Annotated in this window: 47 protein-coding genes, 4 tRNA genes and 1 pseudogene (2 of these 52 cut by a window edge); 9 read left to right on the top strand and 43 right to left on the bottom strand. The window is 65.5% G+C overall.

From position 1 onward, the window contains the following. Both A2X88_02145 and A2X88_02140 read left to right on the top strand, forming a co-directional pair. Window positions 1-399: the 3' end of a hypothetical protein gene (locus A2X88_02145; protein ID OGP33890.1), read on the top strand. 531 nt of this gene lie to the left of the window's left edge; 399 of the gene's 930 nt are visible here — the last part of the coding sequence; its start codon lies beyond the left edge, outside the window; the stop codon is at window positions 397-399. 162 nt (window positions 400-561) lie between these two features. Beyond that, on the top strand, window positions 562-996 hold the full coding sequence (locus A2X88_02140; protein OGP33889.1) for an osmotically inducible protein OsmC: 435 nt from the start codon (window positions 562-564) through the stop codon (window positions 994-996). A gap of 277 nt (window positions 997-1,273) precedes the next feature. On the opposite strand, the gene A2X88_02135 is transcribed toward A2X88_02140, so the two are convergent. Both A2X88_02135 and A2X88_02130 read right to left on the bottom strand, forming a co-directional pair. Next, window positions 1,274-1,594 carry a nucleotidyltransferase gene (locus A2X88_02135; protein OGP33888.1) on the bottom strand — a complete coding sequence of 107 codons (321 nt, stop codon included), beginning with the start codon at window positions 1,592-1,594 and terminating at the stop codon, window positions 1,274-1,276. Further along, window positions 1,573-1,953: a DNA-binding protein gene (locus A2X88_02130; GenBank protein ID OGP33887.1), complete on the bottom strand. Its 381-nt coding sequence runs from the start codon at window positions 1,951-1,953 to the stop codon at window positions 1,573-1,575. The genes A2X88_02135 and A2X88_02130 overlap by 22 nt, the downstream gene beginning before the upstream one ends. A 75-nt stretch (window positions 1,954-2,028) precedes the next feature. Between A2X88_02130 and A2X88_02125 the strand changes: the two genes are divergently transcribed. Beyond that, complete coding sequence (locus A2X88_02125; GenBank protein OGP33886.1) at window positions 2,029-2,217, top strand: hypothetical protein; 189 nt, start codon at window positions 2,029-2,031, stop codon at window positions 2,215-2,217. Between the two features lie 549 nt (window positions 2,218-2,766). Here the strand turns inward: A2X88_02125 and A2X88_02120 are convergent. The 33 genes from A2X88_02120 to A2X88_01960 all read right to left on the bottom strand — a co-directional run bounded on the left by A2X88_02120 (window position 2,767) and on the right by A2X88_01960 (window position 39,936). Then, window positions 2,767-3,168: a hypothetical protein gene (locus A2X88_02120; protein OGP33913.1), complete on the bottom strand. Its 402-nt coding sequence runs from the start codon at window positions 3,166-3,168 to the stop codon at window positions 2,767-2,769. Window positions 3,169-3,175: 7 nt separating this feature from the next. After that, on the bottom strand, window positions 3,176-3,502 hold the full coding sequence (locus tag A2X88_02115; protein ID OGP33885.1) for a hypothetical protein: 327 nt from the start codon (window positions 3,500-3,502) through the stop codon (window positions 3,176-3,178). A 41-nt stretch (window positions 3,503-3,543) separates the two neighbouring features. Beyond that, the gene (locus tag A2X88_02110) at window positions 3,544-3,738 is read right to left on the bottom strand and encodes a hypothetical protein (protein ID OGP33884.1); all 195 of its coding nucleotides are present in this window, start codon (window positions 3,736-3,738) and stop codon (window positions 3,544-3,546) included. Window positions 3,739-3,952: 214 nt separating this feature from the next. Continuing rightward, on the bottom strand, window positions 3,953-5,305 hold the full coding sequence (locus tag A2X88_02105; GenBank protein ID OGP33883.1) for a hypothetical protein: 1,353 nt from the start codon (window positions 5,303-5,305) through the stop codon (window positions 3,953-3,955). Window positions 5,306-5,387: 82 nt separating this feature from the next. Further along, on the bottom strand, window positions 5,388-7,628 hold the full coding sequence (locus A2X88_02100; GenBank protein OGP33882.1) for a hypothetical protein: 2,241 nt from the start codon (window positions 7,626-7,628) through the stop codon (window positions 5,388-5,390). A gap of 382 nt (window positions 7,629-8,010) precedes the next feature. After that, window positions 8,011-8,087: transfer RNA gene (locus A2X88_02095), tRNA-Met, on the bottom strand. A gap of 38 nt (window positions 8,088-8,125) precedes the next feature. After that, window positions 8,126-9,094 (bottom strand): hypothetical protein, encoded by a 969-nt coding sequence (locus A2X88_02090; protein ID OGP33881.1) that lies wholly within the window; start codon window positions 9,092-9,094, stop codon window positions 8,126-8,128. Further along, entirely contained in the window at window positions 9,091-10,056 is a 966-nt protein-coding gene (locus A2X88_02085) for an SMC-Scp complex subunit ScpB (GenBank protein ID OGP33880.1), read from the bottom strand. The genes A2X88_02090 and A2X88_02085 overlap by 4 nt, the downstream gene beginning before the upstream one ends. Then, window positions 10,022-10,774, bottom strand: a complete 753-nt coding sequence (locus A2X88_02080; protein ID OGP33912.1) for a hypothetical protein — start codon at window positions 10,772-10,774, stop codon at window positions 10,022-10,024. Before A2X88_02080 ends, A2X88_02085 begins: the two co-directional genes overlap by 35 nt. Before the next feature lie 80 nt (window positions 10,775-10,854). Continuing rightward, the gene (locus A2X88_02075) at window positions 10,855-11,811 is read right to left on the bottom strand and encodes a tryptophan--tRNA ligase (protein ID OGP33879.1); all 957 of its coding nucleotides are present in this window, start codon (window positions 11,809-11,811) and stop codon (window positions 10,855-10,857) included. A gap of 43 nt (window positions 11,812-11,854) precedes the next feature. Continuing rightward, entirely contained in the window at window positions 11,855-12,571 is a 717-nt protein-coding gene (locus A2X88_02070; GenBank protein ID OGP33911.1) for a hypothetical protein, read from the bottom strand. Window positions 12,572-12,664: 93 nt separating this feature from the next. Further along, the gene (locus A2X88_02065) at window positions 12,665-15,298 is read right to left on the bottom strand and encodes a hypothetical protein (protein OGP33878.1); all 2,634 of its coding nucleotides are present in this window, start codon (window positions 15,296-15,298) and stop codon (window positions 12,665-12,667) included. A gap of 7 nt (window positions 15,299-15,305) precedes the next feature. Beyond that, window positions 15,306-16,199 (bottom strand): site-specific tyrosine recombinase XerD, encoded by an 894-nt coding sequence (locus tag A2X88_02060; protein ID OGP33910.1) that lies wholly within the window; start codon window positions 16,197-16,199, stop codon window positions 15,306-15,308. Between the two features lie 8 nt (window positions 16,200-16,207). Then, a complete protein-coding gene (locus tag A2X88_02055) occupies window positions 16,208-16,753 on the bottom strand; it encodes a hypothetical protein (protein ID OGP33877.1) in 546 nt (181 codons plus the stop codon). A gap of 13 nt (window positions 16,754-16,766) precedes the next feature. Beyond that, window positions 16,767-19,439 carry a [protein-PII] uridylyltransferase gene (locus tag A2X88_02050; protein OGP33876.1) on the bottom strand — a complete coding sequence of 891 codons (2,673 nt, stop codon included), beginning with the start codon at window positions 19,437-19,439 and terminating at the stop codon, window positions 16,767-16,769. 7 nt (window positions 19,440-19,446) lie between these two features. Next, window positions 19,447-20,469, bottom strand: coding sequence for a hypothetical protein (locus A2X88_02045; protein ID OGP33875.1), 1,023 nt, complete (start codon window positions 20,467-20,469; stop codon window positions 19,447-19,449). A 134-nt stretch (window positions 20,470-20,603) separates the two neighbouring features. Then, window positions 20,604-23,216 carry a DNA mismatch repair protein MutS gene (locus tag A2X88_02040; GenBank protein ID OGP33874.1) on the bottom strand — a complete coding sequence of 871 codons (2,613 nt, stop codon included), beginning with the start codon at window positions 23,214-23,216 and terminating at the stop codon, window positions 20,604-20,606. 37 nt (window positions 23,217-23,253) lie between these two features. Beyond that, a complete protein-coding gene (locus tag A2X88_02035; protein OGP33873.1) occupies window positions 23,254-23,754 on the bottom strand; it encodes an HIT family hydrolase in 501 nt (166 codons plus the stop codon). A gap of 7 nt (window positions 23,755-23,761) precedes the next feature. Beyond that, window positions 23,762-24,040: an integration host factor subunit beta gene (locus tag A2X88_02030; protein ID OGP33872.1), complete on the bottom strand. Its 279-nt coding sequence runs from the start codon at window positions 24,038-24,040 to the stop codon at window positions 23,762-23,764. 21 nt (window positions 24,041-24,061) lie between these two features. Beyond that, window positions 24,062-24,964: a hypothetical protein gene (locus A2X88_02025; protein OGP33871.1), complete on the bottom strand. Its 903-nt coding sequence runs from the start codon at window positions 24,962-24,964 to the stop codon at window positions 24,062-24,064. A 13-nt stretch (window positions 24,965-24,977) separates the two neighbouring features. Beyond that, on the bottom strand, window positions 24,978-26,741 hold the full coding sequence (locus tag A2X88_02020) for a hypothetical protein (GenBank protein ID OGP33870.1): 1,764 nt from the start codon (window positions 26,739-26,741) through the stop codon (window positions 24,978-24,980). An 84-nt stretch (window positions 26,742-26,825) separates the two neighbouring features. Further along, a complete protein-coding gene (locus tag A2X88_02015) occupies window positions 26,826-27,716 on the bottom strand; it encodes a 4-hydroxy-3-methylbut-2-enyl diphosphate reductase (GenBank protein ID OGP33869.1) in 891 nt (296 codons plus the stop codon). Then, entirely contained in the window at window positions 27,713-28,408 is a 696-nt protein-coding gene (locus A2X88_02010) for a cytidylate kinase (protein ID OGP33868.1), read from the bottom strand. The genes A2X88_02015 and A2X88_02010 overlap by 4 nt, the downstream gene beginning before the upstream one ends. Further along, window positions 28,405-29,682, bottom strand: coding sequence for a 3-phosphoshikimate 1-carboxyvinyltransferase (locus tag A2X88_02005; protein OGP33867.1), 1,278 nt, complete (start codon window positions 29,680-29,682; stop codon window positions 28,405-28,407). Before A2X88_02005 ends, A2X88_02010 begins: the two co-directional genes overlap by 4 nt. Window position 29,683: 1 nt before the next feature. After that, window positions 29,684-30,526, bottom strand: a complete 843-nt coding sequence (locus tag A2X88_02000) for a hypothetical protein (protein OGP33866.1) — start codon at window positions 30,524-30,526, stop codon at window positions 29,684-29,686. Continuing rightward, window positions 30,523-31,545, bottom strand: a complete 1,023-nt coding sequence (locus A2X88_01995) for a 3-deoxy-7-phosphoheptulonate synthase (GenBank protein OGP33865.1) — start codon at window positions 31,543-31,545, stop codon at window positions 30,523-30,525. The genes A2X88_02000 and A2X88_01995 overlap by 4 nt, the downstream gene beginning before the upstream one ends. Before the next feature lie 57 nt (window positions 31,546-31,602). Next, on the bottom strand, window positions 31,603-32,673 hold the full coding sequence (locus A2X88_01990; GenBank protein ID OGP33864.1) for a chorismate mutase: 1,071 nt from the start codon (window positions 32,671-32,673) through the stop codon (window positions 31,603-31,605). A 3-nt stretch (window positions 32,674-32,676) separates the two neighbouring features. Then, entirely contained in the window at window positions 32,677-33,648 is a 972-nt protein-coding gene (locus A2X88_01985) for an acetyl-CoA carboxylase carboxyltransferase subunit alpha (protein OGP33863.1), read from the bottom strand. Window positions 33,649-33,696: 48 nt separating this feature from the next. Continuing rightward, entirely contained in the window at window positions 33,697-34,614 is a 918-nt protein-coding gene (locus A2X88_01980; protein OGP33862.1) for a tRNA (adenosine(37)-N6)-dimethylallyltransferase MiaA, read from the bottom strand. Window positions 34,615-34,621: 7 nt separating this feature from the next. Continuing rightward, window positions 34,622-36,358 (bottom strand): hypothetical protein, encoded by a 1,737-nt coding sequence (locus A2X88_01975; protein ID OGP33909.1) that lies wholly within the window; start codon window positions 36,356-36,358, stop codon window positions 34,622-34,624. Window positions 36,359-36,360: 2 nt separating this feature from the next. Continuing rightward, on the bottom strand, window positions 36,361-37,833 hold the full coding sequence (locus A2X88_01970; protein ID OGP33861.1) for a hypothetical protein: 1,473 nt from the start codon (window positions 37,831-37,833) through the stop codon (window positions 36,361-36,363). Between the two features lies 1 nt (window position 37,834). Then, on the bottom strand, window positions 37,835-38,956 hold the full coding sequence (locus A2X88_01965) for a fructose 1,6-bisphosphatase (GenBank protein OGP33860.1): 1,122 nt from the start codon (window positions 38,954-38,956) through the stop codon (window positions 37,835-37,837). Further along, entirely contained in the window at window positions 38,953-39,936 is a 984-nt protein-coding gene (locus A2X88_01960; protein OGP33859.1) for a hypothetical protein, read from the bottom strand. Before A2X88_01960 ends, A2X88_01965 begins: the two co-directional genes overlap by 4 nt. Window positions 39,937-40,109: 173 nt before the next feature. Here A2X88_01960 and A2X88_01955 point away from each other — a divergent pair. The 5 genes from A2X88_01955 (at window position 40,110) to A2X88_01935 (ending at window position 41,975) form a co-directional block, all read left to right on the top strand. Next, window positions 40,110-40,184, top strand: a tRNA-Cys gene (locus tag A2X88_01955). An 87-nt stretch (window positions 40,185-40,271) separates the two neighbouring features. Next, window positions 40,272-40,358, top strand: a tRNA-Leu gene (locus A2X88_01950). Window positions 40,359-40,383: 25 nt separating this feature from the next. Further along, on the top strand, window positions 40,384-40,692 hold the full coding sequence (locus A2X88_01945) for a hypothetical protein (GenBank protein ID OGP33858.1): 309 nt from the start codon (window positions 40,384-40,386) through the stop codon (window positions 40,690-40,692). A gap of 54 nt (window positions 40,693-40,746) precedes the next feature. After that, window positions 40,747-41,232 carry a hypothetical protein gene (locus tag A2X88_01940; GenBank protein OGP33857.1) on the top strand — a complete coding sequence of 162 codons (486 nt, stop codon included), beginning with the start codon at window positions 40,747-40,749 and terminating at the stop codon, window positions 41,230-41,232. A 5-nt stretch (window positions 41,233-41,237) separates the two neighbouring features. Next, window positions 41,238-41,975: a hypothetical protein gene (locus tag A2X88_01935; protein OGP33856.1), complete on the top strand. Its 738-nt coding sequence runs from the start codon at window positions 41,238-41,240 to the stop codon at window positions 41,973-41,975. A 448-nt stretch (window positions 41,976-42,423) separates the two neighbouring features. On the opposite strand, the gene A2X88_01930 is transcribed toward A2X88_01935, so the two are convergent. The 3 genes from A2X88_01930 to A2X88_01920 all read right to left on the bottom strand — a co-directional run bounded on the left by A2X88_01930 (window position 42,424) and on the right by A2X88_01920 (window position 43,708). Then, window positions 42,424-42,498 (bottom strand) — tRNA-Gly (locus tag A2X88_01930). A gap of 62 nt (window positions 42,499-42,560) precedes the next feature. Further along, window positions 42,561-43,127 carry a CDP-diacylglycerol--glycerol-3-phosphate 3-phosphatidyltransferase gene (locus A2X88_01925; protein ID OGP33855.1) on the bottom strand — a complete coding sequence of 189 codons (567 nt, stop codon included), beginning with the start codon at window positions 43,125-43,127 and terminating at the stop codon, window positions 42,561-42,563. Further along, window positions 43,124-43,708 (bottom strand): hypothetical protein, encoded by a 585-nt coding sequence (locus tag A2X88_01920; GenBank protein ID OGP33854.1) that lies wholly within the window; start codon window positions 43,706-43,708, stop codon window positions 43,124-43,126. Before A2X88_01920 ends, A2X88_01925 begins: the two co-directional genes overlap by 4 nt. Window positions 43,709-43,777: 69 nt before the next feature. Between A2X88_01920 and A2X88_01915 the strand changes: the two genes are divergently transcribed. After that, a complete protein-coding gene (locus tag A2X88_01915) occupies window positions 43,778-45,391 on the top strand; it encodes an L-aspartate oxidase (GenBank protein ID OGP33853.1) in 1,614 nt (537 codons plus the stop codon). Window positions 45,392-45,402: 11 nt separating this feature from the next. On the opposite strand, the gene A2X88_01910 is transcribed toward A2X88_01915, so the two are convergent. From A2X88_01910 to A2X88_01890, 5 genes and pseudogenes are all read right to left on the bottom strand, one after another. After that, on the bottom strand, window positions 45,403-46,029 hold the full coding sequence (locus A2X88_01910; GenBank protein OGP33852.1) for a hypothetical protein: 627 nt from the start codon (window positions 46,027-46,029) through the stop codon (window positions 45,403-45,405). Beyond that, entirely contained in the window at window positions 46,022-46,576 is a 555-nt protein-coding gene (locus A2X88_01905) for an orotate phosphoribosyltransferase (GenBank protein OGP33851.1), read from the bottom strand. The genes A2X88_01910 and A2X88_01905 overlap by 8 nt, the downstream gene beginning before the upstream one ends. A gap of 40 nt (window positions 46,577-46,616) precedes the next feature. Continuing rightward, window positions 46,617-48,032, bottom strand: coding sequence for an amidophosphoribosyltransferase (locus tag A2X88_01900; GenBank protein OGP33908.1), 1,416 nt, complete (start codon window positions 48,030-48,032; stop codon window positions 46,617-46,619). Window positions 48,033-48,045: 13 nt separating this feature from the next. Continuing rightward, a complete protein-coding gene (locus A2X88_01895) occupies window positions 48,046-48,744 on the bottom strand; it encodes a hypothetical protein (protein OGP33850.1) in 699 nt (232 codons plus the stop codon). A 68-nt stretch (window positions 48,745-48,812) separates the two neighbouring features. Continuing rightward, window positions 48,813-48,837, bottom strand: a pseudogene (locus A2X88_01890) (hypothetical protein) (it continues 536 nt past the right edge of the window).

The following is a 48,837-nucleotide window of genomic DNA, read 5'->3' as shown; positions in this document are numbered from 1 at the left end:
ATGCAGAAGGGGGTCATCTTCCTGAACCTGAGCCGGGGATTCGTGGTGGACGTGGAGGCCCTCGCCCGCCACATCCGGAAAGGCAGGATCAAGGGAGCCGCCGTCGATATCTTCCCCGAGGAGCCGGAAAGCGGCAAGGTCCCTTTCGCTTCCCCCCTGCAGGGATTGCCCAACGTAATCCCGACACCGCATGTCGGGGGTTCCACGGAAGAGGCCCAGGCGGGGATCGGCACCTTCGTCGCGGAGCGGATCGCGGCCTATTTTGCCTCCGGCGCCACCATCACGAGCGTCAACCTGCCGGTCTACCAGCCGCTGGGGAGGGCGTATCTCCACCGGTTCTCGCACATACACGAAAACATCCCCGGGATGCTCGCCCGCATCAACGACATGTTCGCGTGACGAAACGTCAACATCGCCGGACAGCACCTGCAGACCCGGGGGGCCGTCGGTTACGCGATCATCGACGTGGACGGCCCCAACACGGGGACCCTTTCGGACCTCGAGGCGATCCCCGGCACGATCCGGGCGCGCCTCATCTACTGACCGGGAAAGGAGCGACCGATGGCGATCCGCCCCAAGAGCTACAAGTACGCGACCTCCGTCCGATGGACGGGCGAGAAGAAGGGCACCCTGACCGTGGCCGGGAAGCCGCCCGTCGAGGTGGCGACCCCCCCCGAGTTCAAGGGGCACGAGGGGATCTGGTCGCCCGAGGACCTCTACGTCGCCGCCGTGAACTCCTGCATCATGACGACTTTCCTGGCCTTCGCCGGACGCGCGGGCCTGGCCTTCGAAGGGTACGAGAGCGAGGCGGAGGGGCTCCTCGAGTTCGTGGACGAACGGCTCGTCTTCACGAAGATCGTCGTCCGCCCCCGGGTCACGCTGCGGCCCGGAGCGGACCGCAAGCAGGCGGAGGAGATCCTCCACAAGGCGGAAAAAAACTGCCTCGTCTCGAACTCCCTCCGGACGGAGGTTGTTCTCGAGCCGGCCATCGGGTAGGTGCGGGGGGATTGCCCGTATCCTGACGGCAACAGGCTGCCGGATGCGGCGATTCTGACTGGAAAAACATGGTCGGGACGGGCGGACTTGAACCGCCGACCCTTGCTCCCAAGGCAAGTGGAGAGGTTGCCCGGAAGCAACCGTATCGAATTAAGTTTCACATTATTAAGTACTTACGAATGAACCATCGGTATACGGAGTATAGAGCAAATAAGCCGTATGGGCGGGCAGTGGTAAACTTACGGTAAACTTCGATGAGTGGAGATTCATCGAGGAGCTACGCTGCGAAGAGGACCTCTCCGTTTCGCGCAAAGTCAACGACGAAGGAATCTCCCCTTTCCCACTCATCCGGCGTCAGCGCCACGGCATCGAGCGGCGCAAACATCTCATAAATGACATCGCTCAGGATTTCTACCCTCTCCCAAAACCCCTTGCCGGAAAAATCGCTGGAAATGACCACCACGTCGATGTCGCTCACTGCCGTAGCGACACCCTTAGCGTACGATCCATACAATATGACCTTTTCCGGACGTATACCCCGCGCCTCAAGGCCCTTGCGAAACCGATCGACGATTTCTACAACTGCGTTTTTATCCATGCGATGACCTCCCGGCCTCCTGCAAGAATGCCTGCAACGATCTCTCCGGTGAAATCGCGCTCGACCTTCGCCAAGTCTTCCGGATAGCGGGTATGAATACTGGCCTCGCTCAGCCTTACGATGAATCGTCCGTGCGCTTCGGGAGGCATGATGCCGATCTCGTTCAACAAAAAAACCAGGCTGTGCGACTTCGGCGGAAATTCCCGGCGTTTCTCGTAGTACCACCCCTTCAACGCCTTTTCGACGGCCAGGTGGCACATGAAAACCGCATGAATATGCCGTCCGCCCTGGAGCATGTAGTCGGCCGTATCCATGTCGTAATCGGCCTGCCGAAGCCATTCTTTCGTACGTTTCTCCATTGGTAGACTATAGCAGGCAACGAGCAGGACCTGAATCGATTTCCCGCGGGCGTCCTACCGTACGGCACGGGAATGATGGATGAGTGTTCGTCCAGCCGTAATACCGCGATGTCCAAGTGGATCGAGTCGTACGGGACCGACGGCTTGACCTTCCCCCGCAGTGTTTTCGTCTTTCTGAGTTCGACAAGTCCCAACTCTTCCAGGATTGACAGGTCGGCCGAAACATTCTTGACATCCCTTTGGATGATCTTGGCCAGCTCGTAGACCGAGTCTGGATTGCGTTCCTTGATCGTACGCAGGATGGCAAGCCGCTGGTCGGTGAGGGCCCGCCGGAAAGCGCGAAGATCGGTGAAGTAGAGTCCTTCCTTCTTCGATACCGGCTCTCCCCGCTCCAATGCTTTGGCCGCCTTCGCGAAATCCCCCATGACCTGATCGACGCTCCGGATCCCGATGCTCAATTTCTTGATCTTCATTTCTTCGCCCTCCACTTAGAGATGTCCTGTAGGAATGACGGATCAATGTGGCCCTCATGGGGGTGGTCGTATCACCCCTATAGTAGAAATGCACGAGGAATCGATCGGAGAAAACCGGACCAACCCAGTCACAAATGAAGATTCATTCAGGGAGTGAAAATGCGTAAGTGCTTGAAAAACATGGTCGGGACGGGCGGACTTGAACCGCCGACCCTTGCTCCCAAGGCAAGTGGAACGGATTTTCAGAAAAACGGGTTAACGTTGGTAAACTATCGGTAAACATCGATGAACGGCGATTCACCAGGTCGCCCGTTTCCGCGAGCCCTGCTCCAGCGATCTGTCACTCCCCTCTTTTCTTCCTTACCTTAGGCAAGTGTTTCCCGATCTCCTTGCGGACGCGTCGGGCGAGGGCGACCGCCCGTCGCGCCTCGGTCAGAGAGATCTCCTCGAAATAGCCCGGGTAGCGCGCCTCCGTCGAGTAGGCAGTGAGCCTGCGCTGCTCCGGAACCGAGAGCTTCGGCCGGACGTTTTTCGGCATCAGCGAAATGAGCCGGCCCAGATCATGGGTCTTCGGAAAATCAATGTTCCTCGAAGCGAGATACGCCTTGATCGACTTCTCGATGCACTGTTGCGCATGGAAACATACGGTATCCGTCGGGCACTCTGCGCCCAAGATCAGCGTGTGGGTTGCGGTCTTCAGGTCGTTTCCCGCTTTGGCCGTCCATTCGCCAACGACTTGCATTATGCGTTCACGGTCTGGCATACACCACTTTCCCTTCCCGTGCAGCGGGCTTTTCGATCGTTCCTGCGATCTCCTTCCGCCAGGCAAACTCGTTAGGCGTCGTCACGATGATATCCTTCGGTATCCGAATGTCGTCCAGCGCCACCGCGATCTCGATTGCCTTGTTCCGCTTCGACCCCCGCACAGGCATGACGACCAGAAGATCCACGTCGCTATCGGGCCCGGCATCTCCCCGGGCGTGCGACCCGAACAGTACGATCCGTTCCGGTCCGAACCGTTTGACGATCCGCCGTACCATGGTGTCGATCTTCTTCTGGACACCGGACGCCTTCATTTGTTCACCTCGCCTTTCGCCTCAACTATGGGCCTTCAATGTCAGCGCTCACCGGCCTTCGTTTTTTTCTTGGGTTCGCTTTCCTCCGATAGATAACCCAGTCGCGCAAGCTCCTTCGCAACCAGATACCGGACAGCGGAAGAAAGGCTGCGCTCCTCCTTGGCGCAATAAGCCTCCAGCGCTTCGGCCAGAGCCCCGGTCAGACGAAGTCCCAGAAAGCGTTCCTTCTTGATCATGAGTCGATTGTTAAACATTTCATCTTGACAGGCAATGATTATTTTCGGATAATGTGTTTAACATATAGATGACGAGTTAGTGAATGATCGTTGATCAGACCCGAGGAGGTGGCCAAAATACTGGGCTGCAGCGTCGTCATATCTATAATACTACTTTGTTAGATATGGTCCATCGCGATCCCTGATGATGTCCACAACTTGTCGGAACAGTTCCTCAAGGACTATCCGGCGCAGAAAGGCCATGCTCTTGCGCCCCCGTGGGGGGGAAACCCCGCAACGGCGGGGGCGGGGTGGCATCTCCCGCCCCGCCGGGTGGTATCGGGGTTTCACCGACACCCAGCACCTCTGGTCCATAGCTCTGCCTGAGCGTCAGGAACGAGTGGGCCAGCATGACCAAAGCGACATGGCGATGAAACCCCGTCCACAGCCGTCCCTCGTAATGGTCCAGTCCCAACTCTCCCTTGGCGTCCTGATAGAACCGCTCGATCACCCACCGCAAATGAGCCATCTCCACCCATTCCCGGAGCGGCCGATCCACCTGCCCCCACAAGAAGAAATATTTCCGATCCTCCTCGCTCCGGGATCCGGTACAGGACCGCTCTCCCAGAAGCCATCCTCGAACGGGAAGAGGGGCTCCGCGATAACCGCACCGGAACACCTCGGCTTTTGCGAACTCCTTCACCAAAGGCCCCTTCGTTCCATCCCGCCAGGCCGTTCGCTCCCAAGCTTGCGGCGGAAGACCCTCCAGGATCGCACTTGCCTCCCGGGCGGGAACACGGTCCCGGATCGTTTTCCCCTTTCTGGGTCTTCCTTTGCCGGTGTACGCGGGGGGAGGATCGTCCCCGGGATCCTGGTCCACCTCTTCCGCCAGACGAAACCGCGTTGTCCTGGATATTCCCGCCACGTGGGGAATCCCTCTGGCTACCAGTCCGTCCAGCAACGACGACTGATCTCCGTATCCCGCATCCGCCACCACGGCCCGGAACGGCACACCGTTCTTTCTCGCCCGGTCGATCAGATCCAAGGCTATTTCTCCCTTGGTCTGAAAGATCGTCCTCCGGGGGACCTGGGCCTTCCGGCAACGAGATCGATTCGATGCCCAACTCTCCGGCAGGTAGAGGCGAGCGGTCACGGGCCAGTCGAATACCCGATCCACGTAATGGGCCGTCACCAGCACCTGGCAGTTGTCCACCCGTCCCAAGGTCCCCGAATATTGACGGGCGACTCCCACGGAGTCGGTGCCCTTCTTGGCGAACCCCGTGTCGTCGACGATTAGGATCCCGTCGCCCACGGCAGCAAACGTACTCATGTGTTGGAGCCGGAGTTCGTCCATCTCCCGGGGATCCCAGGCGGTTCGGGTGAGAAACTCCTGCAGGCGTTGTCCGTTGGTTCCCGGGAGGGACCGTCCCAGACCGGATGCCGTCTTGCGTTCCGCGGCCGACAGAAGGCCCGTAGCGTATCGTTCGAGGGCGTGGCGGCTTTCGGCTCGACGGACCAGTCTTCCGAAGGGTTCAAGAAACTTCTCCAATTCAACCAGCGGTTCCGGACCGGTCTTCGGGATCGACATGGATCCTCCCGGGAAAAGGGATTTCTTCCTGGAGGATATGCCGTTTCGGTGCGATGGTCAACAATTATCTAACAAAGTAGTACTAGGAATCCAACACTTCACGTACTTTTTGTGCCAGTACTTCTATCCCAAATGGCTTCCCAATAAATGCGGCATTCGCATCAAGCAATCCCTGATGAGCGATTGCTCCATCCGAATACCCTGAAACAAATAGAATTTTTACATCAGATCGGTTTTCCGATATCCTTTTTGCCACTTCCGGACCTGTCATCCCAGGCATCACAATGTCGGTCACCACGAGGTGTATCGGGTCCTTGAAGAATTCACTCAATTCCAAGGCCTTTGCTCCATTCGGAGCTTGTAACACGTTGTATCCTTTCATTTCCAAGATATTGGAAACCAGATGACGTACCGCCTCCTCGTCTTCCACCACCAGTACAGTTTCCGTGCCTCCCAATACGTCCTTTGAGGAATTGCATTTATGCGGTAACGCTTCCGCTTTTTCCTCCACCCTTGGGAAATAGATCTTAAAAGAAGTACCCCTGTTGACCTCGGTATAGCACCAGATATAACCGCCGCTTTGCTTTACGATTCCATACACCGTCGCAAGCCCCAACCCGGTACCTTTCCCGACTTCCTTGGTCGTGAAAAATGGCTCGAAGAGGTGGGATTTCGTAGCCTCGTCCATTCCACATCCCGTATCGGTCACCGCCAGAGTCACATATCGGCCGGCATGCACAAGAGCCCCCTCCCGGGGGTAGTCTTCATGGATCTCCAGGTTCGACGTCTCCACGGTAAGCTTTCCCCCTCCCGGCATGGCGTCACGGGAGTTGATTGCCAGATTCATGAGGATCTGTTCGACCTGGCCGGGATCTACCTTTACACTGCCCAATTCTTCCGCGAGGAAAGTCTCCAGCTCAACGTCCTCTCCAATCAAACGTTTCAACAGATTTCCCACGTTGAGAATAATGGCATTGAGATTCAGGACCTTCGGCTGCAACACCTGCTTGCGACTGAACGCAAGGAGCTGGCGCGTAAGGGAGGTGGCCCGTTTCCCGGCCTTCCGGATTTCATCCACTTCAAAGCACAACGGATCGGCCTCGTTAAGACGGGAGAACAGCAAATCGCTGTAGCCGTTGATCGCCGTGAGGAGATTATTGAAGTCATGGGCAATCCCCCCTGCGAGTCTTCCAACCGCCTCCATCTTTTGCGCCTGGCGGAGTTGTTCTTCTTTCTCTCTGAGTAACTTCTCCGTCCGCCTGCTCTCGGTAATGTCGAAGGCGAAGTGCATGTAGAGACCTTGCGTGACCGGTATCCAGTGTGCGTCCAATACGGCTTCCGGGGTTTCGACTATTTGGTGCTGCGGTTCGTCTTTTTCCCAAACAACAGGAGCAAGGCACCACGGGCAGGGATCTTTGCGTTTCCCCCAAGTGGAAAAACATTCCGTCCCTGGAATGGCGCCGATTTCACGACCGGCCTTGTTCGATGCCACGATTTCCCGCGTGCGAGAGCGGAGCAGGAGGGCCACGCACGGCAAGCCGTCCAAAAGGACCTGGTTCAGGAGAGTCCTCTCCTGTGCGGCCCGCTCTGCCTCTTTGCGCTCGGTGATATCCTGAATGCTTCCATCAAAACAAATAATTTTCCCCTCATCGTCTAGCACCACCTGCCCGTTGATATCCGCCCATCGGATTTCCCCATCGGATCGGTACATTTGAGATTCGAAATTATGCACTACACCCTGCTTCATCAGAAGATCCATGAATCTTGAAAAATCCTCCGGATTCACACAGGCATCGCGGACATTTATCCGAAGGCAGGATTCTTTATCCTCATATGCACCCATCTTCAAGAGCGCAGGATTTACATCTATTAATTTGGCGTCAGGAGAAGCTCGAAAAAGTCCCAGGGGGATCTTGTCGAAAAGATCCCGGTAGCGACTTTCATACTCCTTCACGACATTCACTGCATGAGAAGCACGCATCAAGTAGCGGACTCGATGGTGCAGGGCATCCCAATTGACCGGTTTTGAGATAAAGTCTGTAGCACCTACATCGTAGGCACGATCGATGGATTTAATGTCGCCCAGGTGTGTCATGACCAGGATTGGCGTTGTTTTTCCATTTTCTCGCTTGCGAATTTCAGCACAAGCGGTAAAACCATCCATCTCCGGCATCATGATGTCCATTAAAATAAGATCGGGGTGAAAATTCTCGAAGGAAGTCAACGCCTGCAATCCATTCCCGGCCTGTTCCACGGTAAATCCCGCCTGCTCGAGTGTGGTCGTCGCAATCAGGCGGATGACTTCTTCGTCATCGACCACCAAGGCCCGAGGATGTTCCCGTCGGGTAAAGCCTTCCATCATCTCACCCCTTCTTTCAAATCACCGGAGGCAAAAGCGGTCCTCATATCGCGGTCATCCTTTGAGCGTTTTCAGAGGTAGGTCACTGAAACGATATTTTCCAGAACCACACATGGGTTATTCATCGGAAGAATTCTCGTATTCCTTTAATTTCTTTAAAGGTTGGACTTCCGCCGATTTCCGTCCGCACAAGGGGAAATCCGCCGGGTGGAGCGAGGTCAGCGTCTTTGGGGGGCGCCTATAGGGCGCAGGGGATGTGACCTTAATTTCGCGAATAGGTATTGAACAGATCGGCCACGGGGAAAGAGAAAAGGGGCTACGGTCGCCCGTAACCCCTTGATTTTGTTGGTAGCGGGGCCAGGATTTGAACCTGGGACCTTCGGGTTATGAGCCCGACGAGCTACCGGACTGCTCCACCCCGCGCCATGAATATTACATTAGACACCGTGAGCGTTCCGGCGTCAAGTTTTAAAACGGGGAAACCGGCTGTCCCCGGAGGACGATTTCTTCCGCGAGGGTCCGGGCCGGGGTGTGGTCCGATCCTCTCCCTTGGGCCCGCGCTCCCCCGAATCCTTGGGTTGCCTCTTCCATTCCGGCTTGGGCTGACGAGGGCCCTTCTTCTCCCCGCGGGGCACGGCGGAAACGGGGCGGGGACCGCTTCGCTCCGGTTCCCGCTCCTTCTTTTCCAGGTAGGCGAACAGCTCCCGGACCTCCTTGCCCGTGAGATAACGCCAGCCGCCCGGCTCCAGGTTCGACAACTCGATCGGGCCGACGGCCACCCGCCTCAGCTTCATCACCCGGTGCCCGATCGCGTCGAACATCTTCCGGACCTGTTGGTACCTTCCTTCCGCGATCCGGATCGAGACCCAGGCCTTCCCTTCCCTCGCCTCCAGGAGGTTGACCCCGGCCGGGTTGGTCATCACCCCGTCGATCGGGAGCCCCCGCCGAAGGACGCCGAGCTTCCCCTGCGAAGGGGTCCCCTTCACCTTGGCGACGTAGGTCTTGTCGACCCCGAATTTCGGGTGAGTGAGCCGGTAGGAAAGATCCCCGTCGTTGGTGAAGAGCAGGAGTCCCGTGGTGTGAAAGTCCAGACGTCCCACCGGGAAGACCCGCGAGGAGAGGGACCCCACGAGGGAGGCGGCGGTCTTGCGCCCCTCCTTGTCCTTCATCGTGGTGACCACCTTGTCGGGCTTGTAGGCCATCAGGTAGAGCGGTTCCTCCGGGATCAATGCGAGCAGGTTGCCGTCGAGGCGGACCTCCCCGCGGTCCGGGTCGAAGAGGGTCCCGGGCTCGTTCACCCGCGATCCCCCCAGGGTCACCCGGCCCATCCGGATCATCCCGTCCGCCGTGCGGCGGGAGACCCCCGCGGCCTGCGAGAGGAACCGGTTCAGCCTCTGCCCATCCTTGGGTTCCATCCCCTCGCCCGTCAATCCTCCGGCCGCTCCGGCTCGTCGTCGGAGAGCCCCTCCGGGATGTCGTTGTGCTCCGTCACCAGCGGTTCGGCGGGATCGAAGGTGAGGAACCCCGCGGCGAACTCGTACTTCGACTGGGAGGGGCCCGGGGCGGAAAGCTCCTCCTTGTCCGCATAGATCACTCCTCCGCGGGAGGCGGCGTCCGCCAGCAGGTCGTCCGAGATTCCCTCCGGGAGAACGCCGCTTGTGTACAGCAGCGGCTCCCCGTGCTCCGCCTGAGAGAGCTCCTCGGCCAGCTCCTCTCCACCCTCCTGGAGGGTATCGTCGTACCCGGGGAAGAGGTCGGGCTGCCCGGGCGCCGCGGGAACGAGCGCCCCCGTCGCCGTCGCGAGGAAATCCTCGATGTCCCGCATCGAGGGGAGGTCGGAGAGGCTTTCCAGGCCGAACACCTCCAGGAACTCCCGGGTCGTCCCGAAGAGGAAGGGCCGGCCGGCCACATCCTTCTTCCCCACCACCTTCACCAGACGGCGGTCCATCAGCGTCTTCAGCGAGGCGGCACAGTCGACCCCGCGGATCTGCTCGATCTCCAGCCGGGTGACCGGCTGCCGGTAGGCGACCACCGCCAGCGACTCCAGGGAAGGCCTCGTGAACCGGGGGGGCTTCGTCTCGAAGAGCCTGCGGACATGCTCCTGGTTGGCCGGGTTCGTCCGCAGCTGCAGCCCCCTGGCGACCTCCTCCACCAGGATTCCGGAGGACTCCGGGGGATGCTTCGCCTTGAGGATCGCGGCGACCTGCCGCACCTCGGATTTCCCCAGTCCTCCGAGCAGCTGGCCGATCCGATCGAAGGAAAGCGGCTTCGCGGAGACCAGGAGAAGGCTCTCGAGGATGGAGGCCGCCCGGGCGTAATCCTCCCCGCCTTCCCGGGGCCCTCCACCGCCTTCCGCCTCACCCTGCGCCGGATTCTTCGTGACCTCGTCCATCGTCACCCTCCCGCACGGCCGGCACGATGGTGATCAGCCCCATCGGCGCGGCCTGGTAGGCCTTGACCGTCCTCAGTCGGATCAGTTCCAGGATCGCCAGGAAAAACGAGAAGAGCTCGTTCTTCGTCGGGAACTCCTCCATGAGCCGGTCGAACCGGATCGCCCCGTCCTCCCGGAGCCGGTCGAGGAGGAAGGCGATCGCGTCCGCGATCGGGAGCCGGTCCACGTAGATGTCGACCGCCTCCTGCTGCGGCATCCTCTCCAGGACATCCTTGAAGGCGGTGATGAGATCGGCCAGCGAGAGCTCCGTGAGGAGCACCTCACCCTCTGGGACCTCCTCCCCGGGGAAGTCCCGGGCGAACACCTCCCGCCCCAGCAGCGGCCTCTCCCCCAGCCGGGCAGCCGCCTCCTTGATCCTTCCGTACTCGACGAGACGCCGGGAGAGCTCGGCCCGCAGGATCTCCGGGTCCTCCTCCGCCTCCGCCTCGTCGCCATGCCGGGGAAGCAGCGACCGGGACTTGATGTAGAGCAGCGTCGAGGCCATCACGAGGAACTCGCCGGCCACGTCCAGGTTCAGCGACTGCATCAGGTCCAGGTAGGCCAGGTACTGCTCCGTGATCCTCGCGATCGGGATGTCGTGGATATCGAGCCGGTCCTCCCGGACCAGGTGGAGCAGGAGGTCGAGGGGGCCCTCGAAGACCTCGAGCGTGACGCGGATCCCCTGCCCGGAATCGTCCCCTGCGGGGCGATCGCCCGCCGCGCCGCCATGTTCCCGTCCCGCTTCTTCTTTCTTCATCGTCAGATCCGGACCGCCTCCCGCACCGTCTTCATCTTGGCCGCTGCGGTCTTGCGGGCCCGCTCCGTCCCCTCGTCCAGGATCCTCCGGACGGAAGTCCCGCTCTCCACGATCTCTTTTCGCCGCTGCCGGACCGGGGCCAGCACCTTCTCCATATGGTCGAACATCCACTTCTTGCACTCGATGCAGCCGATCCCGGCCGTCCGGCACCCGACGTCCACCTTCCGGATCGTCTCCTCGTCGGAGAAGATCTTATGGTAGGCGAAGACGTTGCAGATCTCCGGGTTCCCGGGGTCGTTCCGGCGGACCCGGGCCGGGTCGGTCACCATCGGCCTCACCTTCTCCCAGACCTCCTCCGCCGTATCGGACAACAGGATCGCGTTCCCGTAGGTCTTGCTCATCTTCCGGTTGTCGGTCCCCATCAGCTTGGGGGTCTCCGTCAGGTAGGCCTCCGGGACGGCGAAGGTCTCCCCGAAGAGGAAATTGAACCGCCGGGCGATCTCCCGCGTCAGCTCGAGGTGGGGGACCTGGTCGATCCCCACCGGCACCAGCGACGCGTCGTACATCAGGATGTCGGCCGCCTGGAGCACCGGGTAGCCGAGGAACCCGTAGGTGTGCAGGTCCCGCGTCGCCTGCTCCCGGAGCTGCTCCTTGTAGGTGGGGTTGCGCTCCAGCCAGGGAAGCGGGGTGATCATGGAGAGGAGCAGGTGCAGCTCCGCATGCTCGGGGAGATGGCTCTGGACGAACAGGGTCGCCTTCTCCGGGTCGATCCCCGCCGCCATCCAGTCGATGATCATGTCGTCCACGCTCTCCCGGATCACCCCGCTGTTCTCGTACTCGGTCGTCAGCGCGTGCCAGTCGGCGGCGAAGAAGAAGCAGTCGTGGTCCTCCTGGAGCTTCCTCCAGTTCACCAGGACCCCCAGGTAGTGCCCCAGGTGGAGCTTGCCGCTCGGCCTCATGCCGCTCAGTACCCGTTTGCGCAATGGAGTTCCCCCCGCGACCTTACGGAATTCCCCCCAGGAATACGGCGAAGAGCAGCCTCATCAGGGGGTAAACGATCCCACGTATTATACCCAACGGGTCGAACATGAACAGGAAGATCAGGATCAGCATCCCGTACCGCTCGATCGAGGCGAGCGCCTGGGAGGCACGGAACGGGAGAAGCCCCACCGCGATCCTCCCGCCGTCCAGGGGGGGGATCGGGATCAGGTTGAAGATCGCCAGCAGGACGTTCCACTTGATCGAGGCGACGCACATCAGCGCCAGCGGCAGGAGCACCATCTGGGCCGTCCCTTCGGCCTGGGAATGGACCCCGGAGAAGAAGACGTCCCGGACCACGGCCGGGTCGAGCATCCCGATCAGGCGGAAGAGGAGGCCCGACAGGGCGGCCAGGGCGAAGTTCGTCACCACGCCCGCCGAGGCCACGTAGATCGGGTCCCGCTTCTGGTCCCGGAGGAGACGGAAGTTCACCGGGACCGGCTTCGCCCAGCCGAACAGGAAGGGGCTGCGGGTCAGGATCAGGATCGCGGGAAGGAGAATGGTCCCCACCGGGTCGATGTGGGCGATCGGGTTGAGGGTCACCCGTCCGAGCATCTTCGCCGTGGGGTCCCCCTTCTTCATCGCCACGTACCCGTGCGCCGCCTCGTGGAAGGTGATGGCCAGGATCAGTGGGACCGCCTCGATGGAAATCCTGTGCAGGAATGCCTGGATGTCGAACAACCGAACCCCCTTCGCCGGCAAAGGTATATGGTAGCAGATGCGGGAGAAAAAGGGGGCCGGCAACCGCTCCGCGCCGCGTTCCGGGGGCTGTCCCTACCCCTTGGGGAAGCTGGAAAGCACGAAGGAAAGCTCGTCGGCCTTGGTTTTCAGCTCCCCGGCGAACTTGCGCTCCAGGATCTCGTCGAGGATCTCCTTGAAGACCGGGCCCGGACTGTAGCCGAGCCCGACCAGGTCCTTCCCCGTGACCTGCGTCCGGACCGACTTGAGCTGGGTGAAGTAGAGGGAGATGTAGCGCTTGATGTCCGGGTGTTTCGCCTTGGCCATCAGGAAGAGGATCACCTCGTTCGGAAGGGGGGAAAGGGCGTCGTAGACGATCTTCCGGGAGACGACCCGGGTGGAGAGGAGCCGGTCGCGGACCTCCGGCGCCTCCTCCTTCGAGATGCGTATCCATTCCCGGACCCGCCTCCCGGCCCCGAATTCGGCCGCCAGCCGGTTCGCCTCCTCCGGCTCGAGCGGATCGAGCAGGGAGAGGAACAGGACCCCCCACCGCTCGACCTTCTCCTCGAGGAAGAGGAGGGAGAACCATACCAGGATCTCGGCGGTCTCCTCCAGCAGCCCGATCTGGGCCTTGTCCAGGGTGATCCCGGGGTGGATGGAGGGTCCCACCCGGAAGTCCGCCAGGCGGCGCAGAACGCCGACCGGCTCCTCCTCCGCGAGTATCAGCTCCAGCTCCCCGAAGAGCCGGGGCTTGGGCAGCCGCCGGATCAGGTCGAGCCGGACGGCGTTGCGGATCAGGTTCTGGGTGTGCTTGCCGATGGTGAAGCCGAACCGGCGCTCGAACCGCGCGGCCCGGAGGATCCTGGACGGGTCCTCGACCAGGGAGAGGGAGTGAAGGACCCGGATCACCTTCTCCTTGATGTCCCGCTGGGCTCCGTAGAAGTCGATCAGCTCCCCGAAGGCGCCGGGGTTGAGCCGCAGTGCCAGCGTGTTGACGGTGAAATCCCGCCGGTAGAGGTCCAGCTTGATGCTGCTGAACTCGACCACCGGAAGGGCCGCCGGCTCCCGGTAGTACTCGACCCGCGCCGTGGCGACATCCACCTTGTACCCGTCCGGGAAGACCAGGACCGCAGTCCCGAACTTGTGGTGGGGGCGCACCCTGCAGGGATGCTCCCGCGCGAAGGCCTCCGCGAAGGCGATCCCGTCCCCCTCGATCACGATGTCCAGGTCCAGATTCTCGTTCCGCATGAGGATGTCACGGACGACACCCCCCACCACGTAGGCGTTCATCCCGATCCGCTCGGCCACCTCCCCGGCGGCCTGCAGGATCCCGAAGACCGCCTTCGGGAGGCGCTCCCGGACCAGGTTCGAGACTATCTTGCTCCGCGCCGGGGCTCCCTCGGCCGGGATATCATACTCGCCCCCGGGGTGGACCAGGTCCCGCACCTGGTGGAGAAACCGGAGAAACTCCGTCCGGGTGATGATCCCGACGAGCCGCCCCCCGGAGACGACCGGGACGAGGCGCTGGTTGCTCGCGATGATGATCTCCTGCACCCGCCCCACATCCTCCGAAGGCCCGACCGACTCTACGTCGGTATTCATGTAATCCTCGACTTTTTCATCTCCAAGCCCATGATACAAAGCCTTTTCCACAATCTGTCTGGTGATGATCCCGGCGACCTCATCCCCCCGGAGGACGGGAACGGCATTGATGTTGTACCGGGTGAGCATGTTGTGGATGTCGGTCATCGTATCCTGGACCGCAGCGGTCCGCGGCGGGGTCACCATGAGGTCCTTCGCGGTCCGCAGCGGAATCACCTTTTTCGCGAGGATTTCCAGGATCCTCTCCCGGACCTGGAAGATCGTCGCATCCTTCACGTTGGCAGAGGCGGCGTAGTGGTGGCCGCCCCCCCCGAACTCCCGCATCACCGCCCCCACGTCCACGTCGGGCTTGCGGCTGCGGGCGACCAGCACGACCCGGTCCCCCATCTGGCAGACGGCGAAGAGGACGTTGACCGCCTCCATGTCGCGCAGCTTGTGGACCAGGACGGCGAGGTCCCCCACATACTCCTCCCGGCGCGCCTCGGCTATCACCACCTCCACCCCGTGGACGGTGTAGACGCGGGACCCCTGTATCAGGTCGTAGAGGAGGGAGACCTGCTCGGCGCTAAGGTCCTTGGCGAGGATGTCCGCCACCGCCCCCAGGTTGGCCCCGCAGGAGAGGAGGTGGGCCGCCGCCCTGTAGTCCTCCACCGTGGTCGAGGGGAAGATGAGCGACCCGGTGTCCTCGTAGATCCCGAGCATCATGACGGTGGCCTCGTCCGGTGAGATCGGGATCCCGCGCTCCTGCAGTATCCCCACCAGGATCGTGGTGGTCGACCCCACCTTCAGGATCACCTCGTGCGCGCCCCGGATGTCGGCCTCCTCGTCGGGGTGGTGGTCGTATACATGGACCTCCACTTCGGGCCGTGCGACCACCTCCCGGAACACCCCGATCCGGGAGGAGTTCCGGATATCCACCAGGATCACGCGGGTGACCGCCGAGAGGTCGACCTCCTTGGGCTTGAGGATCTCCATCGCGTAGAGGGCCGACTGGAGGAGGAACCCCCGGACCGACTCCTCCTTCGAGCCGGGCAGCACCAGGACCGCGCCGGGATAGAGCTTCTTCGCCGCCAGCATCGAGGCGATGGTGTCGAAGTCGGCGTTGATGTGGGTCGTGATGACGTCCACGCGGGGCCTACCCCCTCGGGTGATGCTTCCGGTGGATCTCCTTGAGCCGCTCGGCCGTCACGTGCGTGTAGATCTGGGTGGTGGAGATGTCGGCGTGCCCGAGCATCGCCTGGACCGCCCGCAGGTCCGCCCCTCCCGCGAGCAGATGGCCGGCAAAGGAGTGGCGCAGGCTGTGCGGGGAGATCCTCCCCCGGACGCCGGCCTCCCTCGCCCACCTCCCGATCCGGTTCCAGAGGGTCTGGCGGGTGATCGGGCGCCCCCTTCGGCTCAGGAAGAGGGCGTTCGTCGCCCCCCTTCCCTTCAGGAAGGCCGGCCGGCCCCGCTCGAGATAGAGCTGAAGGGTTTCCAGGGCCGGGAGGGCGACCGGGACCACCCGCTCCTTCCCCCCCTTTCCCGTGATCCGGAGAAACCCCGCGCGGGGATCGACATGCTCCTGCCGCAGCGTCACGACCTCCGAGGCCCGAAGCCCCGAGGCGTATATCAGCTCGAGCATGGCCCGGTCGCGCAGCCCCTCCGGGGTCCGCGAGTCGGGGGCGGCGAGGAGCCGCTCCACCTCCGTGTGGGTCAGGGTTTTCGGGAGCGGGCGGCCGATCCTCGGGCCCCGCGCCTCGGAAACGGGGCTGGTGGAAAGCACCCCTTCCCGCACGAGGTATCGGAAGAAGGAGCGGATCGTCGAAACCTGACGGGCGACGGTTCGCGCGGAGAGTCCCCCCTCCCGAAGGAAGGAGAGGAACCGGAGAAGGTGCGGCCTTCCGAACGACTCCGGCGAGACCCCTTCCCGCGCCAGGAAGGAGCAGAATCTGCGCATGTCGAAGCCGTACGCCTCGACCGTGTTCGCGGAAAGCCGCCTCTCCGTCCGAAGGTGCAGCAGGAAGGCGTCGGCCCGGGCGTCGGTGTCCACCGGTCCCCTCACCCCTCCGGGTTCCGTCCCGCCGCCGCCCGGGGAACGTCCCCTTCGGATGCCTCCTCCCGGAAGAGATCGAGGATCCCGGCCTCCATCGAGGAGAGGTCGACCACGGCGCAGGTCGCCCTCCCGCTCACGAACCCGCAGGCCTCCCCGGGGTTCAGCACGAGCGCCCTCCCCACCCGCATCGTCAGCGGGCGGTGGGTGTGCCCGAACAGGATCAGGTCGAACTTTCCCCCCTCCCCGATCTCCTCCTGCAGCTCGTCGAAGGTGTGGGCCATCAGGATCCGCCTCCCCCCAAGCACGGGCATGTGGGGACCCCGGTGGAACCCGTTTCCCGACGCCTCCTGAAGGCCCCGAAGGTCGTCGTCGTTGTTCCCGAACACGCCGACCAGCGGAATCCCGCTGGCCCGGAAGCCCTTGAGAAGATCCGGGGAGCAGACGTCGCCCAGGTGCAGGACCACGTCGATCCGCTCCTCGAGAAACCGCCGCAGGGCCGCTTCCACCCCCTCCCGGTGGTCGTGGCTGTCGGAGAGGATCCCCGCCTTCATCCCGCGCCCCTCTTCACTCACCGATCGCCGCAAGGAGCGCCTTCCGGAGCTCCTCGAGGTCCTCGGACCGGAGGATCTTCTCTCCCTCCCGGTTCTGCAGGTAGAAGACGTCGGCCACCTGGTCCGCCTTCGTCGAGATCTTCGACAGGGCGATGTCGATCCCCAGGGCCGAGAAGGTCCGGGTGATGTCGTACAGCAGGCCGATCCGGTCGTAGGTGAAGATGTCCACGACCGTGTACCGTGAGGAGGCCTCGTTGTCGAAGACGACCCGGGTGGGCCGGTACCGGGATACCTTCTCCCGGACGAACCGGGGGGACATCCGCTCGGCGAACAGCCGGTCCACCCCGGTCTCCCCCTTGAGAACCGCGACCAGGTCCGCCGCCACCCGATCCCCCTTCGGATCGTCCCGGATCGACTTCCCCAGATAGGTCACGTAGAAGCTGTCGAGCGCGACCCCGTCGATCGAGGTGGAGATGGTGGCGTTCAGGATGTTGAACCCGTTCGCCGACAGGGTGCCGGCGATCTTCGCGAACAGGCCGCGCTGGTCGGAACAGGCGATCAGGATCTCCGAAGCGCCCGATTCGGGGAAATCGGACAGCTTCACCCTCGGGGTGCTCCCGTCGTATTCCCGGAGGATCCCGAAGTGGTCCCGGAAGCGGGCGTCGGGTGTCGCGTGGAAATACCGGTCGTCGAACCGGGAGATATAGTAAAGGATTTCCTCTTCCGGAAACCCTTCCAGCAATTCCCGGACCTGCTCCCTCCTGCGCCTCGGCTGCTCCTCGAAGATCCGCTTGAGCGTCCCCGTCTCGAGGAAGTTTTTCGCCTTGGCATACAGTTCCGCGAGGAGCATCGCCTTCCACTGGGTCCAGACCTCCGGCCCGACCGCCCGCAGGTCCGCGTAGGTGAGCAGGTAGAGCATGTCCAGCCGGCGAAGGGTTCCCACCGTCTCGGAGAACCCGAGGATCAGCTCGATGTCGTGCATGTCCCTGCGCTGGGAAACGTGCGCCATCAGCAGGTGGTGCTCGACGAGGAAGACGAGATCCAGGACCTGCTCCGCGGAGAGCCCCAACCGGACCCCGATCTCCTGCACGATACCGGCCCCGATCTTCGAGTGCCCGTGCCCCTTCCCCTTCCCGATGTCGTGGAAGAGGATCGCCAGGTTCAGCAGGTCCTTCCGGGGAATCGCGCGGTAGATCGCCAGGAACTCCTCCTCCTCCCTGGTCCGGGACGCCGCCGTTTCGATCCCGGCCAGGACGCTCGTGGCCCGGATCAGGTGGATGTCCACGGTGTACACGTGATAGATGTCCCGCTGGACGCGGAAGGAGAGGGAGGAGAACTCCGGGATGTACCGGCCGAGGAACCGGCTCTCGTGCATCGCAGTGAGCGTCTCCCGCAGGAAAAGCGGATCCGAGAGGATCTCGAGGAACCGTTTCGCCGACGACGGGTCCTCCCGGAACCCGGGCCCGAGCGCGGGAAGCGCCTTCTGGATGGCCGCCTTCGCCTCCGCGGACATCGCGGACCGTGTCCGCTGCATCGTCCGGAAGAACTCGAAGATCTTCCCGGGCTCCTTCCGGAAGGAGACCCCCTCCAGGGGATGGACCTTCCCCTTGTAGAGGACCGCGACTCCCTCGATCTTCTTCCTCTGGACGGAGAGGATCCTGCCGCGGATCCCCTCGGGGAGGAACCGGTCGACCTGCTCCAGGATCTCCTCCGCGATGTGAGCCGCCATCGCGGCGTTCATGTAGTAGGTCCGCATGAATCGCTCGACCGCCAGGTCCCTCCCCCGCGAGCGGTACCCGAAGTTTCCGGCCATCCTGTCCTGCACCTCGAAGGTGAGCACGTCGGCCTTCTTCCCGTTCAGGGTGTGCAGCTCGTTCCGCACCCGGAGCAGCCAGTCCTGCGCATGCTCGAACGCCCGGATCGTCTTCGAGGAGACGACCCCCTTGTTCCCGAGCTCCCGCAGGTCCCTGCACTTGTACTTGATCCTGGCGGACCAGAGGGCGGTGTGGAGGTCCCTCAGACTCCCCTTCCCCTCCTTGACGTTCGGTTCGAGCACGTAGACCGTCGCCCCGTACTTTGCGTGGCGGCTCCGCATCTCCACCAGCTTCCGGTCGATGAACCGGTCGGATTGGGTGTAATAGAGGAACTTCTCGATCTCCGGGAGCGACTCCCGGTAGAACTCCGCTTCCCCCGCGACGAAACGGCAATCCATCAGGGAGGTCCGCACGGAATCGTCCGCGGTCGCCATCCGGATCGTCTCCTTCACGGTGCGGACGCTGTGCCCGACATCCATCCCCAGGTCCCACAGCGGGTACAGGATCGACTCGGTGACCGCCTCGACATACCGGTCCACCTTGTACGGATAGAGGAACAGCAGGTCGATGTCGGACTTCGGGCAGAGTTCCCGCCGTCCGTATCCTCCCACCGAGACGAGGGAGAGGCGGTACGCAAGGTCGGGAGCGGATGCGAGGAACTGCTCCCGCCCCCGGAGGTAGAGGGCCCGGATCACGTCGTCGACGGCGTCGGAAACCCCGCGGGCGGCCAGGGTCCCCCCCCCGAGGGTCTCCCGCTGCTCCGAGAGCACCGAGGCCAGGGTGCCCGCGAGATAGTCCTTCAGATAGAGCCGGAAATCCCGGTCGGAGGTCTCCTTCCCGGCGATGGCGGCGTTGAAGACCGGGGGGGTCACGGTCGGCTCACGTGCCGGCGCTGGCCAGCGCGCCGTTCTTTTCCCCGTAGTAGCGGATCGCCTCCGCGACGCTGTGCGCGATCGTCTCCAGGTAGGCGCGGCTGCGCAGCCGTGTTTCCTCCGTCCGGTTGCTGATGAACGAGGCCTCCACCAGGACCGCCGTCATCCGCGCGCCCACCAGCACGTAGAAGGGGGCCTGCTTCAGCCCGAGGTCCTGGACCGGCCCGTGCCGCCGCCTCACGTTCCGCACGATCGAATCGTTCACGCTCTTGGCGAGGCGCAGCGATTCCTTCTTCCGGCCGTAGGTGGAAAGGTCGTCGATGATGAACTTCACGGCGGAGAGCTTCGCCACGGGAACCCCGTTCTCGCGCGCCGCCAGTTCCAGGGATTCCCGGTCGGTGGCGTGGCTTAGCACGTAGGTCGAGATCCCCTCGGCCCTCCGGTTGCGGCTCGCGTTGATGTGGAGCGAGACGAAGAGGTCGGCCGCCGCCTGGTTCGCCATGGCGGTCCGCTCCTCGAGCGGGATGAAGAGGTCGGAATCCCTCGTCATCCGGACGTCGAACCTTCCGTCGGCCAGAAGCTGCTGCCGGACGAGACGCCCGATCTCGAGGACCACGTCCTTCTCCATCAGGCCGGAGGGGCCGATCGCCCCCGGGTCCTTCCCGCCATGGCCCGGATCGATCATCACCAGGATCCTTCCCCTCGTCGGAGCCGGCCCGGCGGCCGGGGAGGACCCGCTCCCCTTCGAGTCGATGTCCACGATGATCCGCGGCGGACCGGAGAGGTCGAACACCCGGTAGCCGCTTTCCCGCTCGAGGTCGAGCACCACCCGGACGATCCCCTGGCGGTTCCGTCCGGCCCGCACGTCCCGGAGGAGGCCGTCCTTCACGCGCACGGGGGCCCGCAGGAGCTCCTCCCGGACCTCCGCCGCTTCGATGTCCAGAAAGATCCTGGGAGGAAGCCCGTTGCCGGGATCCGCGGGAAGGAAGCCCGCCTCGTATCTCGCCTCCCCCTCCAGGTCGATCACCACGCGGGTGTATTCGCCGCTCGACCAGTGGCGGATTCCGGATACGGCGGTCGTTGCGGGGGACGCGGAAGACACCGGGGACAGAAATGCCAGGAGCGACGCGAGGAGAACCGCGTTACGATGGCGGGTGAGAAATCTCACCGATTTCCCTTTGACAACCTCTCTTTCCAGGCCACCAGCCGCAGGAGCGCGTCCAGTGGCGTGAACCGCTCGGCGTCCGCCTTGCGGATCTCGTCGAGCACCGCCTCCTCCTCGGACGAAGGCCGGGGCCCGCGGAACAGATCCATCTGGGCGCCCGCGGCCGGGTCCGCAGCCCCCGGGCCGGCGATGCTGGGCATCCCGTATTCATTATACTCGGCGGATTCCAGGTTTTTCAATATTTCTCGCGCCCTTTCGATCACGGGGCCCGGGATCCCGGCGATCCGCGCCACCTGGATCCCGTAGGATTTGCTCGCGCTCCCCTCGTCGATCCGCCGCAGGAAGATGATCTCCCCCTGCCACTCCCGGACCGCCACGTGGAAGTTCCTCGCCCGCGGCCGGGTCTGCGCGATGTCGGTCAGCTCGTGGAAGTGTGTCGCGAAGAGGACCTTCGGCCGGTCGGCATGGTCGTGCAGGTGCTCCGCCACGGCCCAGGCGATGCTCAGGCCGTCGAAGGTGCTCGTCCCCCGCCCCACCTCGTCGAGCACCACGAGGGTCCTTGGGGTGACTCCGGAGAGGATCCGGGAGGTCTCCCGCATCTCGACCATGAAGGTGCTCTCCCCGCGGGAGATGTCGTCGGACGCCCCGATCCGGGTGAAGATCCGGTCCACCACGCCGAGCTCGGCCCGGTCGGCCGGGACAAACGATCCGGCCTGGGCCAGCAGGACGATGAGCGCCACCTGCCGGATGTAGGTCGATTTCCCGGCCATGTTCGGACCGGTGAGGACCGCGACCTGCGTCTCGCCGGGGGAGAGGCGGCAGTCGTTCGGCACGAAGGCGTGCCGCCCGAGGATCCGCTCGACGACCGGGTGGCGGCCGTTCCCGATGACGATCTCCCGTCCCGCGTTCACGGAGGGACGGCAGTACCCCGAGGAGACGGCCAGCTCCGCGTAGCCGAGGAGGACGTCGATCTCCGCCACCGCCCCCGCGGCCCGGACGATTCCGGGCAGATGCGCCTTGAGCTCCTCCCGGAGCGCGAGGAACAGCTCCTCCTCGAGGGCGCAGCGCTCCTCCTCCGCCCGAAGCGTCTTCGCCTCGAACTCCTTGAGCTCCTGCGTGACGAACCGCTCCGCGTTCACCAGCGTCTGCCGCCGGGTATATTCCTCCGGGACCCGGTCGAGGTTGGCGCGCGACACCTCGATGGAGTAGCCGAACACGCGGTTGTACCGGATCTTCAGGCTCTGGATTCCGGTTCTCTCCCGTTCCCGCGCCTCCATGCCGGCGAGGATCTCCCTGCCGTGCGTGAGGAGGTGGGCCAGTTCGTCCACCCGGGGGTGGTGTCCCTCCCGGAAGACCTCTCCCTCCCGGAATCCGACGGGGGCCTCCTCCCGCAAGGCCCCCGACACCTTCTCCACGAACGCACGGTGATCCCCCATCCCCTCCCGGGCCTGGGCCAGCAGAACGCTTACGGCGGAGGAGAGGGCCTCCCGGATCTCCGGCAGATCCTGCAGGGCGCGGGACAGCGCGACGATATCCCGGGGGCCGCTCCGGTCCTGGGCAAGGCGGGACGCCAGGCGGGAGAGGTCGGGGAGCCCGCCCAGCCGCTCCGCGAGCAGCTTCCGCTCGTGTCCGCACTCGACCAGCTCGGCCACCGCCTCGTGACGCTCCCCGATCCGCTTCGGGTCGACGAGAGGCGAGGCCAGCCAGGAGCGCAGCAGCCGCGCTCCCATCGAAGTCCGCGTCCGGTCCACCGCCCACAGCAGGCTTCCCTTCCGATCGCCCGACAGGGAGGAGAAGATCTCCAGGGTCCGCACCGCCGCCTCGTCCAACGCAAGGTAGCGTCTTCCCTCCTTCTCCGTGACCCGGCGGATCTCCGCGAGGGCGGCGGGCTGATGCTTGCGGAGGTAGAGCAGCGCGGCCGAGACGGCGACCCGTGCGGGATGTCCGGGGCCGGGCATCCCCTCGATCCCGGCCGGGACCTCGAAGCGCTCCACCTCCCCGGGGGAAAGCTCGGTCACGAGCGTTCCCTCGAAGAGCCGTCCCATCCGCTGCGCCCCGTCCTCCCGCCCCGGGGTCTCCTCCGGGGACTCCCCCTCCACGAGGACGAACTCCGACGGGGTGAGGAGGTAGAGGGCGTCGGAAAGCGCTTCCGCGCTGTCGCAGGCCTCGTAGAAGAACTCCCCGGTCGTGGCGTCCAGGGCCGCGTAGGCAAAGGGGGAGGACGGCCGCACCGCGGCGAGGAAGTTGTTCCCCCGGGCGTCCAGGCACTCCTCTTGGAAGACGAGCCCGGGGGTCACCACCTCGGTCACCTCCCGGCGGAAGAGCCCGCGTCCGCCCGGCTCCTCCATCTGCTCGCAGATCGCCACCTTGCACCCCTGCCGGATCAGCTTCGACAGGTAGGCGTTCCGCGCATGGTGCGGAATGCCGCACATCGGGATGTTCGCCTCCTTGTCCCGGGTGGTCAGCGCGATGTCGAGCAGGCGGGATGCGCGGATCGCATCCTCGAAGAACATCTCGTAGAAATCCCCCATGCGGAAGAAGAGGATGCAGTCCCGGTACCGGGACTTGATCTCCACGTATTGCTGCATGGCGGGGGTCAGCGGTACCGACATCACCTTCTCGCGGAGTGGCGGTCGCCGGGCGCGGAGGTCACCGGGAGGGACGCAGCGGCCCGAATCTCCCGGAAAGCCTCGCATGCGTCTCCCGAAGCGATTCCGGGAGAACGCGGGTCGACACGACGGAGGTCATGAAGTTCGTGTCCCCTTTCCACCGGGGAACGAGATGCAGATGCAGGTGGTCTTCCACCCCGGCGCCGGCCGCCTTGCCGAGGTTCATCCCGATGTTGAGCCCCTCCGGGGAATACTCCTCCCCGATCGCCTTCGTGCCCAGGGCAAGCAGGGAGATCAGCTCCCCCCGCTCCTCCGGCGTGAGGTCGGAAAGATCGGCCACGTGTCTCCTCGGGGCCAGCAGAACATGCCCGTTGTTGTAGGGATACCGGTTCAGGACGGCGAGGGTGGCCGGGTACAGCCCGAGCACCAGCCGCTCGGGGTCGTCCCGCTCATCCTCGCCTACGCAGAAGATGCACCGCCCTCCGGAGGAACCGCCCCCCCGGATATACTCCATCCGCCAGGGGGAGAAGATCCGCTCCACTACGGGGTCACCCGTTGACCATCTCCCGCAGTTCCTTGCCGACCTTGAAGAAGGGGATCCTTTTTTCCGGGATGAAGACCTTTTCCCCGGTCTTGGGATTGCGCCCCTCCTTTGCGCGGCGGACGCGGACGGTGAAGCTGCCGAAGCCTCGGATCTCGATCTTCTCCCCGCGCTGCAGGGCATCCCGCATGTTGTGGAAGACCGTGTCCACGATCACCTCGCATTCCTTCTTCGTCAGCGTGCCGAGTTTCTCCGACATCATCTGCACCAGGTCGCTCTTCGTCATGCCACGTTCCCTCCGGGATCGTTATCGTGAAAGATAGTCCAATCGAAACCGGGAATGGGTCAATGCCTCGTCGATTATACTTTTCGCCTCGTCCCGAAGCAATTCCAGAATGGAGAACCGCTTTTTCGGGGGAGTGACCACCTTCGGCTCCCCCTCGATCTTCGCCATCCGGGCCGCCTCCGCGACCGCGTCCTCCTGGTTCCCGAGGACGTCGACCAGCCCCCGCTCCTTCGCCTGCTCCCCGGAGAAGATCCGGCCGTCGGCGATCGCGAGAACCTGTTCCCGCGGCAGGTTCCTCCCCTCGGCCACCGCTCCCACGAACTGTCCGTGGACGTTGTCGATCACCCCCTGGAGGAGCTTCCGCTCCCCGGGCTTCATCTCCCGGACGGGGGAGCCGATGTCCTTGTAGTCGCCGCTCTTGACCACCATCCCCCGGACCCCGATCTTCTCGATCAGCTCCTTGACGTTCACGAACTGCATGATGACGCCGATGGAGCCGGTGATGGTCCCGGGGTTGGCGAAGATCTTCTCGGAGGCGCAGGCGATGTAGTATCCCCCGGAGGCGGCCAGCGCCCCCATGGAGGTCACCACCACCTTCTTCCCCCGGAGCTTCCGGACCTCCTCGTGGATCTCCTGGGAGGGACCGACCCCTCCCCCCGGGGAGTTGATCCGGAGGACGATCGCCTTGACCGAATCGTCCTTCGCGAACTTGCGGATCTGCCCGATGACCGGTTCGGAGTCGGCGATCAGCCCAATGATGGGAACGATGCCGACCTTTCCGCCCCCCAAAAACGACATATCGCCCATCCGGGAAACGATCCCCAACAGGAGGAAAAACCCGGCCATTGACGCGAGAATGACGGCGCATCCCCGGAGAAACGGACGACGTCCCCGTCGCACGGGGGATGGACTCCCTTCGGTCATGCGGCCCCCGGGGTCACTCCCCGTTGATCTTCATCTTCGCCCGGGTCAGCGCCTCCCCGAGAGCGGTCATGTTTTCCGGGGGATCGGAAGAGCGGGACATGTAGGACTCCAGGTCCTTCCGCTCCATCCCGTCCTGGTGCGCGCGAACGCTCAGGGAGATCTTCTTGCCGGCCCGGTCCACCGACAGCACCACCGCCCCCACCGCATCTCCCGCCTTGAAGAGGGAGTGGGGAGTGTCGACCTTTTCCCGGGAGAGCTCGGAGATGTGAACGAGCCCCTCGACCCCCTCCTCGAGCTCCACGAACACGCCGAAGTCGGCCACACGGGTGATCTTCCCGTTCACCGCCGCCCCCTTCCGGAACCGGCCCTCGACGCCGTCCCACGGGTCCGACTCCAGATGCTTGATCCCGAGGGAGAACTTCTGGGCATGCGGGTCGACCTTGAGGACCTTCGCCCGGACCCTGTCCCCCCGCTTCAGGAGCTCCCCGGGATGCTTCACCCGCTGGCTCCAGGTGAGGTCGGAGATGTGGACCAGCCCGTCGATCTCCCCCCCGATGTCCACGAACACCCCGAAATCGGTGAGGTTCTTCACGACCCCTTCCACCTCGGACCCCTCCGGGTGCGCGACCCGGAGCTGCTCCCACGGATTGGGGAGAAGCTGCTTGAATCCCAGAGAGATCTTCTTCTGCTCCTGCTCCAGCTTCAGGACCACGACCTCGACCGTATCTCCCACCGTCATGACCTCGGAGGGATCCCGGAGGCGCTTGCTCCAGGACATTTCGGAAACGTGCAGGAGCCCTTCCACCCCCTCCTCCAGCTCGATGAAGGCGCCATATCGGGTGGTGTTCGTCACCCGGCCGGAGAGGCGCGTCTCCGGCCTGTAGCGGGAATCGATTCCCTCCCAGGGATCCGGCTTCATCTGCTTGAGTCCCAGGGAGATCCGCTCCTTTTCCCGGTCGAACCGGATCACCTTCACGCGGAAGACGTCCCCCACTTTGCAGACGTCGGAGGGACGGGACACCTTCCCGTAGCTCATGTCGGTGATGTGCATCAGCCCGTCGAGCCCCCCCAGGTCCATGAACACGCCGTAGTCGGTGATGTTCTTGACCTTCCCCTCGACGACGTCCCCCTCCCGGATCTTCTCGAGGATCGTCTTCCGGCCGGATTCCCGGTTCTGCTCCAGCTGCGCGCGCCTGGAGACCACCACGTTGGCCTTCTTCCGCGAGAGCTTGAGCACCTTGAACTTCCCCTCGAGCCCGATGACCGACTCGTTGTCGCGCACGGGACGCAGGTCCACCTGGCTCCCGGGGAGAAAGGCCTTCACGCCGTCGATGTCGACCGTGTATCCGCCCTTGACCTTGGCCACGATCTTCCCGGGAACGGGGGTTCCCTCCTCGTGGGCCTTCTGGAGGTCGTCCCACATCCGGGCGCGCAGCACCTTTTCCCGGGACAGCAGGACGAACCCCTGGGTGGAGTCGTACCGCTCGACCATCACGTCGAGCGGGTCCCCCGGCGAGAGGGAGGACCGCTCCTCCTCGGTCAGGTCGGTGAGCTGCAGCATCCCCTCGGATTTCCGGTGGATGTTGACCGCGACATAATCCTTCAGCACCTGGATCACCACCCCGTGGATGATCTCGCCCTCCTGGGGGGTTTCCAGACTCTCCTCGAACATCTTCCCGAAGTCGTCCTCGGTCTTGCCCGGGTGCCCGATGTCGCCATCCTCTGCATCCATCCGGTTCCCGTCCGGTTGGTTCTGGTCAACGGGTTTGTCGTCCATCTTCCGCTCCTTGTGGATTATGCTGTCCGTATATCATACCCCGTGAAAGATGCAACCAGTATCATGGGTTTTCGCGGGGTTCCGCTACTGGGTGTAGACCACTTCCACCGGTTCTCCGGACCAGGTTTCCCGGATTTTCCCGACCAGTCCGTCGATGATCCACTGGGGAGTGGAGGCCCCTGCCGTCACCCCCACGCTGGCGACCCCTTCGAGCGGCCCCGTCGACAGTTCCTCCGCGGTCTCGATGTGGAGCGTGTTCTCGTTGATTTCCCGGCAGATCTCGAAGAGCCGCCGGGTGTTCGCACTGTTGTAGCCCCCCAGGACGATCATCAGGTCGGTCCTCCCGGCAACCGCGATGGACTCCTTCTGCCGCAGGATCGTCGCGTTGCAGATCGTGTTGTAGACCCGCACCTCGGGGAACTTCGACAGGGCAGCCGAGACGAACTCCAGCAGACGCTCGAGCGACTGGGTCGTCTGCGCGACGATCCCCGCCTTCCGGACCCCGGGCTTGATGCGCCGGATCTCCTCCAGGGAGGCGAGGATCGGAACCCCCGGGCCGATATAGCTGACGATGCTCTTCACTTCCGGATGGTTCTCGTCTCCCACCACGATCACCGCGTACCCCTCCCGGCTCAGCCGGGAGGCATGCTCCTGCGCCTTGCTCACGAACGGGCAGGTGGCGTCGATGACCTCCACTTCCTTCCCGCGCAGCGCCTCCTGGTCGGCGCGGGTGATGCCGTGGGACCGGACGATCACCTTCCCGCAGGCGATCTGGTCCACCGACTCGACGACATGGACCCCCCGGGTCTCCAGGTCCCGCACCGCCTGGGGATTGTGGATCAGCGGACCCAGGGAATGGATGGGGCGCACCTCCCGGTCCTTCTCCCCCTTCCGCGCGGTGTCGTTCGCGATCGAGATCGCCCGCTTGACGCCGAAGCAGAACCCCGCGCTCCGGGCGATGTGGATCCGTTTCACCGGTCCGCTCCTTCCCGGCTCCTTCCCTCCGAGACGGGAAGATGGCGCATCATGGCGTCGACCACCTCCCCCGCGGAGAGGTTCGTGGAGTCGATCCGGATCGCCCCGGGCGGGACGGAAAGCGGGGAGTGCTCCCGGGTGCTGTCCTGGATGTCCCGCCGCAGCACCTCCCGGAACACCTCTTCGAACGGCTTCCCCGCCTCCGCCCCCCACTCGAGATACCGCCGCATCGCCCGCACGGCCGCCTGCGCGTCCAGGTAGAACTTCACCTCGGCGTCCGGGAAGACCACCGTCCCCGTGTCGCGTCCTTCCAGCACCACGCCTCCCCGCTCCCCCATCCTCCGCTGGAGCGCGACCAGCGAGTCCCGCACCGGCCCATGGGCGGACACCTCCGACGCCCCCATGCTGACCTCCGGAGACCGGATGGGGCCGCTCACATCCTCCTCCGACAGGAACAGCCGCAGCTCCCCGTCCGCCGGGCGGAACTCCATCGACAACCGCCCGCAGAGCCGGCCGAGCGCATCCCCGTCGGACCATGGGATCCCGGCCCTCCGGGCGGCCAGCGCGCAGGCGCGGTACATCGCCCCCGTGTCCAGCCGGACGAACCCGGCCCTTTTTGCCAGGAGACGGGACACGGTGCTCTTCCCGGCGCCGGAGGGGCCGTCGATCGTCACGATCGGCCTCTCCCTCACCGGACCAGTTCCCCGAGACGTTCCTCGAACCCGGGAAACGACGTGGCGATGCAGGAGGTGTCGGAAACCTTCACCGGAACCCCGCTCGCGGCGGAAAGGACCAGGATCGACATCGCGATCCGGTGGTCTCCGCCGCTGTCGCAGGTTTCGCCTTCCCGCAGCCGGGCCGGCCCCTCGACCCAGATCCCGTCCGGAGTTTCGCCGCACGGAACTCCGAGCCGGGAAAGGGAAGAACGCATCGCCCCGATCCGGTCCGACTCCTTCACCCGCAGCTCCTGCGCCCCCCGGATCTCCGTGCGGCCCCGGGCCAGCGCGGCGGCGGCGCAGATCGCGGGAACCTCGTCGATCAGGGAAGGGATCTCCGCCGGCTCCACCTCCGTTCCGACGAGCTCCCGGCCCCGGACGACCAGATCGGCGACCGGTTCCCCCCCCTCCTCCCGGACCGACTCGAAGGTGATCTCCGCCCCCATCCTGCGGAGCACCTCGACGGCCCCGGTCCTCCCCGGGTTCACCCCCACCCCCGGGATCCGGAGGCGGGAGCCCGGCAGGCAGGCGGCGAGCACCAGGAAAAAGGCGGCCGAGGAGATGTCGCCGGGGGCCTGCATCGTAAGGGGGGGGAGGGCCTCCGCGGGATGGACCGTGATCCCGTCCCCGTCCCGGATCACCCGCGCACCCATCGCCGACAGCATCCTCTCCGTGTGGTCCCGCGAGGGGAGCGGCTCCACGACCGTGACCGGGGAATCGGCGTGGAGACCGGCCAGCAGGAGGCAGGACTTCACCTGGGCGGAGGCGACCGGCATCTCGTACCGGATCCCCTGGAGCGTACCGCCCCGGATGCAGAGCGGCGGAAAGGTGTCGTCGCGGCGGCCGGTGATCCTCGCCCCCATCCGGGAAAGCGGGAGCACGATCCTTCCCATGGGCCGGCGACGGAGATAGGGATCTCCGGTGATGAAGGTGACGAAAGGCTGCGCCGCGAGCAGCCCGGCCCCGATCCGGATCGTCGTCCCGGAGTTCCCCGCGTCGATGACGTCCCCGGGCTCGGAAAACCGCCGCATCCCCGGGCCCTCGATCCGCAGCTCCGTTGCGGACCGCTCCTCGATCGAAACCCCCAGCGCCCGCATCATCGTCACCGTCCGCCGGGTGTCCTCCGCGGACAGGAACCCCCGGATCCTGCTCTCCCCTCCGGCCAGGGAGGCCAACAGGACGGATCTGTGGCTGATCGACTTGTCTCCGGGTACTCCGACCGTTCCTTCCAGTCCGCCCGTGCGCTTCACGTCAGATCCCGTCCCGGGTCTGTTTCGCCTTTCGAAAATAGGCGATCAGCCCCGTCTCGTCCCGTTCCCGGATGAGCCGGGTCAGCCGATCGAAGCTCCTCCGGTAGTGCGCGGCGGCGCGCAGGACCTCGGTCCGGTTCTGGAGGACGATATCCTTCCACATCTCGGGATTGCTGGAGGCGATCCGGGTGAAATCCCGGAACCCTCCCGCAGAGTAGCCCAGGGGTACCCGGGAGGAGAGGGTCGCCACGGAGTGGACCAGGGCGTACGCGACGGCGTGCGGGAGATGGGACACGTAGGCGAACACGTGATCGTGGGTCTCCGGGTCCATCCGGACGACCCGGGCTCCCGCCCGTTCCCACAGCTTCCCGACCCGGAGGAGCGCTCCCTCGCTGTTCCCCCTGGCGGGGGTGAGGATCGCGGTCTTGCGGGAAAAGAGCTTCGGGTCCGCCGCCAGGAAGCCCGAGTTCTCCGTCCCGGCGATCGGGTGGCCGCCGACGAACTCGGCTCCGGGAGCGATGCTCTCCGTGCCTGCCCGCACGATCTCCGCCTTGACGCTTCCGGCGTCGGTCAGCACCGTCCCGGGGCGCATCCTCTTCCCCAGGCGGCGGATGAGGGGCAGGGAGCGCTGGACCGGAACGCAGACCATCACGATGTCGCACGAGGCGATCTCCCGCTCGCCGCAGGCGCGGTCGATCGCGCCCCGCTCCACGGCCAGCCGGGCGTGCTCCGCCCGGCGGTCGAATCCCCAGATTTCCGGGGAACCCCGCGTTCTCCGCAGCGCGAGCGCCAGGGAGCCGCCGATCAGTCCCAGCCCCGCGATTCCCAGGCGCTCCCGGCTCATGCGTTCGCCAGCGTCTTCCCGACCGCCTGCGCGATCTTCTTCAGGCGGGGGATCATTTCCCGGAAGGCGTCGGGCCGGAGCGACTGCGGACCGTCCGACAGCGCCCTCTCCGGGTCGGGGTGGACTTCGATCATGACTCCGTCGGCTCCGGCGGCGATCGCGGCGGCGGCCAGCGGCTCGACCAGCCCCACCTTTCCCGCCGCGTGGCTCGGGTCGGCGATCACCGGCAGGTGGGAGAGCCCCTTCACGACCGGGATGGACGACACGTCGAAGGTATTCCGGGTGGCCGTCTCGAAGGTCCGGACCCCCCGCTCGCAGAGGATGATTTGGCTGTTCCCCTCGGAGGCGATATACTCCGCCGACATCAGCCACTCCACGATCGTCGCGCTTAAGCCCCGCTTCAGGATCACAGGCTTGTCGAGCTTCCCCACTTCGGTCAGGAGGCGGAAATTCTGCATGTTTCTCGCACCGATCTGGATCACGTCGGCGTACCGGACCACCAGGTCGATGTCCCGGGGGTCCATCAGCTCCGTGGCCACCGGCAGCCCGGTGATCTCGCGCGCCTCCTCGAGGTACCGCAGCCCCTCCTCCCCCAGCCCCTGGAATGCGTAGGGGGAGGTGCGCGGCTTGAAGGCGCCGCCCCGCAGGAAGGAGGCTCCGCAGGAGGCCACCCGGCTTCCCACCCCGAGCATCATCTCCTTCCCCTCGACCGAGCAGGGCCCCGCGATGAGCGCCACGGTGCCCCCCCCGATCTTCTGCCCCCTCACGGTGACGACCGTGTCCTCCTTCTGGAAGTCCCGGCTGACCAGCTTGTAGGGCTTGAGGATCCGGAGCACCTTCTCGACGCACTCCATCCCCTCGAAGGCTTCCGGCTGCATGTGCCGCTCGTCGCCGATCGCCCCGATGATCGTCCTCTCCACCCCCTTCGAGGTGTGGCAGGTGAGCCCGTACGAGCGGATCTTCTCCTCCACCAGCTCGATCTCGCGGGCGGTCGCCCCGCCTTTCAGCACGATGATCATGTACAGCTCCTCCCGGGGATTCCTCTGCCGCCCCGCGGTGTCCGCCCCCGAAGGGGGTCAGATCGCGCGCGGATAGGATCCGAGGATCTTCAGGAAATGGGCGCGCATCCGCAGCTCGTCCACGGCCCCCGCGACCGGGTCGTCCGTGATGTGCCCCTCCATGTCGAGGAAAAAAAGGTATTCCCACGCCTTCTTCTTGACCGGCCGGGATTCGATCTTCGTGAGGTTCACCCGGTGCTTCGCGAACGGCTCCAGCATGAGGTAGAGCGACCCCACCTCGTCCTTCCCGGAAAAGAGGATGGAGGTCTTGTCGTTCCCGGTCCGTTCCGGGGACAGCTTCCCGACGATGATGAACCGGGTGAAGTTGTTCGCATTGTCCTGGATCCGCTTCCGGACGGCCTTGAGGCCGTAGAGCTTCGCGGCCGCCTCCCCGGCCACCGCGGCGGCGGAGGGGTCGTCCGCGGCGAGCTCCGCCGCCCGGGCGGTGCTCTCCACGTCGAAGACCGGGATCTCCCGCAGGTTCCGCTCGAGCCACCCCCGGCACTGGGCGATCGCGTGGGGATGGGAGTAGATCTTCCGCACATGCCCGGCGTCCCCCGTCACCGACAGCAGATCGTGGTCCACCTCCAGGAGGATCTCCCCGCTGATCCGGAGGGTGTGCTCGACGAACATGTCGAGCGTGTTGCTCACGATCCCCTCGCTCGAGTTCTCGATCGGGACGACGCCGAAGTCGGCGATCCCCCGCTCCACCGCGTCGAACACCTCGGAGACGGTGATCTGGTGGACGTACTCGGCGCTCTCGCCGAAGTGCTTCAGGCAGGCGAGGTGGGTGAAGGTCGCCCGCGGCCCGAGGAACGCGACGCTCAGCGGCTTTTCGAGGGAGAGGGAGGCCGAGATGATCTCCCGGTAGATCGCCTTGAGCGCCTCGCCCGGAAAGGGGCCGGGGTTCTCCGCGATGAGGCGGCGCAGGATCTCCACCTCCCGCTCCGGCACGTAGTAGCGGAGGTTCTTCTCGGTTTTGAGCTTGCCGATCTCGAGCGCCGCCCGGGCCCGGCGGTTCAGCAGGGAGAGGATCCCGTTATCCGCCGCGTCGATCTCGGCACGAAGCTCCTTCATCCGGTCCTGCATCGGTCAGGCGCCGCCCGCCTTCCTCTTCATCCGCCCGATCTCCCGGAACTTGGCATAGCGGCGGTCCAGGAGCTGGCGAACCGACAGCGAGCGGACCGCGGCGAGCGACTCGACGAGCGCCGCCTTGACCGCCTCCGCGGCCGCCTTGTGGTCCCGGTGGGCGCCCCCCTCCGGCTCCGGGATGATCCGGTCCACGACACCGAACTTCTTCAGGTCCGGGGCGGTGATCTTCATCATCTCGGCCGCCGTCTCCGCGCTCGCGGTGTCCCTCCAGAGGATGGAGGCGCACCCTTCCGGGGAGATCACCGAGTAGATCGCGAACTCCATCATCAGGATCAGGTCCCCCACCCCCAGGGCCAGCGCACCGCCGCTCCCCCCCTCGCCGATCACCACGACCACGATCGGGGTCTCCAGCCGGGCCATCTCGAGAAGGTTCCGGGCGATCGCCTCGGACTGCCCCCGCTCCTCCGCCCCGATCCCGGGGAAGGCCCCCGGCGTGTCGATGAAGGTGACGACGGGGAGGCGGAACTTCTCCGCGAGCTTCATCACCCGGAGGGCCTTCCGGTAGCCCTCGGGGTGGGCCATCCCGAAGTTCCGCCGGATCTTCTCGTTCGTGTTCCGCCCCTTCTGCTGCCCGATGACGAGCACCTTCTCGGCGTCCAGCTCCGCGAATCCGGCGACGATCGACGGGTCGTCCCGGTAGAGGCGGTCCCCGTGGATCTCGAGGAAATTCCTAAACATCAGGTTCATGTAATCGAGCATGTAGGGGCGGTTCGGGTGGCGGGCGAGCAGGGTGATCTGCCACCGGGTGAGGTTCGAAAAGATCTCCTTCCGGATCTTGGCGATCTTCTTCTCCAGCTTGCCGGTCTCCTCGCGGACGCTTCGGTCGGTCCCGTCGTCGACCCGCCGGAGCTGGTCGAGCCGGTTCTCCAGGTCCACGATCGGTCTCTCGAAATCCAGGTATTGGAGGATCATCCCTCCTCCTTGTCGGGAGTAACTTCCTAATTTATGGGAAAATCCCGGTCACAACAAGTACTTTCTGGACATCTCCGCCATGGCGCGGACCGCTGAATCCCCTTCAATCCACCGGACCGCCTCCTCGGAGGCCAGCCAGGTCAGCTGCCGCTTCGCATACCGCCGGGTGTCCCGCTTCAGCTCCCGGACCGCCTCCTCCAGCGGGACTCCCCCAAGCAGGTGGGAGAGGATGTGGCGATACCCCAGCGCATCCATGCTCCGGAGCCCGGGGCCGTATCCCCGGGAGAGCAGCCCCCGGACCTCCTCGACCAGCCCGGAGCGGATCATCCCGTCGGCGCGCTCCCCGATCCTCCGGTAGAGCTCCTCCCGGCCGGTCCGGAGAGCGAAAAAGAGGACCCGGTACCTCCCCGGGCCGCCCTCCCAGGCCGTCCTGCGGGAGCTGGCGGGAGCCCCCGTGATCTTTGCGATCTCGAGGGCCCGAAGGACCCGCAGCCGGTCCGACGGGTGAATCTTCGCCGCGGCGGCCGGATCGTCCCGCCGCAGCGCCGCGTGGAGCGCTTCCCCCCCCTCCTCCACCCACCTCCGGGCGAGCGCTTCCCGCACCTCGGGGTCGGAAGGAAGGGGGTCGAGCCCCCGGATCAGGGCCCGCAGATAGAGTCCCGTTCCCCCGACCAGGAGGGGGTGCCGCCCCCGGGAACGGATCTCCCGGATCGCCTCCTTCGCCTCCGCCACGAACCGTCCGGCGCTGTACGGATCGTCGGGGTCCGCAACGTCGATCAGGTGGTGGGGGATCTCCGCCCGCTCCGCGGTAGAGGGCTTGGCGGTCCCGATATCCATCCCGCGGTACACCTGCATCGAATCGGCACCGACGATCTCCAGGGGAAGGAGGCGGGCCAGCGCCATCGCGGCGCCGGTTTTCCCCGACGCGGTGGGGCCGGAGAGGACGAGGAGGCGGATCCCGGGCATCGGCCCTTCAGGAGCGGTGGAACATCCTGCCCATCTCGGCGGAGGAGAGGGTTACCCACACCGGACGCCCGTGGGGGCAGCTGTGGGAGGCCACGGCGCGGTCGAGCTCCTGGAGCAGCGCGCGCATCCCCTCCTTTTCCAGCAGGGTCCCCCCCCGCAGGGAGGCATGGCAGGCGATCCTCCAGAGCTCCCGGTCGACGTCGAAGATCCCCTTCGGCGCTGCCTCCTGGGAAAGGAGGAAGTCGCACAGGTCCTTCCACCACCCCTGCAGGTCGAAATGGCCCAGGATCGCGGGTCCACCGGTGATCTTGAACGTGTCCTCCCCGAACGTCTCGTAGAGGAAGCCGGCCTGGTCCAGGAACTGCTCGATCGTCGACCGCTCCCTCTTCCCCCCGCCCTGCAGGGAGACCACCTGCGGCACGAGCCACCGCTGGACCGACGCTCCCTTGCCGAGATAGAAGTCCTTGAGCCGGGAGAAGACGATCCGTTCGTCTGCCGCATGCTGGTCGACGATGACCATCTCCCCCGCCCCCTCGCAGACGATATAGGTCCCCAGGATCTGCCCCACCGGCTTCAGGGAGGCGAACCCTCCCCGCTCCAGGAACCCCTGCGACTCGAATCCCGGAATACTGGGATGCGGCTCGCGCTCCCCGGGAAAGGCCTCCGGCAGGAGCGGCATGACCTCCGAAAGTTTCGGGATCCCCGGCATGTCTCTCCTCCCGACCTCCACCGCGACCGGGAGGGAAGCGGCCTTCGGGGCGATCTCCCCGAGCGCTTCCCCGATCGCATGGCGCACCAGCTCGAAGAGATCCTTCCCGTACCGGAACCGGACTTCCGTCTTGGAGGGATGCACGTTCACGTCGACCTCCGCCGGGTCGCACGTAAGGAAGAGGTAGAGGACGGGCTGCCGGTCCGGTGCGAGAATCCCCCGGTAGGCCTCCCGGACGGCGGCGAACACCCCGCGGTCCCGGAAATCCCGGCCGTTCACGAAAAAGTGGAGTCCCGAGGATCCGAACCGGGAAAGATGCGGCAGTCCCGCCCACCCGGTGACCCGAAAAAAGGCGGAGGTCTGTTCGAGGGGCACGAGGTATTTCGCATCCTGCCCGGCATGCCGCAGCGCCCTGTCGAGCCGGCTCTCCCCACGCTCGCAGGAGGAATCGGTCCGGCCGTCCGTCATCCGGAAGGAGACCCCCTCGCAGGGAATGGCGATCGCGTGGAACACCTCCCACAGGTGCGCCATCTCGGTTCGCGGGCTCTTGAGGAACTTCCGTCGCGCCGGAACATTCCCGAACAGGTCGGAGACCTCGACGGTGGTTCCGCGGGGAGCGCCGGCCTCCCGGACGGAGAGGATCTCCCCCGCACGGGCCAGAACCTCCGCCCCCGTCTCCTCCCCTTCCGGACGGGAGACGATCCTCATCCGGGACACCGCGGCGATCGACGGGAGCGCCTCCCCCCGGAACCCGAAGGTGGCCAGCCGCTGCAGATCCTCCGCGGCGGCGATCTTGCTCGTGGTGTGCCGCTGCAGCGCCTTGCGGACCTCTTCGGCCGTCATGCCGGATCCGTCGTCCGACACCCGCAGGGTGAACGGGAAGGCCTCCGAGACCTGCGCCTCCACGAACGTTCCCCCGGCGTCCACCGCGTTCTCCAGGAGCTCCTTGAGGACGGAGGCGGGCCGGGTCACCACCTCCCCGGCGGCGATCTGGTTGACGACCCCGTCGGGGAGAAGCCGGATCCTGTCTTGCACGCTCACCCCCGTTTTCCCGCGCCGCCCCGCCGGGCGCCGGTCGTTTTCCCCCGCAACCGGATTTCCGCCGGGACCCGCCGGCCCATCGCGCCCCGGAACCGCTCCGCCTTTCCCTCCGACCCCTCCGCCCCCATCAGGGCACGGGTGATGATCTTGCTCTCCTCCACCCCCGGCTGGTCGAAGGGGTCGATCCCGGCGATCACCCCGGTCAGGGCGGTCACCCATTCCCAGAAGTGGAGAAAGGCCCCGATGTGCGCCTCGTCCCGCCGGCCGATCCCGATCCGGACGATGGGCCGCCCCGCCTTCCAGAGCGCTCCGATCGTACCCTCGAACTCCGCGTCGAAGAGGTCGCGCAGAGGACGCCCGCCGAGGATTTCCATCCCCGGGAGGAACCGTCCGGAGGGAACCTCCCCCGTCTCCCTTCCCTCCATCCACCGCACGAAAGTATACACCTTGTCGGGCGGGCCATCCTGGTAGAGCTGCACCTGGGAGTGCTGGTCGGTCACCCCCGCCGCCCTCGCCGGAGTCTGCCCGACCGCGGGACCGTTGGGACGCCGCTTGCCGAGGCTTTCCCCCCACAGCTGCTGCCACCATTCCCCGATCCGGTCGAGCCCCTCCCCGTATCCGAACCAGACCTGGACCGGCTTGACGTTCTCCAGCAGGTAGTGGGAGTAGACCGCCGCCGCGGCCAGGGCGGGGTTCTCCATCCCCTCCCGCACCCGGATCGCCGTCTCCATCCACCGGGCTCCCGCGAGAAGCCTTTCTGTGGAGACGCCGGCCGACGCGAGGGGGAAGAGCCCGACGGGGGAGAGCACGGAGAACCTCCCCCCCACGTTGGGAGGCACCGAAAAGGACCGGATCCCCTCGGAGTCGGCGAAGCGGCGGAAGGTCCCCTTCTCCGGGTCCGTGACGAGCACGAGGTGTTCCTTCCACTTCCCGCCGTTGGCCTTCCGGAGCGCCTCGATCGCGAGGGCGAGCTGGGCGTTGGTTTCGGCAGTGCCTCCCGATTTGCTGACGGCGACCACCAGGGTGGTTTCCATCGGAAGGGAGCGCAGCAGCGGGAAAAAGCCGTCGGGGTCCACGTTGTCGGCGACCGAAAGCCTGAGCCCCTTGCGGCCCTGCCCGCCTCCGAGCCCCTCGTGGACCGCCCTGGCGCCGAGCGCGGAGCCGCCGATCCCCAGCAGGAGCAGGTGGGTAAACCTGCGCCGGCATCGGGCCGCGAACCGGGCGACCGCCCGGGCCTCGCCCTCCCGGAAGGGAAGGTCCGGAAACCCGATCTGTCCCGCCTCCTGCAGCCCCCGGAGATGCTTTGCGGCCCGCGCCGCCCTCCGGAGCGCACGCCCCAGCTGCGAGGCGGTCAGCCCTTCCCGGTTGCGCAGGTTGCTTTCCCGGACGAGGGAGAAGTCGAACCGGAACTCGATCTCCTTTCCCACCCCCATGCCTCCCACTCTCCCGGACTTCCCGCCCTCCGCCACCCTACGCCTTCACCTTCTCCGTTCCGGAGAGGATCCGGAATTTCGGGTCCATCTTCTCCAGCCGCTCCACGATCCCGCCGTACTCGAGCTCGCTGTACGGCAGCATCGCAGGCCCGAAGAACCCCTGCCGCCTCAGGTCCTCGTTCTTCGCGGACACCTTGGTCCGGACATGCTCCCAGTAGGGGTGGTCGAAGGGATCGGCCGGCTCGGTCAGCTTCCCGTTCTTCACGCAGAAGGCGAGGCAGGAAACTATCGGGGGGCCGTCGAAGAAGGAGGTCCCGGTGTTCCTGGTGACCGGCATCAGCGCGCCGTGGTGGCTCCCCCGCATGAACCCCGCGACGTAGTGGCCGATCGTGAAGGGGGAGAGCACCTCCCCCGTCGCGGGGAAGTTCCCCTGGACCCGGACGAGCATCACCGGGTCGTCCTTCCCGGTGTACTTTCCCGCGATGTTGTGGAGCCGGGTGGTGCTCACCACGACCGCGATCTCCCCCGTGGCCTTCGAGCGGATCGACTCCACCACGAACCGCTCCTGGTCGCGCAGGAGCGCGGCGATGTCGTAGAGCTCCTCCGGCGCTTTCAGGTCGATCACCCGGTCCCCCTCGGTGTGCGCGACGTCCATGATCCGGAAGGCGAACCCGCCACCCACCTTCGGCGACAGGATGAGCCCGGCGCTGAACATCGGGTCCGCGAAGGCCAGGTAGCAGGGAAGGTTGTAGGCCCCGGGGTCGGTCTTGTCGGCGGCGAACAGGAGGAACGGCTCGCTTGCGCGCTCCTCGAACTCCATTTCGGCGACGGCCGGCCCCATCCCCTTCACGTTTCCGGAGAAGGAATCCTTCAGCAGGTCCTGCCCCGCGCCGTACAGCCCCTGCGCCTTGGCCAGCTGGGTCCCCGCGAGGAAGGCGTCCCAGGCGATCTTGTGGACCCGCTCGCTCCCGGTCCCCTCCCGGTGGGTCATCAGGATGGCGATGTCGTCCCCCGTGTACCCGATGAAGGAATCGGTCAACAACTTTTTCCCCTTCTCGGCGACGGTGCTGCGCACTTTCTCGACGAGTTCCCTGCTCGGTTGGATATGGCCCCCGATGGAACCGATATCCGCCTTGATCACGGATAGTGTGATGTTCATCGGCCTCCTCCTCCGGCTTGGAATTGTCCTGCGTCGTTCCGGTACCATTCGACAAACCGCCGCACCCCCTCTTCCACCGGCACCTTGGGGGCATACCCGATCTCGGCCCGGGCCCTCGAGATGTCGGCGAAGGTCACCGGGACATCCCCCGGCTCCGGCGGCAGATACTTCCGCGTCGCCCGGATCCCGGTGCTCCGCTCCAGCAGGGCGACCAGGTCGTCCAGGGAGATGGTGGACGACTCTCCGAGGTTGTAGACCCGGTACCCCGGCGGAGCGGAAAGCGCGCCGAGGACCCCGTCCACGACGTCGTCGATGTAGGTGTAGTCCCTCCGGGAGCCGCCGTCTCCGAACATCGGCAGCTCCCGCCCCTCGAAGAGGCTGCGGGTGAAGGCGTGGATCGCCATCTCCGGGCGCTGCCTCGGCCCGTAGACGGTGAAGAACCGCAGGGAGACGATGTTCATCCCGTACAGGTGGCAGAAGGTGTGGCACAGAAGCTCGCCCGCCTTCTTCGTCGCGGCGTAGGGGCTCACCGGGTGGTCCACGGGATCCTCCTCGGCGAACGGAACCTTCCGGTTTCCTCCATACACCGAGGACGAGGAGGCGAACAGGATCCGGGGGACGCCGCGGTGCCTCGCCCACTCGAGAAGCCGGGCCGTTCCCAGCACGTTCACATCGGCATATCCGACCGGGTCGCGCAGCGACGGACGGACCCCGGCCTTCGCGGCGAGATGGATAACCACATCCACGGGTCCCGGATTCCCCCATTCCGCCAGGACGGCCCGGTCCCGGATATCCCCCTCGGTGAAGCGGAACTCCGGGAAGACCGACAGGGAGGCGAGGTTCCCCTCCTTCATGGACCGGTCGTAGAACGGATCGAAGTTGTCCAGGCCGTGGACCCGGTCGCCCCGCCGAAGGAGTCTTTCCGCCACGTGGGAACCGATGAACCCGGCGACTCCCGTGATGTAGAAGGAATCTCCCACTCGGACCTCCGGGAACGCCTGAAGGAATCGCGCGGAGTACAGGAGCCATAGTACCATTTCCGCGGGGAAAGAAAAACGCGCCGCCGCCCCCGAACGCCGTCGCGGAAAATCCGGTCGGCTGGAAAATCCGGTCGGCTTGACAGTCCCCGGAGGTTGGCCGAAAATAGCTGTACGGCGGCATAGCCAAGCGGTAAGGCAGAGGACTGCAAATCCTTTATCCCCCGGTTCGAATCCGGGTGCCGCCTCCATCCTCCTTTTCCACGACCCCGCGCCGGCCGCGTTGCGGACCGGGTCTCTTTCCGATCCGGGAACTGTGCTATCTTGCAGGTGGGAATGCCCGGGTGGCGGAACTGGCAGACGCACGGGACTTAAAATCCCGTGGCCGAAAGGCCATGAGAGTTCGATCCTCTCCCCGGGCACCACCGAACGTAGAAGGAGCGGGAGCCGATGAACCAGGCGCAATTCCTCTCTCTGTCCGAGGCGGCCTCCGCCATCCCCTCCGGGTCGAAGGTGGCCGTCGGGGGTGCGATGGTCATGAGCCCGATGGCCTTCGTGCGGGAGCTGATCCGGCAGGGAACCTCCGACCTCGATCTCGTGGTCATCCCGATCGGAGGGATCAACGTCGACATGCTGGTCGGCGCGGGGGCGGTCCGCTCGGTCGAGTTTCCCCAGATCTCGATGGGGGAGTTCGGAATGGCCCCGAACTTCCGCCGGGCGGTCGAGTCCGGGAGGATCCGGCCGCGGGAGCACTCCTGACCCGGGATCCTCGCAGGGCTCCAGGCTGGAGCCTCCGGATTGCCGTTCCACCCGATGCTCGGGTTCGCCGGGACCGACTACGAGAAGGTCCGGGAGGATTTCCGGAAGGTGACGGACCCCTACACCGGAAAGGAGATCTTCGTCGTCCCGCCGATCCGGCCCGACTGGGCGGTGATCCACGCGATCCGGGCGGACGGGAACGGAAACGTCGTCTGCTCCGCCCTGGAGTCGGACCGGCTGGCCGTCCTGGCGGCGAAACGGGCCGTCGTGACCGTCGAGGAGGTCGTTCCGGCGGAGTCGCTCGTCGCCCGCCCGGGGGAGATCTACCTCTCCGCCCTGCACATCGACACGGTGGTCGTTGCGCCCCGCGGCGCCCACCCCGCCGCCTGCGTCCATACGTATGAAATCGACCGGGATCACGTCCAGCAGTACCTCGCCGCCGCGAAGACCGAAGAGGGGTTCCGGGAATATCTCGCGCGGTTCGTCCTCGGGAAGACCGAAGAGGAGTACCTCGAGCTGGCCTGCGGGAAGGCGGCCTGACCGCCATGCCCGTTTCCCTCGAGGGATGCACGCAGGAGGAGTTCCTGGCTTTCCAGCTGTCCCGGGAGGTCCGCGACCTGGAGAGGACGGCGGTGGGGACCCTCTCCCCCGTTCCGCTGCTGGGCGCGCTGCATGCCCGCGCCTCGCATGCCCCCCGGGGGAAGTTCCTCTTTCTCGGATCGGACGAAACCCCCGTGACCGATGGGTCCAGGGAGCTGTTCGATCTCGCCCAGCGGGGGAAGCTCGACCTCTTCTTCCTCTCCGGGGCGCAGATCGACCGCAAGGGGAACCTCAACCTCACCTGCATCGGGGAATACGAGGCCCCGAAGGTCCGCCTTCCGGGAGGGGCAGGCTCCGCGATGCTCTACTACATGACCCGCCGCGTCGTCCTGTTCGCGCTCTCCCACAGCCCCCGGGTCTTCGTGGAGCGGTGCGATTTCGTCACCTCGGCGGGAAGCAGCCCCGGCTACCCCTGGCGCCGCGGTGGCCCGACGCGGCTGGTCACCCCCCTCTGCACGATGGAGTACGACCCGGGCCCCGGCGAATGGCGCCTCTTCTCCCTGCACCCCGGCGTGCCGTTCGAGGAAGCGCAGCGGGAGACCGGATTTCCGCTCGCGCCGGCGGATGTTCCAGCGACCCCCGCTCCTTCCCCCGCCGATCTGTCGCTGCTGCGCGCCCAGATCCCCCTGCTGGCCCGCTCCTACCCGATGTTCGCCGAGTCGCTCCGCCACAGGATCCGGTGACCCGCCGCCCGATTGACGGGGCGCCCGAGATCGGCTCCGCCGCCTCGGAGGGGGGCTTCGCTTCGCCCGCCCTCCGCCCCCGGTTCAATCTTTTTATCTCCGCTCATCCCCCCTCCTTCGGCTGGCTCCGCCCCGTAGTGCCCCCCGTCCCGGGGATGCCGGTGACAGGGGCACTCGCCGGCCGGGGACCCGCAGCGATGCGGGGGGAGTCCACGAGGCGGCGGGGACATTCCTGGTTCAATTCCGGGTGGCGGGAGAGGAGTGTCCCCACAACAGGGTGCCGGGTCCGGCGAGCGGAACGGCAGCGAGCGGGCGAAGATCGCGAGCGTAGCCGAGGGGATTCCCCCCGCGAGCCAGGGTCCCGGGTTCGCGGCCCAGCCGGCCACGGGCGCCCCCGGGACGGGGCGTTGCGCGAGTTCTCAGGAACGTCCCGGTTCTTGGTGGAGGATGGAGCGGGCGACGGGATTTGAACCCGCGACTTCAACCTTGGCAAGGTTGCACTCTACCACTGAGTTACGCCCGCACCGGGAACCTCGATTGTAGGAGAACCGGCCGAACCTTGTCAAGAAAACGCCCGCTTCCCCGCTAGAAGATCTCCTTGAGGAACCGGAAAAAGTATTCCAGACCCGACCAGGCCGTGAGGACCAGGCCGGCCACCAGGAACACCATCCCGAGCAGGTGGATGTCGATCCCGAACAGGGGGTAGTTCAGGATGAGCGCCCCCACCCCGATATCCAGGAGGACGGTCTTCGCCTTGCCGAGGGGGGATGCGGCGATCACGACCCCTTCAATGGTGGCGGCCCCTCGGAGAGCGGTGACGCCGATCTCCCGTGCGACGATGATCGCGACGATCCAGGCGGGCACGCGTCCCGGGGGGATCAGCATGACCATCGAAGCGCAGACGAGCAGCTTGTCCGCGAGAGGGTCGAGCAGCTTCCCCAGCGAGGTGACCATCCCGTACCGCCGCGCGACGTAGCCGTCGAACAGGTCCGTGAACGAGGCCACCGTGAACAGGATCGCCGCCGCGACCGACCGGAACAGGGTGATCTCCTTCCCGGACGGGACGTATAGGAGCAGGACGACGACGGGGACGGTCACGATCCGAAAGAGAGTGAGCAGATTCGCGGAGTTGAGGCGGTTCTGGCGATTCATTCGTCGACGGAGTATTGCCGGTAGAAGTCCAGGACCCTCTTCACGTATTGACGGGTCTCCTTGTAGGGGGGGACCCCCCCGTATTTCCGGACCGCCTCGGGGCCGGCATTGTAGGCGGCCACCGTGTGGACCAGATTCCCCCGGAAGGTACCCATCAGTTCCTTGATATATTTCACCCCCCCCTCGATGTTCTCGACCGGATCGAAGGGATCGGACACTTTCATCCGCTTCGAGGTGAACGGCATGAGCTGCATCATCCCCTGCGCCCCCTTCGGAGAGACGGCGAACCTCTCCCCGTTCGATTCGGCCTTGATGATCGCCTTCACGAGGGCGGGAGACAGTTTGTGGGCGCGGGAGAACCGTTCGACATACTCCTCCATCCAGGCCTGGGAGACCCCTCCCCTACCGGCCCTCGCCGTTTCCGGGGGAGCCTCGCGCAGGTAGAGTTCGCATTCCGCGTCGCATTGGGTGTTCGTGAAGTGGACGACCCCATCCTTGTCCACGTACCGGTAGATGTCCGCGAGAAGAATCGATGGACAAACCAGGCAGGATATGATTAAAAATATGCGTAAATACACCATATTTTTGAATTCTATTCGAAGCACCACCCCCTGTCAATCGGCTCGGGACCTTCGCGGGAGGCGGACGGCATGGAACATTCCTCCAATTTCCTGGTCATCGGAAGCGGCATCGCGGGGTTGAGTTTCGCCCTCCGGGCGGCCGGGTCCGGGAAGGCCACGGTGAACATCGTCACGAAGCGGAAGGCGGCGGAATCGAGCACGAACTACGCGCAGGGGGGGATCGCCACCGTCTGGAGCGGAGAGGATTCGTTCGAGTCGCACATCGAGGACACCCACCGGGCCGGAGCGGGCCTCTGCCACACGGATATCGTGGAACGGGTGGTCCGGGACGCCCCGGAGAGGATCCGCGAACTGATGGAGTGGGGAGTCCGGTTCACCCGCCGCACCGGGGGGCGGGAGTTCGACCTCGGACGGGAGGGCGGTCACTCGAAACGGCGGATCTTCCACGCGAAGGACCTGACCGGGCGAGAGGTCGAGCGGGCCCTGCTCTCCCGCGCAAGGGCCAACCCGCGGATCCGGATCTTCGAGCACCATACCGCCATCAACCTCGTCACGCGCCAGAAGCTCGAGTCCTTCGACCATCGCCGGGAGGACGAGGTCCTCGGGGCCTACGTCCTCGACGAGGTGCGGGGCGAGATCGGGACCTTCACCGCGGACGCCACGGTCCTCTCCACCGGCGGCGTCGGGAAGGTCTACCTCTACACGAGCAACCCGGACATCGCCACGGGGGACGGGATCGCGATGGCCTACCGGGCGGGGGCGACGATCGCGAACATGGAGTTCGTGCAGTTCCATCCGACCTGCCTCTATCATCCCCACGCCAAGTCCTTCCTGATCTCGGAGGCGGTCCGCGGGGAGGGGGCGGTCCTGCTCTCCCGGACGGGGAAACCGTTCATGCAGGGGGTCCACCCGATGGCGGAGCTGGCCCCGCGGGACATCGTGGCGCGGGCCATCGACTCGGAGCTCAAGCGAACCGGGGAGGACTGCGCCTACCTCGACATCACCCGCAAGGGGGGCCCTTTCATCCGGAGGCGGTTCCCGAACATCCACAAAACCTGCCTCTCCTTCGGGATCGACATGACGAAGGAGCCGATCCCCGTGGTCCCCGCGGCCCATTACCTGTGCGGGGGGATCCGGACCGACGGGAACGGGGAGACCGACATCCGCCGGCTCTTCGCGGTGGGGGAATCCGCCTGCACCGGGCTCCACGGCGCGAACCGGCTCGCCTCGAACTCCCTCCTGGAGGCGCTGGTCTTCTCCGCCCGCGCCCACGAGCACGCCTCCCGGACCTATTCCCGGAAGATCCGGCCGAAGGTCCGGATTCCGAAATGGGACCCCGGAAAAGCCCAGGACTCCGACGAGGCGGTCGTGGTCTCCCACAACTGGGACGAGATCCGCCGCCTGATGTGGAACTACGTCGGCATCGTCCGCTCGAACAAGCGGCTGGAGCGGGCCCTGGACCGGATCGAGCTGCTGAAGAAGGAGATCTCGGAGTACTACTGGAACTTCAAGGTGACGGGCGACCTGCTCGAGCTGCGGAATATCTGCACGGTGGCCGAGCTGGTCGTCCGGTGCGCGATGCAGAGGAAGGAAAGCCGGGGGCTGCACACGACGATCGACTACCCGTACCTGGACGAGGAGCACGGACGGAAGGATTCCGCCATACGCCGGATCCGGTTCTAAAGCACCGGTCACTACCAGACGAGGACCGCGCGCCCCCGGACGCCGGTCAGGACGAGCTTCAAGCGGGAGGAGCCGACCCTGCTTTCCACCGTCTCCCCCGCCTCCTTCGGAAACGCCACCTCGTAGGACCGGTACCAGACTCCCGAATAGGGGAAGAAGCGGTCCACCTCCTCGGGTCGGAGGGAGCTCTTCCGCACGTAGGCCGGCCGGAATTCCACCTCGTCCGCGCGGACGAGGTGGAGGCTCCAGAGGGTCCCCTCCCGTTCCATGTCGTTTCCCTCCTCCTCCGGGGTGAACAGCGCCACGAAAAACCGCACGTGGGCCTCCGATTCCGCACTCCACCGGGCGACCACCCGGTCTCTCCTCTCCCCGTCGAGGTAGTAGATGTTCGAGTATTCCTCCGTGAAGGCGCGGACCCACCGCGGTGAGAGCCAGGTGGCCTTCAGAATCAAGCGGACTTCCAGGCCGTCGTGGACCTCTCGGGTCCGAGTGTGGTCCCGGGTGATCCGGTCGTATGTCGGGGAACCAAGCACCTTCTCGTAGAGGGCGCTCACCCGGGTGCCGCAGGCCGGAGCCAGCCCCAGGGCGAACGTCAGCGCAAGGGCCGCGATCCGGACGGGCCTCCCCCGCTCAGCCACCTTCGATCTCCTCCCGCCGGAACATCGACTCGAGGCGGAACCCCTTCTCCGCAACCGCATCGGCACCCCCCTCGTTCCGGTCGACGATGCAGAGCACGCGGGACACGACGAGCCCGAACCCCTGGGCCCGCTCGATCGCCCGAAGGGTCGAGGCGCCGGTGGTGACGACATCCTCCACGATCGCCACCTGCATCCCGGGGGAGAGGTTCCTCGTCCCCTCCAGCCACTGGGCCGTGCCGTGCTTCTTCGGCTCCTTCCGGATGATGAACGCGGGGATCGGGTTTCCCCGGAGGGCGCTGGTGAGCGAGATGGCGGTCACGATCGGGTCCGCCCCGAGCGTGATGCCGCCCACCGCGTCGGGCCACCCTTCCCGCTCCAGCATCCCGCAGAACAGCCGCCCCGTGAGCAGGGCCCCCTCCGCGTCCAGCGTCGCCTGCTTGCAGTCGATGTAGAAGTCGGATTCCCTCCCGGAGGAGAGGATCACCTTCCGCTTCTCGTAACTCTTTTCCCGAAGAATCGCGAGGAACCGCTTCCGGTCGTCCGCCATCGCTGCCCGCCCTCCCGGTACGTCCGTATTCGGATCGTCTTCACACACTCACGGAGCCGCGGAACAGCAGGAGCTGCTCCTCGGTCTCCTGGATCTCCAGCGGAATCATGTAGTCCCCGGTGAAACAGGCGTCGCAGTACCCTTTTCCCGCGTTCGGGACGCAGGCGTGAAGTCCCTCCGGGCTCAGGTATTCCACGCTGTCGGAGGTGAGGTAGGTGGCGATCTCCTCGATCGTGTGGGTGGCCGCGATCAGGTCGCGCCGCAGGGGAGTGTCGATGCCGTAGTAGCAGGGATGGGTCGTGGGGGGGGAGCTGACCCGCACGTGGATTTCCTTCGCGCCGGCGTCCCGGATCATCTTGATGATCTTGCGCCCCGTCGTCCCCCGGACGATCGAGTCGTCCACGACCACGACCCGCTTCCCCGCCACCACGTCCCGGACGACGTTCAGCTTGATCTTGACCCCGAAGTGCCGGATCGACTGCTGCGGCTCGATGAAGGTCCTTCCCACGTAATGGTTCCGGATCAGCCCCATCTCGAAGGGGAGCCCGGACTCCTCGGCGTACCCGAGGGCGGCCGGGACCCCCGAATCGGGGACCGGGATGACGATGTCGGCGACGGCCGGGCACTCCCGGGCCAGCTGCCGCCCGAGCTGCTTCCGGACCTGGTAGACCGAGGTGCCTCCGAAGACCGAGTCGGGGCGGGAGAAATAGACATGCTCGAAGATGCAGAAATGGGGCTTCGCGGGAAAGAAGGGCCGGGTGGCCCGCATCCCCCGCGAATCGATGACGATCATCTCCCCGGGCTCGACCTCCCGGACCAGTTCCCCTTCGATCAGGTCGAGGGCGCACGACTCCGAGCAGATGACGTGTCCCCCTCCCTTGATCCTCCCCAGGACCAGGGGCCGGATCCCGTGGGGATCGCGGACGGCGATCAGCCGGTCCCGGGTGAGGAAGAGCAGGGAGTAGGCCCCCCGGACCTTGGAGAGGGCGTCGACGATCCGATCCTCGACGCCCTCCATCCGGGACTTCGCGATCAGGTGGACGATCACCTCGGTGTCCATCGTCGACTGGAAGATCGACCCTTCCACGTCGAGGCTCCGGCGGAGGGTGTGGGCGTTCACCAGGTTCCCGTTGTGCGCGACGGCGATCGACCCCCGCTCGAAGTCCACCACGAAGGGCTGTGCGTTCTTCAGCTCGGAGGATCCCGTGGTCGAATAGCGGACATGCCCGATGGCGACATGGCCCTGCAGCCGGCCGAGGACCTCCTCCGAGAAGATCTCCGCGACGATCCCCATCTCCTTGTGGAACGAGATCAGGGATCCGTCGGCGCTGGCGATGCCGGCGCTCTCCTGTCCGCGGTGTTGGAGGGCGTACAGTCCGAGATAGACGAGGTTCGCCGCTTCCGGATGCCCGAAGACCCCGAAAATGCCGCATTCCTCGTGGAATTTTCCGGTCATGTCCCCCACCCGTTCATTGTAATACGGAACCCTTCCCGGCCGCGCGGCGTCCCCCCGTTTTTCCGCGGGGCTTCCTTCCCCGGGACGTTCCCCCCCGGGACGGCGGAAACACCCGGTCGAACACGGCGTCGATGTGCCTGAGGTAGTAGCCGGGGTCGAACAGCTCCTGAAACTCGTCCCGGGAAAACCGGCCCCGGACCTCCCGGTCCTTCCAGAGCAGCCCGGCCAGCTCCTTCTCCTTCCGGAAGGCCTCCATCGCCGACCGCTGGACGATCTCGTAGGCCCTCTCCCGGGACAATCCCTTGGACGCGAGGGCGAGCATGACCCTCTGGGAAAAGAGGAGGCCCCGCGTCCTTTCCAGGTTCCTCCGCATCCGGTCGGGGTAGACCAGCAGCCGCTCCATCAGCTCCCGGAACCGGTCCAGGGCGAAGTCGAGAAGGATGGTGGCGTCCGGGGCGATGACCCGCTCCGCCGAGGAATGGCTGATGTCCCGCTCGTGCCAAAGGGCGACGTTTTCCAGCGCGGTAACCGCGTATCCCCGGAGCAGGCGGGAGAGGCCGCAGAGGTTCTCGGAGATCACCGGGTTCCGCTTGTGCGGCATCGCGGAGGAGCCCTTCTGCCCCTCCGAGAAATACTCCTCGACCTCGAGGACCTCCGTGCGCTGCAGGTGGCGGATCTCGACGGCGAACTTCTCGAGGGAGGACCCGACCACGGCCAGGGTGGCGAACAGCTCGGCATGCCGGTCCCGCTGGACGATCTGGGTGGACGCGGGGGCCGGCTTCAGGCGGAGCTTCCGGCAGACATA

It is taken from the genome of Deltaproteobacteria bacterium GWC2_65_14 (assembly GCA_001797615.1).
GTDB lineage: Bacteria > Desulfobacterota > Deferrimicrobia > Deferrimicrobiales > Deferrimicrobiaceae > GWC2-65-14.
This window is presented reverse-complemented; position numbering and strand designations above follow the sequence as displayed.

What these genes read in the sequence shown, in the direction of transcription:
- A2X88_01920 (OGP33854.1), bottom strand. Translation starts at nt 43,708, where the DNA reads ATGGTGTATTTACGCATATTTTTAATCATATCCTGCCTGGTTTGTCCA.
- A2X88_02135 (OGP33888.1), bottom strand. Translation starts at nt 1,594, where the DNA reads ATGGATAAAAACGCAGTTGTAGAAATCGTCGATCGGTTTCGCAAGGGC.
- A2X88_01985 (OGP33863.1), bottom strand. Translation starts at nt 33,648, where the DNA reads ATGATCCTCCAATACCTGGATTTCGAGAGACCGATCGTGGACCTGGAG.
- A2X88_01945 (OGP33858.1), top strand. Translation starts at nt 40,384, where the DNA reads ATGAACCAGGCGCAATTCCTCTCTCTGTCCGAGGCGGCCTCCGCCATC.
- A2X88_01925 (OGP33855.1), bottom strand. Translation starts at nt 43,127, where the DNA reads ATGAATCGCCAGAACCGCCTCAACTCCGCGAATCTGCTCACTCTCTTT.
- A2X88_01905 (OGP33851.1), bottom strand. Translation starts at nt 46,576, where the DNA reads ATGGCGGACGACCGGAAGCGGTTCCTCGCGATTCTTCGGGAAAAGAGT.
- A2X88_02125 (OGP33886.1), top strand. Translation starts at nt 2,029, where the DNA reads ATGGATGAGTGTTCGTCCAGCCGTAATACCGCGATGTCCAAGTGGATC.
- A2X88_01900 (OGP33908.1), bottom strand. Translation starts at nt 48,032, where the DNA reads ATGACCGGAAAATTCCACGAGGAATGCGGCATTTTCGGGGTCTTCGGG.
- A2X88_02130 (OGP33887.1), bottom strand. Translation starts at nt 1,953, where the DNA reads ATGGAGAAACGTACGAAAGAATGGCTTCGGCAGGCCGATTACGACATG.
- A2X88_02085 (OGP33880.1), bottom strand. Translation starts at nt 10,056, where the DNA reads ATGGACGAGGTCACGAAGAATCCGGCGCAGGGTGAGGCGGAAGGCGGT.
- A2X88_02120 (OGP33913.1), bottom strand. Translation starts at nt 3,168, where the DNA reads ATGCAAGTCGTTGGCGAATGGACGGCCAAAGCGGGAAACGACCTGAAG.
- A2X88_01965 (OGP33860.1), bottom strand. Translation starts at nt 38,956, where the DNA reads ATGAACATCACACTATCCGTGATCAAGGCGGATATCGGTTCCATCGGG.
- A2X88_02055 (OGP33877.1), bottom strand. Translation starts at nt 16,753, where the DNA reads ATGAAGGCGGGGATCCTCTCCGACAGCCACGACCACCGGGAGGGGGTG.
- A2X88_02020 (OGP33870.1), bottom strand. Translation starts at nt 26,741, where the DNA reads ATGGACGACAAACCCGTTGACCAGAACCAACCGGACGGGAACCGGATG.
- A2X88_02140 (OGP33889.1), top strand. Translation starts at nt 562, where the DNA reads ATGGCGATCCGCCCCAAGAGCTACAAGTACGCGACCTCCGTCCGATGG.
- A2X88_02030 (OGP33872.1), bottom strand. Translation starts at nt 24,040, where the DNA reads ATGACGAAGAGCGACCTGGTGCAGATGATGTCGGAGAAACTCGGCACG.
- A2X88_01995 (OGP33865.1), bottom strand. Translation starts at nt 31,545, where the DNA reads ATGATCATCGTGCTGAAAGGCGGGGCGACCGCCCGCGAGATCGAGCTG.
- A2X88_01935 (OGP33856.1), top strand. Translation starts at nt 41,238, where the DNA reads ATGCCCGTTTCCCTCGAGGGATGCACGCAGGAGGAGTTCCTGGCTTTC.
- A2X88_02075 (OGP33879.1), bottom strand. Translation starts at nt 11,811, where the DNA reads ATGAGGCCGAGCGGCAAGCTCCACCTGGGGCACTACCTGGGGGTCCTG.
- A2X88_02115 (OGP33885.1), bottom strand. Translation starts at nt 3,502, where the DNA reads ATGAAGGCGTCCGGTGTCCAGAAGAAGATCGACACCATGGTACGGCGG.
- A2X88_01940 (OGP33857.1), top strand. Translation starts at nt 40,747, where the DNA reads ATGCTCGGGTTCGCCGGGACCGACTACGAGAAGGTCCGGGAGGATTTC.
- A2X88_02000 (OGP33866.1), bottom strand. Translation starts at nt 30,526, where the DNA reads ATGAGCCGGGAGCGCCTGGGAATCGCGGGGCTGGGACTGATCGGCGGC.
- A2X88_01980 (OGP33862.1), bottom strand. Translation starts at nt 34,614, where the DNA reads ATGCCCGGGATCCGCCTCCTCGTCCTCTCCGGCCCCACCGCGTCGGGG.
- A2X88_02025 (OGP33871.1), bottom strand. Translation starts at nt 24,964, where the DNA reads ATGACCGAAGGGAGTCCATCCCCCGTGCGACGGGGACGTCGTCCGTTT.
- A2X88_01915 (OGP33853.1), top strand. Translation starts at nt 43,778, where the DNA reads ATGGAACATTCCTCCAATTTCCTGGTCATCGGAAGCGGCATCGCGGGG.
- A2X88_01990 (OGP33864.1), bottom strand. Translation starts at nt 32,673, where the DNA reads ATGCAGGACCGGATGAAGGAGCTTCGTGCCGAGATCGACGCGGCGGAT.
- A2X88_02105 (OGP33883.1), bottom strand. Translation starts at nt 5,305, where the DNA reads ATGTCGATCCCGAAGACCGGTCCGGAACCGCTGGTTGAATTGGAGAAG.
- A2X88_02040 (OGP33874.1), bottom strand. Translation starts at nt 23,216, where the DNA reads ATGTCGGTACCGCTGACCCCCGCCATGCAGCAATACGTGGAGATCAAG.
- A2X88_02110 (OGP33884.1), bottom strand. Translation starts at nt 3,738, where the DNA reads ATGATCAAGAAGGAACGCTTTCTGGGACTTCGTCTGACCGGGGCTCTG.